This window comes from Streptomyces sp. NPDC102259, assembly GCF_044766465.1.
Classification (GTDB): Bacteria; Actinomycetota; Actinomycetes; order Streptomycetales; family Streptomycetaceae; genus Streptomyces.
Genome location: NZ_JBIWMA010000016.1, coordinates 1 through 57,149 on the forward strand (window position 1 = coordinate 1; position 57,149 = coordinate 57,149).

50 protein-coding genes and 3 tRNA genes (1 of these 53 running past the window's edge) are annotated in these 57,149 nt (G+C 71.8%); 16 read left to right on the plus strand and 37 right to left on the minus strand.

Annotation, left to right across the window (positions count from 1 at the left end):
* From ACIRPU_RS30230 to ACIRPU_RS30305, 16 genes are all read right to left on the minus strand, one after another.
* On the minus strand, positions 1-317 hold a 317-nt coding region (locus ACIRPU_RS30230), incomplete at its 3' end, for a flavodoxin-dependent (E)-4-hydroxy-3-methylbut-2-enyl-diphosphate synthase (RefSeq protein WP_403872799.1).
* A 4-nt stretch (positions 318-321) separates the two neighbouring features.
* Complete coding sequence (hpnH, locus tag ACIRPU_RS30235; RefSeq protein WP_355706158.1) at positions 322-1,344, minus strand: adenosyl-hopene transferase HpnH; 1,023 nt, start codon at positions 1,342-1,344, stop codon at positions 322-324.
* A gap of 5 nt (positions 1,345-1,349) precedes the next feature.
* A complete protein-coding gene (locus ACIRPU_RS30240) occupies positions 1,350-1,991 on the minus strand; it encodes a 1-hydroxy-2-methyl-2-butenyl 4-diphosphate reductase (RefSeq protein ID WP_171400713.1) in 642 nt (213 codons plus the stop codon).
* On the minus strand, positions 1,991-4,012 hold the full coding sequence (shc, locus tag ACIRPU_RS30245; protein WP_403872802.1) for a squalene--hopene cyclase: 2,022 nt from the start codon (positions 4,010-4,012) through the stop codon (positions 1,991-1,993). The genes ACIRPU_RS30240 and shc overlap by 1 nt, the downstream gene beginning before the upstream one ends.
* Before the next feature lie 117 nt (positions 4,013-4,129).
* On the minus strand, positions 4,130-5,158 hold the full coding sequence (locus ACIRPU_RS30250) for a polyprenyl synthetase family protein (protein ID WP_403873091.1): 1,029 nt from the start codon (positions 5,156-5,158) through the stop codon (positions 4,130-4,132).
* 110 nt (positions 5,159-5,268) lie between these two features.
* Entirely contained in the window at positions 5,269-6,690 is a 1,422-nt protein-coding gene (gene hpnE / locus ACIRPU_RS30255; protein WP_403872804.1) for a hydroxysqualene dehydroxylase HpnE, read from the minus strand.
* Entirely contained in the window at positions 6,687-6,839 is a 153-nt protein-coding gene (locus ACIRPU_RS30260; protein WP_351760440.1) for a DUF6380 family protein, read from the minus strand. Before ACIRPU_RS30260 ends, hpnE begins: the two co-directional genes overlap by 4 nt.
* Positions 6,839-7,789 carry a presqualene diphosphate synthase HpnD gene (hpnD, locus tag ACIRPU_RS30265; RefSeq protein WP_403872807.1) on the minus strand — a complete coding sequence of 317 codons (951 nt, stop codon included), beginning with the start codon at positions 7,787-7,789 and terminating at the stop codon, positions 6,839-6,841. Before hpnD ends, ACIRPU_RS30260 begins: the two co-directional genes overlap by 1 nt.
* Positions 7,786-8,697, minus strand: a complete 912-nt coding sequence (gene hpnC / locus ACIRPU_RS30270) for a squalene synthase HpnC (protein ID WP_403872809.1) — start codon at positions 8,695-8,697, stop codon at positions 7,786-7,788. Before hpnC ends, hpnD begins: the two co-directional genes overlap by 4 nt.
* A gap of 360 nt (positions 8,698-9,057) precedes the next feature.
* Positions 9,058-9,849 carry an ABC transporter ATP-binding protein gene (locus ACIRPU_RS30275; protein ID WP_355706164.1) on the minus strand — a complete coding sequence of 264 codons (792 nt, stop codon included), beginning with the start codon at positions 9,847-9,849 and terminating at the stop codon, positions 9,058-9,060.
* Positions 9,842-10,771, minus strand: coding sequence for an ABC transporter permease (locus ACIRPU_RS30280; protein WP_403872811.1), 930 nt, complete (start codon positions 10,769-10,771; stop codon positions 9,842-9,844). Before ACIRPU_RS30280 ends, ACIRPU_RS30275 begins: the two co-directional genes overlap by 8 nt.
* A 99-nt stretch (positions 10,772-10,870) precedes the next feature.
* Positions 10,871-11,743, minus strand: coding sequence for a glycosyltransferase family 2 protein (locus ACIRPU_RS30285; RefSeq protein WP_403873094.1), 873 nt, complete (start codon positions 11,741-11,743; stop codon positions 10,871-10,873).
* An 8-nt stretch (positions 11,744-11,751) separates the two neighbouring features.
* Complete coding sequence (locus tag ACIRPU_RS30290) at positions 11,752-12,531, minus strand: CDP-alcohol phosphatidyltransferase family protein (protein ID WP_384122652.1); 780 nt, start codon at positions 12,529-12,531, stop codon at positions 11,752-11,754.
* Entirely contained in the window at positions 12,509-13,570 is a 1,062-nt protein-coding gene (locus tag ACIRPU_RS30295; protein WP_355706168.1) for an iron-containing alcohol dehydrogenase family protein, read from the minus strand. The genes ACIRPU_RS30290 and ACIRPU_RS30295 overlap by 23 nt, the downstream gene beginning before the upstream one ends.
* A complete protein-coding gene (locus ACIRPU_RS30300) occupies positions 13,558-14,310 on the minus strand; it encodes a sugar phosphate nucleotidyltransferase (RefSeq protein WP_403872814.1) in 753 nt (250 codons plus the stop codon). The genes ACIRPU_RS30295 and ACIRPU_RS30300 overlap by 13 nt, the downstream gene beginning before the upstream one ends.
* Complete coding sequence (locus ACIRPU_RS30305; protein ID WP_403872816.1) at positions 14,307-16,154, minus strand: DUF5941 domain-containing protein; 1,848 nt, start codon at positions 16,152-16,154, stop codon at positions 14,307-14,309. Before ACIRPU_RS30305 ends, ACIRPU_RS30300 begins: the two co-directional genes overlap by 4 nt.
* A 609-nt stretch (positions 16,155-16,763) precedes the next feature.
* On the opposite strand from ACIRPU_RS30305, the gene ACIRPU_RS30310 reads away from it, so the two are divergent.
* Together ACIRPU_RS30310 and idi are read left to right on the plus strand one after the other, a co-directional pair.
* Positions 16,764-17,705, plus strand: a complete 942-nt coding sequence (locus ACIRPU_RS30310; RefSeq protein ID WP_403872818.1) for a cation diffusion facilitator family transporter — start codon at positions 16,764-16,766, stop codon at positions 17,703-17,705.
* Positions 17,706-17,892: 187 nt separating this feature from the next.
* Positions 17,893-18,486 (plus strand): isopentenyl-diphosphate Delta-isomerase, encoded by a 594-nt coding sequence (gene idi / locus ACIRPU_RS30315; RefSeq protein ID WP_403872820.1) that lies wholly within the window; start codon positions 17,893-17,895, stop codon positions 18,484-18,486.
* A 3-nt stretch (positions 18,487-18,489) separates the two neighbouring features.
* Here the strand turns inward: idi and ACIRPU_RS30320 are convergent, their stop codons facing one another.
* Complete coding sequence (locus ACIRPU_RS30320) at positions 18,490-19,008, minus strand: ATP-binding protein (protein ID WP_355706270.1); 519 nt, start codon at positions 19,006-19,008, stop codon at positions 18,490-18,492.
* A gap of 346 nt (positions 19,009-19,354) precedes the next feature.
* Here ACIRPU_RS30320 and ACIRPU_RS30325 point away from each other — a divergent pair, with 346 nt between their 5' ends.
* The 3 genes from ACIRPU_RS30325 (at position 19,355) to ACIRPU_RS30335 (ending at position 22,901) form a co-directional block, all read left to right on the plus strand.
* A complete protein-coding gene (locus ACIRPU_RS30325; RefSeq protein WP_403872822.1) occupies positions 19,355-20,104 on the plus strand; it encodes an enoyl-CoA hydratase/isomerase family protein in 750 nt (249 codons plus the stop codon).
* Between the two features lie 166 nt (positions 20,105-20,270).
* Complete coding sequence (locus ACIRPU_RS30330) at positions 20,271-20,402, plus strand: LPFR motif small protein (RefSeq protein ID WP_252100555.1); 132 nt, start codon at positions 20,271-20,273, stop codon at positions 20,400-20,402.
* A gap of 81 nt (positions 20,403-20,483) precedes the next feature.
* Positions 20,484-22,901, plus strand: coding sequence for a Tex family protein (locus ACIRPU_RS30335; protein ID WP_403872825.1), 2,418 nt, complete (start codon positions 20,484-20,486; stop codon positions 22,899-22,901).
* 76 nt (positions 22,902-22,977) lie between these two features.
* Here ACIRPU_RS30335 and abc-f read toward each other — a convergent pair whose 3' ends face one another.
* Complete coding sequence (gene abc-f, locus ACIRPU_RS30340) at positions 22,978-24,618, minus strand: ribosomal protection-like ABC-F family protein (RefSeq protein ID WP_403872827.1); 1,641 nt, start codon at positions 24,616-24,618, stop codon at positions 22,978-22,980.
* A 95-nt stretch (positions 24,619-24,713) separates the two neighbouring features.
* Here abc-f and ACIRPU_RS30345 point away from each other — a divergent pair, with 95 nt between their 5' ends.
* Positions 24,714-25,676: an NAD(P)/FAD-dependent oxidoreductase gene (locus ACIRPU_RS30345; RefSeq protein ID WP_403872829.1), complete on the plus strand. Its 963-nt coding sequence runs from the start codon at positions 24,714-24,716 to the stop codon at positions 25,674-25,676.
* A 23-nt stretch (positions 25,677-25,699) separates the two neighbouring features.
* Here ACIRPU_RS30345 and ACIRPU_RS30350 read toward each other — a convergent pair whose 3' ends face one another.
* The gene (locus ACIRPU_RS30350) at positions 25,700-27,643 is read right to left on the minus strand and encodes a Xaa-Pro dipeptidyl-peptidase (RefSeq protein ID WP_403872831.1); all 1,944 of its coding nucleotides are present in this window, start codon (positions 27,641-27,643) and stop codon (positions 25,700-25,702) included.
* Between the two features lie 201 nt (positions 27,644-27,844).
* On the opposite strand from ACIRPU_RS30350, the gene ACIRPU_RS30355 reads away from it, so the two are divergent.
* Complete coding sequence (locus ACIRPU_RS30355; protein ID WP_403872833.1) at positions 27,845-29,338, plus strand: M1 family metallopeptidase; 1,494 nt, start codon at positions 27,845-27,847, stop codon at positions 29,336-29,338.
* Positions 29,339-29,413: 75 nt separating this feature from the next.
* Here ACIRPU_RS30355 and ACIRPU_RS30360 read toward each other — a convergent pair whose 3' ends face one another.
* Positions 29,414-30,388, minus strand: coding sequence for an adenosine kinase (locus ACIRPU_RS30360; protein ID WP_403872835.1), 975 nt, complete (start codon positions 30,386-30,388; stop codon positions 29,414-29,416).
* Positions 30,389-30,393: 5 nt separating this feature from the next.
* The gene (locus ACIRPU_RS30365; protein ID WP_403872837.1) at positions 30,394-30,876 is read right to left on the minus strand and encodes a macro domain-containing protein; all 483 of its coding nucleotides are present in this window, start codon (positions 30,874-30,876) and stop codon (positions 30,394-30,396) included.
* Positions 30,877-31,016: 140 nt separating this feature from the next.
* Between ACIRPU_RS30365 and ACIRPU_RS30370 the strand changes: the two genes are divergently transcribed.
* Entirely contained in the window at positions 31,017-31,748 is a 732-nt protein-coding gene (locus tag ACIRPU_RS30370) for a MerR family transcriptional regulator (protein WP_384121024.1), read from the plus strand.
* A 12-nt stretch (positions 31,749-31,760) separates the two neighbouring features.
* On the opposite strand, the gene ACIRPU_RS30375 is transcribed toward ACIRPU_RS30370, so the two are convergent.
* The 3 genes from ACIRPU_RS30375 to ACIRPU_RS30385 are packed head-to-tail and all read right to left on the minus strand — an operon-like array spanning position 31,761 to position 36,544.
* The gene (locus tag ACIRPU_RS30375) at positions 31,761-33,956 is read right to left on the minus strand and encodes a 3-hydroxyacyl-CoA dehydrogenase NAD-binding domain-containing protein (RefSeq protein ID WP_403872840.1); all 2,196 of its coding nucleotides are present in this window, start codon (positions 33,954-33,956) and stop codon (positions 31,761-31,763) included.
* Positions 33,957-33,997: 41 nt separating this feature from the next.
* Positions 33,998-35,212: an acetyl-CoA C-acetyltransferase gene (locus ACIRPU_RS30380; protein ID WP_403872842.1), complete on the minus strand. Its 1,215-nt coding sequence runs from the start codon at positions 35,210-35,212 to the stop codon at positions 33,998-34,000.
* Between the two features lie 39 nt (positions 35,213-35,251).
* Positions 35,252-36,544: a CaiB/BaiF CoA transferase family protein gene (locus tag ACIRPU_RS30385; protein ID WP_403872844.1), complete on the minus strand. Its 1,293-nt coding sequence runs from the start codon at positions 36,542-36,544 to the stop codon at positions 35,252-35,254.
* Positions 36,545-36,730: 186 nt separating this feature from the next.
* Between ACIRPU_RS30385 and ACIRPU_RS30390 the strand changes: the two genes are divergently transcribed.
* Positions 36,731-37,903: a saccharopine dehydrogenase family protein gene (locus tag ACIRPU_RS30390; protein WP_403872846.1), complete on the plus strand. Its 1,173-nt coding sequence runs from the start codon at positions 36,731-36,733 to the stop codon at positions 37,901-37,903.
* Positions 37,904-37,928: 25 nt separating this feature from the next.
* Here the strand turns inward: ACIRPU_RS30390 and mmpA are convergent, their stop codons facing one another.
* The 4 genes from mmpA to ACIRPU_RS30410 form a co-directional block, all read right to left on the minus strand.
* The gene (mmpA, locus tag ACIRPU_RS30395; protein ID WP_355706185.1) at positions 37,929-38,075 is read right to left on the minus strand and encodes a morphogenic membrane protein MmpA; all 147 of its coding nucleotides are present in this window, start codon (positions 38,073-38,075) and stop codon (positions 37,929-37,931) included.
* A 128-nt stretch (positions 38,076-38,203) separates the two neighbouring features.
* On the minus strand, positions 38,204-38,899 hold the full coding sequence (locus ACIRPU_RS30400; RefSeq protein ID WP_403872848.1) for an endonuclease V: 696 nt from the start codon (positions 38,897-38,899) through the stop codon (positions 38,204-38,206).
* Between the two features lie 62 nt (positions 38,900-38,961).
* Positions 38,962-39,291 (minus strand): plasmid stabilization protein, encoded by a 330-nt coding sequence (locus ACIRPU_RS30405; protein WP_403872850.1) that lies wholly within the window; start codon positions 39,289-39,291, stop codon positions 38,962-38,964.
* 50 nt (positions 39,292-39,341) lie between these two features.
* On the minus strand, positions 39,342-40,454 hold the full coding sequence (locus ACIRPU_RS30410; RefSeq protein WP_403872852.1) for a WD40/YVTN/BNR-like repeat-containing protein: 1,113 nt from the start codon (positions 40,452-40,454) through the stop codon (positions 39,342-39,344).
* Positions 40,455-40,695: 241 nt separating this feature from the next.
* Between ACIRPU_RS30410 and ACIRPU_RS30415 the strand changes: the two genes are divergently transcribed.
* The 4 genes from ACIRPU_RS30415 to ACIRPU_RS30430 all read left to right on the plus strand — a co-directional run bounded on the left by ACIRPU_RS30415 (position 40,696) and on the right by ACIRPU_RS30430 (position 45,109).
* Complete coding sequence (locus ACIRPU_RS30415; RefSeq protein ID WP_403872854.1) at positions 40,696-41,112, plus strand: SsgA family sporulation/cell division regulator; 417 nt, start codon at positions 40,696-40,698, stop codon at positions 41,110-41,112.
* A 267-nt stretch (positions 41,113-41,379) separates the two neighbouring features.
* Positions 41,380-43,002: an ABC-F family ATP-binding cassette domain-containing protein gene (locus ACIRPU_RS30420; protein ID WP_403872856.1), complete on the plus strand. Its 1,623-nt coding sequence runs from the start codon at positions 41,380-41,382 to the stop codon at positions 43,000-43,002.
* A 138-nt stretch (positions 43,003-43,140) separates the two neighbouring features.
* Positions 43,141-43,917: a dimethylargininase gene (gene ddaH / locus ACIRPU_RS30425; RefSeq protein WP_403872858.1), complete on the plus strand. Its 777-nt coding sequence runs from the start codon at positions 43,141-43,143 to the stop codon at positions 43,915-43,917.
* A 217-nt stretch (positions 43,918-44,134) separates the two neighbouring features.
* Positions 44,135-45,109, plus strand: a complete 975-nt coding sequence (locus ACIRPU_RS30430) for an acyl-ACP desaturase (protein ID WP_403872860.1) — start codon at positions 44,135-44,137, stop codon at positions 45,107-45,109.
* 158 nt (positions 45,110-45,267) lie between these two features.
* On the opposite strand, the gene ACIRPU_RS30435 is transcribed toward ACIRPU_RS30430, so the two are convergent.
* The 6 genes from ACIRPU_RS30435 to ACIRPU_RS30460 form a co-directional block, all read right to left on the minus strand.
* Positions 45,268-45,343, minus strand: a tRNA-Trp gene (locus ACIRPU_RS30435).
* 140 nt (positions 45,344-45,483) lie between these two features.
* Positions 45,484-46,713: a ribonuclease inhibitor gene (locus ACIRPU_RS30440; RefSeq protein ID WP_403872862.1), complete on the minus strand. Its 1,230-nt coding sequence runs from the start codon at positions 46,711-46,713 to the stop codon at positions 45,484-45,486.
* Complete coding sequence (locus ACIRPU_RS30445) at positions 46,710-48,074, minus strand: SDR family NAD(P)-dependent oxidoreductase (protein ID WP_403872864.1); 1,365 nt, start codon at positions 48,072-48,074, stop codon at positions 46,710-46,712. Before ACIRPU_RS30445 ends, ACIRPU_RS30440 begins: the two co-directional genes overlap by 4 nt.
* A 43-nt stretch (positions 48,075-48,117) precedes the next feature.
* Positions 48,118-48,189, minus strand: a tRNA-Glu gene (locus ACIRPU_RS30450).
* A 9-nt stretch (positions 48,190-48,198) separates the two neighbouring features.
* A tRNA-Gly gene (locus tag ACIRPU_RS30455) sits at positions 48,199-48,271 on the minus strand.
* A 74-nt stretch (positions 48,272-48,345) separates the two neighbouring features.
* Positions 48,346-48,591 (minus strand): WhiB family transcriptional regulator, encoded by a 246-nt coding sequence (locus ACIRPU_RS30460; protein WP_355706195.1) that lies wholly within the window; start codon positions 48,589-48,591, stop codon positions 48,346-48,348.
* Positions 48,592-48,923: 332 nt separating this feature from the next.
* Here ACIRPU_RS30460 and ACIRPU_RS30465 point away from each other — a divergent pair, with 332 nt between their 5' ends.
* Positions 48,924-49,715: a VOC family protein gene (locus ACIRPU_RS30465; protein WP_403872867.1), complete on the plus strand. Its 792-nt coding sequence runs from the start codon at positions 48,924-48,926 to the stop codon at positions 49,713-49,715.
* A 65-nt stretch (positions 49,716-49,780) separates the two neighbouring features.
* Here ACIRPU_RS30465 and ACIRPU_RS30470 read toward each other — a convergent pair whose 3' ends face one another.
* Both ACIRPU_RS30470 and ACIRPU_RS30475 read right to left on the minus strand, forming a co-directional pair.
* Complete coding sequence (locus tag ACIRPU_RS30470; RefSeq protein WP_384120993.1) at positions 49,781-50,806, minus strand: LacI family DNA-binding transcriptional regulator; 1,026 nt, start codon at positions 50,804-50,806, stop codon at positions 49,781-49,783.
* 83 nt (positions 50,807-50,889) lie between these two features.
* Positions 50,890-51,915: a multicopper oxidase domain-containing protein gene (locus ACIRPU_RS30475; RefSeq protein ID WP_403872869.1), complete on the minus strand. Its 1,026-nt coding sequence runs from the start codon at positions 51,913-51,915 to the stop codon at positions 50,890-50,892.
* Between the two features lie 198 nt (positions 51,916-52,113).
* Here ACIRPU_RS30475 and ACIRPU_RS30480 point away from each other — a divergent pair, with 198 nt between their 5' ends.
* A complete protein-coding gene (locus ACIRPU_RS30480; RefSeq protein ID WP_403872872.1) occupies positions 52,114-54,591 on the plus strand; it encodes a ThuA domain-containing protein in 2,478 nt (825 codons plus the stop codon).
* Positions 54,592-54,644: 53 nt separating this feature from the next.
* A complete protein-coding gene (locus ACIRPU_RS30485) occupies positions 54,645-56,789 on the plus strand; it encodes an OmpL47-type beta-barrel domain-containing protein (RefSeq protein WP_403873098.1) in 2,145 nt (714 codons plus the stop codon).
* A gap of 23 nt (positions 56,790-56,812) precedes the next feature.
* On the opposite strand, the gene ligD is transcribed toward ACIRPU_RS30485, so the two are convergent.
* Positions 56,813-57,149, minus strand: partial view of a non-homologous end-joining DNA ligase gene (gene ligD / locus ACIRPU_RS30490; RefSeq protein ID WP_355706200.1) — the 3' portion only. The gene runs 701 nt beyond the window's last position; the window shows 337 of its 1,038 coding nt (coding positions 702-1,038); its start codon lies beyond the right edge, outside the window; its stop codon occupies positions 56,813-56,815.

Here is a 57,149-nt window from a genome sequence, read left to right on the forward strand (position 1 = left end):
GCGAACACGTACTTCGGCTGGAAATGAATGTCCGCGATCACCGGGATCTGCGACTTGCGCGCGATCGTCGCGAGAGCGTCCGCGTCGTCCTGCGTAGGACAGGCCACCCGGACGATCTGACAGCCGGACGCCGTCAGCTCCGCGATCTGCTGGAGGGTGGCGCCGATGTCGGACGTACGCGTCGTCGTCATCGACTGCACCGACACCGGAGCCCCGCCCCCGACCGCCACCGATCCGACCTGGATCCGCCGCGACTCACGTCGCGACGCAACCGGCCGGACCGGCATCCCGGGGACGCCCAGGGATACGGCGGTCATCCCGTCACTCCCGGTTTCCGTTGACGGTCTCACGCATGGCGCGCAGGGACTCCTTCAGCGAGCCCATGGTGGCGAGGACGGCGGTGGGCTCGTAGCCGCAGTGCGCCATGCAGTTGGCGCAGCGCGGGTCCTTGCCCCGGCCGTACTTGTCCCAGTCCGTCTCCTCGATCAGCTCACGGTACGTCGGCACATACCCGTCGCTCATCAGGTAGCAGGGTCGCTGCCAGCCGAAGAGCGAGTAGTTGGGGATCGCCCAGGCCGTGCACGGGAAGTCGGCCTTGCCCTCGAGGAAGTCGAGGAACAGGGGCGAGTGGTTGAGCCGCCAGCGGCGCCGGTTGCCGCCCGAGAAGGCCTTCTTGAACAGCTCGCGGGTCTGCTCCACACCGAGGAAGTGCTCCTGGTCGGGGGCCTTCTCGTAGGCGTAGGCGGGCGAGATCATCATCTCGTCGACCTTGAGGTCGTCGTTGAGGTAGTTGAGTACCTCGATGATGGTCTGCGGGGTGTCGGTGTTGAAGAAGGTCGAGTTGGTGGTCACTCGGAAGCCCTGCCGCTTGGCCTCCTTTATGGCCGCCACGGCCTCGTCGAACACACCCTCCTTGGCCACCGACTCGTCGTGCCGCTCCCGCAGCCCGTCGATGTGCACGGCGAAGGCGAAGTAGGGGGAGGGCGTGAACTTGTCCAGCTTCTTGCGCAGCAGCATGGCGTTGGTGCAGAGGAAGACGTACTTCCTCTTCGCCACCAACTGCCGCACGATCTCGTCGATCTGAGGGTGCATCAGGGGCTCACCGCCCGCGATGGACACCATCGGCGCACCGGACTCCAGCACCGCGCCCACGGCCTGGGCGACCGGCATGCGCTGCTTGAGCACGCCCGCCGGATGCTGGATCTTGCCGCAGCCCTCGCACTTGAGGTTGCAGGCGAAGAGGGGTTCCAGCTCGACGATGAGCGGAAACTTCTCCCGCTTGCGAAGCTTCTGTTCGACCAGGTATGTAGCGACCTTGATGGACTGGCGCAGTGGCATGGCCATGCGGCTCACCTCCGGGGGAGCAGAACATTACGGTGCCATTCGAAAAAAGCAGGCAGGACCGAGCGAAGGACGCGGAAGGCAGATATTCCCCCGCGTACCGTGCCGATCCGGACGAGTTCATGTTCAGGAGCGTCCACGACCACCCGTACGGCCGCAACCGGGCGCGGCTCGGCGCGCACGGCGCTCAGCAGCGTGGCCGCCGACTCCATGTCGAGGGCGATCGCGCCGGTGGCCAGCAGATCGGCCCGCTCATGACCGCGAACGACGTGGTCGGAGCCGGTGAGGGGGCCGGTGTGGACGGTGCGCCCGGGCAGGGTGCGCGCGAGTTCCTTGACGAGCAGCTCGGTGCCGACGCAAGGGACGCTGCCGCGCGGGTCGCGGGTCTCCTCGGCGACGACCAGGTCGCCGGGGTGCATGCCGGGGGCGAGGCCGGCACAGAAACCCGTGGCCAGCACGGCCGCCCCCGCGAACACCGGATCGGCCAGGACACGGGTGACGGAGCGCTCCGCCGCCTTCGGCCCCATGCCCGTCCGCAGGACGGTGACCGGCCCGTCGGCTCCGCCGCGGTCGCCCATGCGCAGGGCGAGGTGCTCGATGCCGAGGGCACAGGCGATCAGCAGCGGGGACGGGACGGACTGCGTGCTCATCAGCCCCCCTTGGCCTCGGTGGAAGCCGCGTGCGGGGCGGGGTGCTTGCTGAACGGCTCTCCGTGGACGTACCGGCCGAGCGCGGTCAGCGGGAAGACCTGCCGGTAGAGGTGGTAGTTGATCGAGAAGTCCCAGGGGAAGCCGGTGCCGGTGAAGTAGGGCTCGTCCCAGGAGCCGTCCTCCCGCTGGGTCTGCGCCAGCCAGGCGACGCCCCGCTCGACGGCCTTGGAGTCCTTCTCCCCGGCCGCCAGCAGCGCCATCAGCGCCCAGGCCGTCTGTGAGGCCGTCGAGGCGCCCCGGGCGCTCCAGCGGGTGGCGTCCTGGTAGGAGCGCAGGTCCTCGCCCCAGCCGCCGTCGTCGTTCTGCACCCGCTCCAGCCAGGCGACCGCCCGTCGGATCGCGGGGTGCTGGGCGGGCATGCCCGCCGCGGTGAGGGCGGGCACCACCGACCCCGTGCCGTAGACGTAGTTGACGCCCCAGCGCCCGAACCACGAGCCGTCCGGCTCCTGTTCGGACAGCAGCCACTCGATGCCGCGCCGGGTGCGCGGGTCGTGCGAGAGCCCCTCGACCGCCAGCATCTCCACGACGTGCGCGGTGACGTCGGCGGACGGCGGGTCGATGACCTCGCCGAAGTCGCAGAAGGGCATCCGGTTGGGGAACGGACTGGTGTTGTCGACGTCGAAGGCGCCCCAGCCCCCGTTCTTCGACTGCATCCCGAGGTTCCAGCGCACCCCGCGTGCGATGGCCCGGTCCATCCGCTCCGGGTCGTGGTGCTTGACCCGGCGCAGCGCGAGGACGACCTCGGCGGTGTCGTCGATGTCGGGGTAGTTGTCGTTGTGGAACTCGAACGCCCAGCCGCCCGGCGGCAGTTGGGGCCTGCTCACCGACCAGTCGCCCGGCCGGACGACCTGTTCGCCGAGCATCCAGTCGGCGGCCTTGACCAGTTGCGGGTGGTCGGCGGGGAGTCCCGCGTCGGCGAGCGCGATGGCCGCCAGGCAGGTGTCCCACACCGGCGACTGACAGGCCTCGATCATCCGCGCGCCGTCCTCGCGCCACACGGCGTAACGGTCCAGCGACTCGAGTCCCGCCCGCATCACCGGGTGTTGGAGGTCGTAGCCGAGCAGGTGCAGGGCGATCATCGAGTACACGGCCGGCGGCTGGATGCCGCCCCAGGCGCCGTCGTTCTCCTGCCGTTCGATGATCCAGCGGGCGGCGGAGTTCAGGGCCGCTCCGCGCAGCCTGCGCACCGCGACCGACCGGTAGCCGCGCACCACCTTGTCGAGCCGCTGGAAGAGTCCGTCCCAACTGTTGACCGGGGCAAGGGGCTTGGGCGGATTGGGGTTCGCGGGGTCGGCGTGCAGCTCGTCGAGGGGGAACGGCGCCGGACGCACCGGGCGTTTCGCCGACACGACGGTGAGCGGCACGATCGTCTGCCGCGCCCAGCAGCCGAAGTTGTAGATGCTCAGGGGGAACCATTTAGGGAAGAACAAGAGTTCCGGCGGAAGTTCGGGCAGGTCCTCCCACTTCCACCAGCCGAACAGGGCCAGCCAGATCCGGGTGAAGACCCGGGCGGCGGCGATGCCCCCCTGCTCGCGGATCCACCCGGAGGCCCGGCGCATGTGGGGCGCCTCGGGTGCGTCGCCCGCCAGCCGCAGGGCGACATACGCCTCGACGGTGGCGGAGAGGTCGGACGGACCGCCGTAGAAGGTGGCCCACGTACCGTCCTCGCGCTGCTCGCCGCGGACGAAGAGCGCGGCGGCCCGGGTCGTGGCCTCGTCGCTGATGCCCAGGAACTGACGGAGCAGCAGGTCCTCGGCGTCCATCGTGACGTTCGTCTCGAGGTCGCCCTTCCACCAGCCCTCGGCGTCCTGCTGGGCGAGCAGGAAGTCGGTGGCGCGTTGCATGGCGCTCGCGGCGGCTTCTTGTACCCCGGCCGCCACGGGGATGGTGATGTCGGTTTCGCTGGCCGCGGCAGCGCGGGGCGGTAGGGCCCCGGTGCTTCCGTCGGTCGTCGCTGTCATGGCTTCCCCTTCGTGCAGTGTGCATGGCGTTGCGTCTGCTGTGGGTCCGCCGTCGGCCGGTGTTCTCTCCTCGCACACCGGCCGGCGACTACGCGAGGGCTATTCGACCGATAGGGATCATCTCTTTCGTACGACGACGAAGTCGGCGAGCGCCGTGAACCGCTCGCGCACCTGCTCGGGCATGTCCACGGCGTTCAGGGCGTCCAGGGCGACGGCGTGCTGACGGCGTGCCTCCCCGGCGGTCCAGTCACGGCCGCCCGCCTCCTCGATCAGGGCGGCGCGGGCCGCGAACTCCCCCTCGGAGAAGGTCTCGAAGTCGCTGCTCTTGGCGTCGGCGGCGAGGATCTCCCCGAGCTGCTCGGAGGCGGAACCGCCCGCCGCGAGCGCGGCCACCACCGGCAGGGACTTCTTGCGCTGGCGCAGGTCGCTCCAGGTCTGCTTGCCGGTGGCCTCCGGGTCGCCCCAGATGCCGAGCAGGTCGTCCACGGCCTGGAAGGCCAGGCCGAGGTGGTAGCCGTACTTCTCCAGGGCGTCGGCGGTGGGCCGGTCCGCCCCGCCGAGCACGGCGCCGATGGAACTGGCGCAGGCCAGCAGGGCGCCGGTCTTGTTGCCCTCCATCTCCAGGCACTCCTCGACGCTGACCCGGTCGCGGTGCTCGTAGGAGATGTCCTGGGCCTGGCCGTCGATGAGGGCACGGGTGGCGACGGTCAGCCGGTGGGTCGCCCGGGCCGCCTCGACCGTGCCGAGTTCGAGGAGGATCTCGCCCGCGAGGGCGAACAGGGCGTCGCCGACCAGGATGGCCTGGGCGGGGCCGTGCACCTTCCAGACGGTGTCCCGGTGCCTGCGCTGCTCGTCGCCGTCCATCAGGTCGTCGTGCAGGAGCGAGAAGTTGTGGACCAGCTCGACGGCGACCGCGCCGGGGACGCCGACCTCGGGAGCGGCCCCGGTGACCTCGGCGGAGAGCACGGCGAGCGCGGGACGCACGGCCTTGCCGCCGTCGCCGTCGGTCGGGTTGCCCTGGGCGTCGATCCAGCCGAAGTGGTAGGCGGCGACCGTGTCCATGGGCGGTGCCAGACGGTCGACGGCCGCCCGCAGCACCGGGGTGGCCAGGGTGCGGCCACGCTCCAGGAGCGCGGTCACGTCCACCGCGGTCCTCCGAGCGGCCGGCGTGGCCGGGGGCACAGTGGGCACGTTTTCTCCTCTTGTTGCGGTGCTGGAGAGGGTGCGGGGGTGTGCCGAGCCGTGCTGATCGAGCATCAGGCCGCCTCCTCGAACGCGAAGAGGCGGCGGGGGCGGGGCCGGCCCAGGGCGCTCAGCGCGGCGTCCGCCGCGCTCACACCGCTGCGGACCGCACTCTCCATGGTCGCGGGCCACCCTGTGGCGGTCCACGCTCCGGCCAGGTACAGGCCGGGGGTTCTGGTGCGGGCGCCGGGCCGAAGGCGCCCGACGCCGGGGGTGGGGGCGAACGTCGCCGTGCGCTCCCGGGTCACGAAGAAGTCCCGCACCTCGGCGCCGCGCGTGCCCGGCAGCAGCCGCTGGAGTTCGGGCAGATAGCGCTCGCGCAGCGCGGCGACGGGTTCGTCGATCTCGTCCTGCGCGGCGGACTGGGACAGGGCGAGGTACTGGCCCTCGCGCAGCCCGGAGGCGGCGGTGCGGTCGAAGACCCACTGCACGGGCGTGCCGAGCGCCGCGAGGAAGGGCGTGTCGAGCACCTTGCGGTCGTAGACGACGTGCACGTTGAGGATGGGCGCGGTGCCGATCTCCAGCAGCCGCTCGGCGTCGTCGAGCGCCCCGTCGGGAAGCAGGTCGTACGCCTCGCGCTGCGGGACGGCGAGGACGACCGTGTCCGCGCGGAGCGTCTCGCCGGGAACCTGAACGCTCCACGTCCCGTTCTCGTCAAGACAGAGGGAGGTGACGCGTGTTCGGACCTCGGTACGCACGCCGGCGGAGTCGAGCGCCTTGCGGGCGAGCCGGTCGTGCAGTTCGCCCAGCGGGACCTGCGCCCAGCCGATGTCGGCGGCGCCCGGGTCGGACAGCAGACCGGTCTTGAACACCATCGCGGCGAGCCCCAGCGAACAGTCGCCCGCGACCGCGTTGAGGGTGGCGACCCCGACCAGGTCCCAGAGGGCCTCGACGGCGCGTGCCGACTGACCGTGCGCGGTCAGCCAGCTGCCGAAGTCCTGTGCGTCCAGGCGCGGATCGGCGAGGTCGAGCCTCTGGAGCGCGAGCGCGGCACGGCCCACCCTGGCGCGTTCGGCGAGCGAGAGATGCGGATACGTGGCGAGGCTGCGCCCCAGATGCAGGGGCACGGGCAGCGCGTCGCGCCGCAGCCTGCCGAGCCGCCGTCCCTCGGGCCGGGCCACATCGACGACGGGCACGTCGAGACGTTCCTGCAACGGCGCCAGCGCGCTGCCCTCGATGCGCTCGAGGAACCAGCGGTAGGCGGTGCAGCAGCGCAGGTAGACGTGTTGTCCGTTGTCCACGGTCAGTTCGCCGCGCTGGAAGGAGAAGGCCAGGCCGCCGAGCCGGGGCCGGCCTTCGAGCAGGGTGACGCGTACGCCCGCGTCGGCGAGCGCGAGCGCGGCGGTCACCCCCGCGAGCCCTCCCCCGACGACGACGGCGGTACGCCCCGAAGGACTGGACGCTGCCGAGGCGTCCGCGTGTTGCTCGTCGCTCATCCTGCGCCCTCCCGTGCGGACCGGCCATGGTGTTTGAACTCTGCACCGCTGGCCGTCGCAGTCAGGGACGCCGCGCCGCACCGGAGGGTTGCGTGCCGCTTTTCACCGGTGGAATCACCTTGGCCCACTTTGTCACCGATCGCGTCCATCAGGGGTGCCTCCTGACGGTCCGCCGCGACACATGCCGGGCGTCCAGGCCCGACAGCCCGCGTACGGCCACATAGGCCTTCTCCCGTCCGGGCAGCGAGACCCGGCCGCGCAGCACGGCCTCGGGGTCGCGCTCGATGCGGTCGAGGAGGCGGCGGTAGATGCCCGCCATGGCGGCGACACAGGCGCCGCTGCGCCGGTCGAGCAGGGGGAGCAGCCGGTAGCCCTCGGCGAAGAGGGCGCGGGCCCGCCGCACCTCGAAGTGCACGAGACCGGCGAAGTCGGAGCCCTCGGGCGGCTTCGGCCCGTCGAACCCGGCCGAGCAGCCGAACTTCGCGAGGTCGTCGGCGGGCAGATAGGTACGGCCGCCCTCGGCGTCCTCGCGGACGTCCCTGAGGATGTTGGTGAGCTGGAGCGCGAGCCCGAGCGTGTCGGCGTACTCCGGCGCGCGCTCGGCGCCGCGCGCCCCCGGTTCGGTGCCGAACACGCCGAGCGAGAGCCGCCCGATGGCGCCCGCCACACAGCGGCAGTACGCCTTCAGGTCGTCCCAGGTCTCGTAGGTCTCGCCGCGCACGTCCATCAGCACGCCGTCGATCAGCTCGTCCAGGCCGCGCAGCGGGATGGGGAAGACCCGCGCCGTGTGCGCGAGGGCGACCGCGACAGGGTCGGTGTCGTCCTCCTCGACCTGGCCGGCGCGGACCCGGCCGAGCAGCGCCCGGGTCTCCTCGAGCCTGGCGGTCTTGACCTCGCCGTCCAGCGCGCCGTCCCCGATGTCGTCGACGCGGCGCGAGAAGGCGTACAGCGCCGACATCGCACGGCGCTTGGACGTGGGCAGCAGCCGGATGCCGTACGCGAAGTTACGGGCCTGCTGTCCGGTGACGGTCTCGCAGTAGCCGTAGGCGGCGAGTACCGGCGCGGACACGTGCGGTGACGGCTCCACGGCCCGGATCACCCCTCTCCTCGCAGGGTCACGCCCACCTCGCGCAGCAGCCGGAGCCTGCCGGGCTTGGGCGGGCCGGGAAGTACGTCGTACCCCGCGGCGGCGATCGCCTTGATCGCCGCCCTTCCCCCCGCCACGAATCCCGCGAGCAGCAGCCTCAGCCTGCCGTGAACGCTACCCACCAAGGGGGCGCCTTCATTCAGCAGATCGCCGGCGCGTTCCGCCTCGTACGCGATCAGCGCGCGCACCGAGGCGCCCGCGGTTCCCGTGGCCAGATCCGATTCCTTGACGTGAAAGCGCTTCATGTCCGCGGCGGGCAGATAGACGCGGTCGCGGCCGAGGTCCTCGGCCACGTCCTGGAGATGTTCGACGATCTGCAGCGCGGTGCAGATCGCGTCGGAGCGGCGGATCCGCTCGGGGGTGGCGGCGCCGGTGACGGCGAGGACCAGCCGGCCCACGGGATTGGCGGACAGCTCGCAGTAGGCCAGGAGGTCGTCGTAGGTCTCGTAGCGCGTGACGAGCTGGTCCTGACGGTTGGCGGCGATCAGACCGAGGAAGGGCTCCGGGCCGAGCGCGCGACCGCGGACGGTCGGCTGGAGGCGGCGCAGCAGGGGATGCCGGGGCGGGCCGTCGGATCCGTCGAAGACACGACGCAGATCGGCCTCGAAGGCGTCCAGCAGCGCGAGGCGGTCCTCGGCCGCGGTGGCCGACACGCCGAGCAGCCGGGCGTCCGCGCCACCGGGGGCGAGGTCGCCGTCGCCGATGTCGTCGACGAGCCGGGCGAAGCCGTACACGGCCATCAGGTCCTCGCGCCAGGCCCTGGGCAGGAAGAAGGGCGCCACCGGGAAGTTCTCGTCCGCGGCCTTGTCGAGGGTGCCGCGCTCCGGGTCGCCGACGCGCGGCACGGCGGGCGCCGTCATCGTCGACCGCCCGGGGCGAGGACGGCACGGCTTGCGTCGATCTGGGGAGTTTCCGTAGCCATCGCCGTCACATCTCCCGTTCTACACTGCTGACCTAATACACACTATTTCGGACACGCCGCCCAGCCGCCCGCGCAGGTGCCCCGACGGCGGGCGCTGCACGTTTTCGCCCCACTTGGCGCGATTCGGGGGCCGGTCCAGCTTACGTTGTACAACGCGACACGGTTCGCGGGGGTGTCCTGGACATCACAACAACACACCGATTGGCGTCAAGATTCCTAGGCTGACCCGGAGTTGACGTTTCCTTTGCAGACGCAGGGCCCCGCCGGACAGTTCCGGCGGGGCCCTGGCCGAATCGCGCTACTTGCCCGAGAACTTCTCGTACTCCCGCATGACCTCTTCGGTCGGACCGTCCAGCCGTAGTTCGCCGCGTTCCAGCCACAGCACGCGGTCGCAGGTGTCCCTGATCGACTTGTTGCTGTGGCTGACCAGGAACACCGAGCCGGCGTGCTCGCGCAGCTCCCGGATGCGCTCCTCGGAGCGTCCCCTGAACTTCGCGTCACCGGTGGCCAGGGCCTCGTCGATCATCAGGACGTCGTGGTCCTTGGCGGCGGCGATGGAGAAGCGCAGCCGCGCCTGCATGCCCGAGGAGTAGGTGCGCATCGGCAGGGTGATGAAGTCGCCCTTCTCGTTGATGCCGGAGAAGTCGACGATCTCCTGGTAGCGCTCCTTGATCTGCTCGCGGGACATGCCCATGGCGAGCCCGCCGAGGGTGACGTTGCGCTCGCCGGTGAGGTCGTTCATCAGGGCCGCGTTGACGCCGAGCAGCGAGGGCTGGCCGTCGGTGTAGACCCGGCCGCTCTCCGGCGGCAGCAGACCCGCGATGGCGCGCAGCAGCGTGGACTTGCCGGAGCCGTTGGAGCCGATCAGACCGATGGCCTCGCCGCGGTGGGCGACGAAGGAGACGCCGCGCACCGCGTGCACCTTGCGCACACCGCGCTCCTCGCCCGCGCGGCCCCCGCGCCTGACGATGCGGCTGAGCGCCGCGGTGGCGCTGCCCTTGCCGGACTTGGCGCCGTTGACGCGGTAGACGATGTGGACGTCGTCGGCGATGACGGTCGGGATCCGTTGTCCCGGAAGCGGCTCAACCACGGCCGTACCTCTCCTCCGCCTGCCAGAAGTACACGAAGCCGCCGAGGGCGACGAGGACGGCCCAGCCGCCCGCGACCGCCCACACGTGCGCGGGAAGGTTCTCGGCGCTGTACTCCTCGATGAGCGCGAAGCGCATCAGGTCCATGTAGATGGCGGCCGGGTTCCACTGCAGGATGTTGGCCACCCACTGCGGCTTGTCCGCGAGGAAGACGGGGATGGAGAACATCACGCCGGACGCGTACATCCACGTCCGCATCACGAACGGCATCAGCTGCGCCAGGTCCGGGGTCTTCGCGCCGGCCCGGGCGAAGATCAGCGCCAGACCGGAGTTGAAGCAGAACTGCAGGACGAGCACCGGGACGATCAACGCCCAGGAGGCGTCCGGGTAGCTGCCGAAGCCGATCACGACGACGAACAGCACCAGCATCGAGTACAGCAGTTGCTGGAGCTGCTGGAGGGCGAACGAGATCGGCAGCGAGGCCCGCGGGAAGTGCAGGGCGCGGACCAGGCCGAGGTTGCCCGAGATCGCGCGTACACCGGTCATCACCGAGCTCTGCGTGAAGGTGAACACGAAGACGCCCGTGACGAGGAAGGGGATGTACACCTCCTTCGACATCCCCCGGCCGGCGTCGAGCAGCAGGCCGAAGATCATGAAGTACACGGCCGCGTTCAGCAACGGCGTGGCCACCTGCCACAGCTGGCCGAGCTTGGCCTGGCTGTACTGGGAGGCCAGTTTCGCCCGGGAGAACGCCATGATGAAGTGCCGGCGCCCCCAGAGCTGCCGGACGTACTCCCGCAGCGCAGGCCGGGCGCCGCTCACGGCCAGCCCGTACTTGGCGGCCAGCTGTGCCGCCGTGAGGCCCTCGTCGGGCGACGGAGGCGCGGTCACCACGACTCCGACGTCATGCGTTGTCTCACTCACAAGTAGGAACTTTCGTCTTCGGGATGCGCAGCCTTGACGAGGCCGGCATGAGCCGGGGGGCCCGCGGTACGGCCCGGGGTGCCCTCAGGGACGAGCTTGTCAGATCACCGGGGGCCGGCCCAGTCGGGTCAGCCGCCACACCGTACGCCACTTCATGGGCCTACGAGGTCCGCACGGAGTGCTCCAGCCTTCCCGGAAACCGCCGAACCACGCCTTGAGCGCGGACCCCGAGGGGCGGCGCGCCAGGGTGAGCAGCAGCCACACCCCGAGATAGACGGGGACCAGCGGAGCGGGAAGGTTGCGCCGGGCCAGCCAGACCCGGTTGCGGGCGACCATGCGGTGGTACACCGCGTGCCGCGAGGGCGCGGTCGTCGGGTGGTACAGCACCATGTCGGACCGGTAGTCGATCATCCAGCCCGCGTCGAGGGCCCGCCATGCCAGGTCGGTCTCCTCGTGGGCGTAGAAGAACTCGTCCGGGAGTCCGCCCACCTCCGCGAAGACCTTCGTGCGCACGGCGTTGGCGCCTCCGAGGAACGTGGTGACCCGGGAGGAGCGCATCGGGTCGGCGGCGCGCAGCCGGGGCACGTGACGGCGCTGGGTGACACCGGTCTGCGGGTCGGCGATCCGGAAGCTGACGATGCCCAGCTTCGGATCGGCGTCGAAGGCCCGCCGGCACAGCTCGGCCGTGTCGTGGTGGGCCAGCAGGCCGTCGTCGTCCAGGAACAGCAGGACGTCGACGTCACGTCCGCTGGGGCCGAAGGCCTCGATGCCGACGTTGCGGCCGCCGGGGATGCCGAGGTTCTCGGGCAGCTCGATCGTCCTGACGCCCTCGGGGACGTCCGGGACGGGCGAGCCGTTGCCGACCACGACCACCTCGACCCGGTCGCCGTCCTGCTTGGCGATCGAGTCGAGCAGGGCCCTCAGCTCGTCGGGGCGGTTGCCCATGGTGATGACGACCGCGCCGACCTTCATCGGCGCGCTCACTTCAGCCTGCTCGACACGAGGATGGACACCAGGTGCAGCAGCGTCTGGAGGAGCGCGATGCCGGCCAGGACGGCGACGCCCAGCCGGGAGAAGAACAGGTCGCCGCGCACCTGGTCGACGACCGCCAGGACCAGGATCAGCAGGGACGCCTCGATGCCGAGGATCAGCCGGTGGAACTGGAGCGCCGACGCGGCCCGGCGGGCCAGCGCCATGCCGGAGGAGCGCGGCTCGGACGCCGACTCCTTTACCGGCGGCAGACCGCCCTGGTGCCGGGCGACGCCGACGAGGTCGGTCTCGGCCTTGATCAGGATCGCGCCGAGCGCGGCCAGCGTGCCGAGGAAGGCCCAGAGCCAGTCGATCCGCCCGGTGCCCCACGGGTCGGCGGCGCGCAGGCCGAAGCCGACCAGCACGGCGGCGTCGGTGAGATACGCCCCGACCCGGTCCAGGTAGACCCCGCCGAGCGAGTACTGCTTCTTCCAGCGGGCGATCTCGCCGTCGACGCAGTCCAGCAGCAGGTACATCTGGACGCACACCACGCCGAGCACGGCGCCGGTGATCCCCGGCACCAGCAGGGCCGGCGCCGCGAGCACCCCGAAGACGGTCATCAGGTACGTGAGCTGGTTGGGCGTGACCCTGGTGTTGACCAGGTAGCGGTCGACCCGCAGGGACACCTCACGCATGTAGAGGCGTCCCATCCAGTGCTCACCGCTGCGCCGGTCCTTCACCCCCGGAGGGTGGACGACCGGTCTGAGTTCAGCTACCGATGGCCTTGACATAGTCGGCGTAGATGTCCTTGATCTGTTCGGTCTTGAGGTCGAGGTGTTCGAGGATCGTGTAGCGGCCGGGCCGGGTCTCGGGAGCGAACTCCACCACGCGGACGAACTCGTCCACCGTGAAGCCGATCTCCTCGGGCAGGACCGGAAGCCCGTGCCGGCGCAGCACCTGCGCCATGTACGCCGACTCCTCGTGGGCTCCGCGCAGGTACATGGCGAAGGTCGCGCCGAGTCCGCACTGCTCGCCGTGGGCGGCCGCCCGCTTGGGGAAGAGCAGGTCGAAGGCGTGGTTGATCTCGTGGCACGCGCCGGAGGAGGGGCGGGAGTCGCCCGACACCGACATCGCGATGCCGCTGAGCACCAGCGCCTCGGCCAGCACCTGGAGGAAGTCGGTGTCCCCGATGCCGCCCGGGTGGCGCAGCACCGCCTCGCCGGCCTGCCGGGCGATCGCGGCGGCGAGGCCGTCGATCTTCTCGCCCTTGATCCGGTGGGCGAGCTCCCAGTCCGCGATGGCGGAGATGTTGGAGACGGCGTCACCGATGCCGGCCCGCACATAGCGGACCGGGGCCTCGCGGATGACGTCCAGGTCGATCACGACGGCGATCGGGTTCGGCACACCGTAGGAGCCGCGCCCCGCGTCGTTGTCGAGGGTGGCGACCGGCGAGCACAGACCGTCGTGCGCGAGGTTCGTGGGCACGGCGACCAGCGGCAGGCCCACCCGTGCCGCGGCGAACTTGGCGCAGTCGATGATCTTGCCGCCGCCCAGCCCGACGACCGCGTCGAAGTGGCCGGCCTTTATGTCGGTGGCCAGCTGGACGGCGTCGTCGAGGGTTCCGCCGCCGACCTCGTACCAGGTGGCGCCGGGCAGAGCGGGGGTGAGGCGCTCGCGCAGCCGGGCGCCCGAGCCGCCGCTGACGGCGATCGCGAGCTTGCCCGAGTGCGAGATGCGCTCGTCGGCGAGGACCCCGACCAGGTCGTCGAGGGCACCCGGGCGGATGTCGACGACGACCGGTGAGGGGATCAGCCGGGTCAGTACTGGCACGCGATCTCCCGTCCACGGGCGAGATCGTCGTGGTTGTCGATCTCGACCCACTTGATGTCGCCGATCGGCGCCACGTCGATACGGAAGCCCCGGTTCACCAGCTCCTGGTACCCGTGCTCGTAGAACTGCTGCGGGTCGGTCTCCCACACGGCCTTGAGCGCGTCGGCCAGCTCGGGGGCCGCGTCGCCCTCGATGAGGGTGACGCCGATGTACTCGCCGGTGGCCTCGGCCGGATCCATCAGCTTGGTGATCCTCGTCATGCCCTTCTCAGGGTCGACGACGACCTTCATCTCCTCGTCCGCCAGGGACTTCACGGTGTCGAGGGCGAGGATGATCTTCTTGCCCTCGCCGCGGGCGGCGAGCAGCGTCCGCTCGACGGAGACGGGGTGGACGGTGTCGCCGTTGGCGAGGATCACACCGTCCTTGAGGGCGTCACGGCCGCACCACAGGGAGTAGGCGTTGTTCCACTCCTCGGCCTTGTCGTTGTCGATGAGGGTGAGCTTGAGGCCGTACTTCGCCTCCAGCGCCGCCTTGCGCTCGTACACGGCCTCCTTGCGGTAGCCGACGATGACCGCGACCTCGGTCAGACCGATCTCGGCGAAGTTGCCGAGCGTCAGGTCCAGAACCGTGGGCTCGCCCTCTATGCCCGCAGGCCCCACCGGCACCAGCGCCTTGGGCAGGCTGTCGGTGTAGGGGCGCAGACGCCGTCCGGCGCCGGCCGCCAGCACGAGGCCGATCATGCGGGTTCTCCTTCATCGTGTACGGACGGGGCGCCTGCCCGGTGGGCGGCGACCCAGAAGCGGATGCTCTCGAAGAGCACCACGACGGCGACGACCACGGCGAGGACCGTGAGCGCGACCGCGAACTGCGAGCCGGTGAGCAGCACGGCCAGCAGGGCGACGAGCAGCGTGCGCCCGTCCTGCCCCCCGATGGCGCGCACCAGCCAGGCCGGCGGCGCACCGGCGTTGCCGCGGATGCGGTACACCGTGTCGTAGTGATGGTAGGCGACTGCGCCCACCAGCCCGAAAGCCGCGGGAAGCGCTCCGTGCACATCGGCCTTGGCCGCGAGGATGAGGACCGTGCAGTACTCGCCGGCCCGGAAGAAGGGAGGGATCAGCCAGTCGAGGGCGCCCTTGAGGGGGTGCTCGACGGCTTCGGCGGACAGCAGGACATAGGCGCCGGCCATCAGAACGACCCACCAGCTCGCTCCCCACAGCCAGGCCCCGAGGGTGACCATGACGGCGCCTACGGCGGCGCTGAGGGGGGCTGTGACACGGGGCTTGCCGGGCAGGAGACGGGCCAGCGCCTCCGCCAGCGGCCCGTTGTCCGCCAGGTCCGCCAGCGCCTGCGCCGCCCGGTCCGTCCGCCTGGCCCTGCGGGTCAGCGAGCGCAGGACCCGGCCCGCCGTGGTGTAGGTCGCCGCGAACGCGCAGCCGACGAGCAGCGCGTAGAAGGTGATGCGGGGGGTGGTGGCAGCGGTGAGAACGGCGATCATGGCCCATCGTTCACCGATGGGCAGGACTATCATCCGCCGCACCCAGACCGTCCAGCCGACGCTGTCGAGCTTGTCGGAGAGGGCCGCGGTGGGGCTGGTGTTGGCGGTGGCGTCGTGGTTGGCCTCGTTGAAGGAGAAGTCCACGACGTGCCGGCAGGTCTGGAGGACCATCGCCCCCAGCGCGAGGGCCCATACGTCGTCCCCGCCCCGGGCGGCGCCGAGTGCGAGGCCCGCGTAGTAGGCGTACTCCTTGGCGCGGTCGAAGGTGGCGTCGAGCCAGGCGCCGAGCGTGGAGTACTGCAGGGAGTAGCGGGCGAGCTGGCCGTCGGTGCAGTCCAGGACGAAGGACGCGATCAGCAGCACGCCGGCCGCGACGAACCCGCCCCGGGTGCCGGTGGCCGCGCAGGCCGCCGCGATCAGCGCGGTGATCAGCGAGGCGGTGGTGACCTGGTTGGGGGTGAGGCCGCGGCGGGCGCACCAGCGGGCGAGGTAACGCGAGTACGGGCTGATGCAGTACGTGGTGAAGAAGCCGTCGCGGGCCTTCACGGCCGACTTCAGGCGGACGGCCTCGTCGTCGACGGCGGCGACGGCCTGTCGTGCCTCGTTGCGGGCCTGCGGGTCGGCGGGGACCTCCGCGACCAGACTGCCGAGCTCGGGGCGGTGCACGTCGACGCCGTCGGCGTCGAGGGCGGCGACGACCCGGTCGGCGAGGCTGACGACGCTGTCGACGTCTCCCACGCTCGACTTCGTTCGCGCGGGGGCACCCCCGTGCGCGGTGCCGCCGGTCGCCGAGTTCTCCCGGGCCATCGCGCGGGTCAGGGCCTGACGGCCGGCCGGCTGCGCGGTCACCGCGCCCGGGACCGCGCAGAGCGGGAAGCGGGGGTCGGTGAGGCCGAGGCGCAGCGCGTGCTCGTGACCTACGAAGCGGGCGTCCACGACGGCGACGCGCTGGTCACCGGGGACGGCGGCGAGGAGGGCCTCGGCGTCACCGGCGTCGGAGGCGGTCCGGACGTCGAAGCCGAGGGACCGCAGATCGGCCTCGATCGACGATCCGGGGACCGGCGAGCCGGTGAGGATGGCGGTCGACAACCGAACTCACTCCCTGGGTCCGGCGCGTTCACGCCGGTCATGTACACGATGGAGGCGCCCCTTGGCTGCACCGGTTGCTTCACCAGTGGCTGCACCAGGCGGGCGGCATGTCGGCAGAGGCTATCGGATGCCGGGAACGCCGTGTTCACCGCCCGTTCAGGCACGATCGACGCGGTCCGGCAGCACGGCTCGAACCCGGCTTGAACCGGCCTTCGCCGAGATCATCATCGGTGATCGACGGCCCGGGCGACAAACCGCGCCCCCGAGAGCCGACATCCGGGACATTGTCCACCGCGCCGGGGCGACGCAGGGCACAGCGCACCGGCGCCACGGTCCCCGCCCGGGGCCGGGGAGCGCGTCACCGGCCCGGACGCCGGCCTGGGCGCCGGCCCGACCGAGCGGCCCCCGCCGGGGCCGCCGGGTCGGGCCGCCGGCCGCACCCCCGCCGAGCAGCCGGTGAGGATGCCCTGACCTGCGATTCGTTTCCGCAGGTCAGGGCACATGACAACGGTGTTCAGTGCCGCGTTGCCGGATACCCCCCACCCGTAGTTCACTGTGATCGCGGGGCAGAACACGAGGGCCACGACGGACCACAGAAGGGCTGCTTCCATGGGGGCTGGGCACGACCACGGCCATACGCACACGCACGGACCGACCACCGGCACGGCCGCGGCGGCGTACCGGGGCAGGCTGCGCGTCGCGCTGTCGATCACGCTCGCCGTCATGGTCGTCGAGATCGTCGGCGGAATGCTCGCGGACTCCCTCGCGCTGGTCGCGGACGCCGCGCACATGGCGACGGACGCGCTGGGCCTGGGCATGGCGCTGCTCGCCATCCAGTTCGCCAACCGGCCGCCGAGCGCGACCCGTACCTTCGGGCTGGCCCGCGCCGAGATCCTGGCCGCCCTCGCCAACTGTCTGCTGCTGCTCGGGGTGGGCGGCTACGTCCTGTACGAGGCGGTCCAGCGGTTCTTCACTCCCGCCGCCACCGAGGGCGGGCTGATGATCTGGTTCGGCGCGTTCGGTCTGGTCGCGAACGTGATCTCGATGTCGCTGCTGATGCGCGGCCAGGCGGAGAGCCTGAACGTGCGCGGGGCGTTCCTGGAGGTGGCGGCGGACGCGCTGGGGTCGGTGGCGGTGCTGATCTCGGCGGTGGTGATCCTGACCACCGGCTGGCAGCCCGCCGACCCGATCGCCTCGCTCGTCATCGGCCTGATGATCGTGCCGCGCACCGTGAAGCTGCTGCGCGAGACGCTCGACGTGCTGCTGGAGTCGGCGCCCAAGGACGTCGACATGGCGGAGGTGCGGTCCCACATACTCGCCCTGGACGGGGTGGAGGACGTCCACGATCTGCACGCGTGGACCATCACCTCCGGGATGCCGGTGCTGTCGGCGCACGTGGTGGTGCGCTCGGACGTGCTGAACGCGATCGGCCACGAGAAGATGTTGCACGAGCTCCAGGGCTGCCTCGGCCACCACTTCGACGTGGAGCACTGCACCTTCCAGCTGGAGCCGAGCGGGCACGCGGAGCACGAGGCGCGACTCTGTCACTGAGCGTGTCCGGACGCCCGCGGCGCGTGATCCGCACAGACGTTCCGGACGGTTCCCCGCTCGCGACGCCGGGCAAGATCAGGTGCCGGGTCCCTTGCCGCGCGGGACATGCGCGCATTCGCGTGAAGTGCCGGGAGTGCCGGACGCGTACGGCAGACTGGGGACGCGAGGACCGATGTTAAGGATGGGTATGCCGATCACACCTGCCACCGCGACACACACGTCGTCGAACGGCACCGCGGACGCGATCTTGCTGGAGCTGGTCGACGAGAACGGCGTCACGATCGGCACCGCGGAGAAGCTGGCCGCCCATCAGCCGCCGGGGCAGCTGCACCGCGCGTTCTCCGTGTTCCTCTTCGACGAGCGGGGCCGGCTGCTGCTCCAGCAGCGGGCGCTCGGCAAGTACCACTCCCCCGGTGTGTGGTCCAACACCTGCTGCGGTCACCCCTACCCCGGCGAGGCGCCGTTCGCGGCGGCCGCGCGGCGCACCTTCGAGGAGCTCGGAGTCTCCCCCTCGCTGCTCGCCGAGGCCGGCACGGTCCGCTACAACCACCCGGACCCGGAGTCAGGTCTGGTGGAACAGGAGTACAACCACCTGTTCGTCGGGCTGGTGCAGTCCCCGCTGCGGCCGGACGCGGAGGAGGTCGGCGACACGGCCTTCGTGACGCCCGCCGAGCTGACGGACCGGCACGCAGGGGGCACGTTCTCCTCCTGGTTCATGACCGTGCTGGACGCGGCGCGTCCGGCGGTCAGGGAGCTGACGGGACCGTCGGCCGGCTGGTGAGCCTCAGGGCACCCGCACGGGCTTGAGCGGCAGGGCGGCCCAGATCACCTTGCCGCCGCCCGACGTGTGCTCGACGTCGCAGACCCCGCCCGCCTCCCTGGTGATCTCCCGCACCAGGATCAGTCCGCGGCCGCCCGTGCGGCCGTGGTCGGCCTCCAGGGCGGTCGGGCGGTAGGGGTGGTTGTCCTCCACCGACACCCGCACCCACTCGGCCCCGACGGCCACCTCCACCGCGAGCACCGGCGACAGCACCGCGGCGTGCCGGACGGCGTTGGTCACCAGCTCGGAGACGATCAGCAGGATGCCGTGTGCCAGGTCGTCGGAGACCGGCACCCCCTGGCGGTGGAGCAGGTCCCGCACGGCGTGCCGCGCCTGCGGGACCGAGGCGTCCACGGCGGACGCGGTGAACCGCCAGACGCCTTCGTAGGGCAGCGGCCGGGGCTCGGCGTCCGCAGAGGATGCGGAGGGTTCGCCCGGGGCGCCCTCCGGGCGTGGGTCGGGCCCGCACCCTTGATCGTCCATCGTCCGGTCGCCACCCTCGCGCTCGATTGTCACCACACGTGAAGTGTTGGTATCGAGGCGCTCGCTCCGGATGACTGAACAGAAGTCAGCAGTTATCGAACGTTTCCGACCGGTCCCGGATGACGAAGTCGACCTCAGGACCGTTTCTGTCGTATCCCCGCCGACTTCGCGCACTCTTCGGGTTGTACGGGTTCCGCGGCGCCACTCCTCCCCTTCGGCCGTTCCGGCTGTCTTCGGTGCACTTCGGTGCACTTCGGATCGCTCCGGTTCCCCTTGCCGCCGGTGTCGCGCCTCTCACACCGGCCGCCCCGATCATGCGGACGAGCCGGTGGTTAGCATCCGGACCATGGAGCCCGATCTGCTGCACGGCGTCACCGACGCGGTCGCCACCGTCGTCCTGCACCACCCGGCGAAGCGCAACGCCATGACGGCCGCGATGTGGGCGGCGCTGCCCCCGTTGCTCGACACCCTGGCCGCGGACCCGGCGGTGCGGGCGCTCGTGCTGACCGGGGCGGGCGGCACCTTCTGCGCGGGGGCCGACATCTCCACCCTCCAGAAGTCGGCGGAGGAGGCGCAGGAGCTGGCGGTCCGTGCCGAGGAGGCCTTGGCGGCGTTCCCGAAGCCGACCCTGGCGGCGATCCGGGGGCACTGCGTCGGCGGGGGCGCCCAGCTCGCCGCGGCCTGCGACCTGCGGTTCGCCGAGGAGGGCGCGCGGTTCGGGGTGACGCCGGCCAAGCTCGGGATCGTCTACGCGTCCACCGCCACCCGGCGCCTGGTCTCCCTGGTGGGCCCGGCCACCGCCAAGTACCTGCTGTTCTCCGGCGAGTTGATCGACACCGAGCGGGCGCTGCGCACGGGCCTGGTCGACGAGGTGCTGCCCGTCGACGGACTCGAAGCGCGCGTCGCGGAGTTCACCCGCGTGCTGGTGTCCCGCTCGCAGCTGACGCAGGCCGCCGCGAAGGAGTTCGCGAACGGCCGCGAGGACCGGGACGCCCACTGGAGCGCGCAGGCGCGCGGCAGCGGCGACACCGCGGAGGGCGTCGCCGCGTTCCTGGAGCGCCGGGAGCCGCGCTTCACCTGGACCACGTCAGGGTGAACCGGCCGCGGGCCCGCAGCTCGCCGGGGGGATGGTTGCGCGCGGGCGGGATGCGGGGCGGCGACGTCCCCGACCCTTCCCGCGACGACTCGTCAGCATGATCCGACGATCTCGAGGTACCCGGATCACCTCGGCCACAGCGGCCGGGCGACGAAAGGGGAAGCTCGTGTTCCGTGCGATCGCAGACGTACTGCGGCAGATCGGTGGCGCCATCGCCACCGTGGTGACGCTGCCCTTCCGGGCGCTGGCCCGGCTCTTCGGCGGGGCCTCGGGCTCGACCAGGAGCCGCAGGGCCTGACGACCGCGCCCTGATCCCCGAGTGTCGGTGTCACCTGCCACAATTGCCGCGCAACCTCAGTGGAGAAGGCGGTACGGGATCGTGACGACACCCGGGTCCATCGAATCAGGGTCCATCGAAGGCAGGATCGCCGAAGAACTCGGCGTACGGCAGCGGCAGGTGAAGGCCGCCGTGGAGCTGCTCGACGGCGGCTCGACGGTGCCTTTCATCGCCCGCTACCGCAAGGAAGCGACCGAGATGCTCGACGACGCGCAGCTGCGCACGCTCGAGGAGCGGCTGCGCTATCTGCGGGAGCTGGAGGAGCGGCGGACGGCGATCCTGGAGTCGGTGCGCGAGCAGGGCAAGCTCACCGACGCGCTCGAGGCGCAGATCCTCGGCGCCGAGACGAAGGCGCGGCTGGAGGACATCTACCTGCCGTACAAGCCCAAGCGGCGCACCAAGGCGCAGATCGCGCGCGAGGCCGGCCTCGAACCGCTCGCCGAGGGGCTGCTCGGTGACCCGACGGTCGATCCGCTCGCGGCGGCCGCCGCGTTCGTCGACGCCGACAAGGGCGTCGCCGATCCGCAGGCCGCGCTGGACGGCGCGCGGGCGATCCTCACCGAGCGGTTCTCGGAGGACGCCGACCTGATCGGCGAGCTGCGCGAGCGCATGTGGGCACGCGGGCGGCTCGCCGCCAAGGTGCGCGAGGGCAAGGAGGAGGCGGGCGCGAAGTTCGCCGACTACTTCGACTTCGCCGAGCCGTTCACCGCACTGCCCTCGCACCGCGTCCTGGCGATGCTGCGCGGCGAGAAGGAGGAGGTCCTCGACCTCGTCCTGGAGCCGGAGGAGCCCTCCGAGCAGCCCGGTCCCTCGTCCTACGAGGGGATCGTCGCGAGCCGGTTCGCCATCGCCGACCGGGGCCGTCCCGGTGACAAATGGCTGACGGACACGGTCCGCTGGGCCTGGCGCACCCGCCTCCTCGTCCACCTCGGCATCGATCTGCGGCTGCGGCTGCGCACGACCGCCGAGGACGAGGCCGTCGACGTCTTCGCCGCCAACCTGCGCGACCTGCTGCTCGCCGCCCCGGCCGGCACACGCGCGACGCTGGGCCTGGACCCCGGCTTCCGCACGGGCGTCAAGGTCGCCGTCGTCGACGCGACCGGCAAGGTGGTCGCCACGGACGTGATCTATCCGCACGTCCCGGCGAACAAGTGGGACGAGGCGATCGCCAAGCTCGCGCGGCTGGCCGAGGAGCACACGGTCGACCTGATCGCCATCGGCAACGGCACGGCCTCCCGCGAGACCGACAAGCTCGCCGGTGAACTCATCACCAGGCACCCGGAGCTGAAGCTCACCAAGGTGATGGTGTCCGAGGCGGGCGCGTCCGTGTACTCGGCCTCCGCCTTCGCCTCCCAGGAGCTGCCCGACATGGACGTGTCGCTGCGCGGCGCCGTGTCGATCGCGCGCCGGCTCCAGGATCCGCTCGCCGAGCTGGTGAAGATCGACCCGAAGTCGATCGGCGTCGGCCAGTACCAGCACGACCTGTCCGAGGTGAAGCTGTCGCGTTCGCTGGACGCGGTGGTCGAGGACTGCGTGAACGGCGTGGGCGTGGACGTCAACACCGCCTCGGCGCGGCTCCTCTCACGGGTGTCGGGCATCTCCACCGGACTCGCCGAGAACATCGTGGCGCACCGGGACGCCAACGGGCCCTTCACCTCACGTGCCGAGCTGAAGAAGGTGGCCCGGCTCGGTCCGAAGGCGTACGAGCAGTGCGCGGGCTTCCTGCGCATCCGCGGCGGCAGCGACCCCCTGGACGCCTCCAGCGTCCACCCGGAGGCGTACCCGGTGGTGCGGCGCATGGTGAAGACCTCCGGCCAGGAGGTGGCGTCCCTCATCGGCAACACGGGTGTTCTGCGCTCGCTGCGGCCGACGGAGTTCGTGGACGAGACGTTCGGTCTGCCGACCGTCACGGACATCCTCAAGGAGCTGGAGAAGCCCGGGCGCGACCCGCGGCCCGCCTTCAAGACGGCCACCTTCAAGGAGGGCGTGGAGAAGATCTCCGACCTGTCCTCCGGAATGGTCCTGGAGGGGGTCGTGACGAACGTGGCGGCCTTCGGGGCGTTCATCGACATCGGCGTCCACCAGGACGGTCTGGCGCACGTGTCCGCGCTGTCGAAGACGTTCGTCAAGGACCCCAGGGACGTCGTCAAGCCCGGTGACATCGTCAAGGTGAAGGTCCTCGACATCGACATCCCGCGCAAGCGGATCTCGCTGACGCTCCGGCTGGACGACGAGGCGGCCCCGCAAGGCGGTCAGGGCCAGTCCTCCGGCGGGGGCCGCCCCCAGCGGGGCGGCGGGCGCCCGCCGCAGCAGCGGCAGCAGCAGGGCGGCCAGCGCGGCGGAGGCGGGGGCGGGGGCGGTGGTGGCGGTTCGCGCCAGTCTCCCCCTCCGGGCAACAGCGCGATGGCCGACGCACTGCGCCGAGCGGGCCTCGTCGACCCCAAGAAGGGCAAGCGCTGAGCGGGGCGCACGACGCCGGGGTCCGGCCTGCCGGGCCCCGGCAGCCCTCGCGGGACCGGGACCCGCGTCGGGTGTCCTAGCGCTCGGTCACCTTGCCGTCCGCGACCTCCAGGCGGCGCGTGACCTGGACCGCGTCCAGCATGCGCCGGTCGTGGGTGACCAGGAGCAGCGTGCCCTCGTAGGCGTCCAGGGCCGACTCCAGCTGCTCGATGGCCGGGAGGTCGAGGTGGTTCGTCGGCTCGTCGAGGACGAGGAGGTTGACGCCCCGCCCCTGGAGCAGCGCGAGCGCCGCGCGGGTGCGCTCGCCGGGCGACAGGGTGGCCGCCGAACGCGTGACGTGGTCCGACTTCAGGCCGAACTTGGCCAGCAGGGTGCGCACCTCGGCCGGTTCGGTGTCGGGTACGGCCACGCGGAACGCGTCCAGCAGGGACTCGGAGCCGTAGAACAGCTGCCGTGCCTGATCGACCTCGCCGACCAGGACGCCCGAGCCCAGCGTGGCCTGACCGGCGTCCAGCGGGACACGGCCGAGGAGCGCGCCCAGGAGGGTCGACTTGCCCGCGCCGTTCGCGCCGGTGACCGCGACCCGGTCGGCCCAGTCGATCTGTAGGGACACCGGCCCGAAGCGGAAGTCACCGCGCCGTACCTCGGCCTCGCGCAGGGTCGCGACGACCGCGCCGGAGCGTGGCGCGGACGCGATCTCCATGCGCAGCTCCCACTCCTTGCGCGGCTCCTCGACGGTCTCGAGGCGCTCGATCATGCGCTGGGTCTGCCGGGCCTTCGCGGCCTGCTTCTCGCTGGCCTCGCTGCGGAACTTGCGGCCGATCTTGTCGTTGTCGTTGCTCGCCTTGCGACGCGCGTTCTTCACGCCCTTGTCCATCCAGGAGCGCTGCGTCTGCGCGCGGTCCTGGAGGGCCGCCCTCTTGTCGGAGTACTCCTCGAAGTCCTCGCGGGCGTGCCTGCGGGCCACGTCCCGCTCCTCCAGGTAGGCGTCGTAGCCGCCGCCGTAGAGGTTGATCTGCTGCTGGGCGAGGTCGAGTTCGAGGACCTTGGTGACCGTGCGGGTGAGGAACTCGCGGTCGTGACTGACGACGACGGTCCCGGCGCGCAGACCCTTCACGAAGCGTTCCAGGCGCTCCAGGCCGTCGAGATCGAGGTCGTTGGTCGGCTCGTCGAGGAGGAAGACGTCGTAGCGCGAGAGCAGGAGGGAGGCGAGGCCCGCGCGGGCGGCCTGACCGCCGGACAGGGAGGTCATCGGCTGGTCGAGGCCGACTCCGAGGCCGAGCGAGTCGGTGACCTCCTCGGCGCGCTCGTCGAGGTCGGCGCCGCCGAGGTCGAGCCAGCGCTCGAGGCTCGTCGCATAGGCGTCGTCGGAGCCGGGCGCCCCGTCGACCAGGGCCTGGGTGGCCTCGTCCATGGTGCGCTGTGCCTCGGCGACGCCGGTGCGGCGGGCGAGGAACTCCCGCACGCTCTCGCCGGGGCGGCGCTCCGGTTCCTGGGGCAGATGGCCGACGCTCGCGGTCGGCGGGGAGAGCCTGAGCTCGCCCTGCTCGGGCGCGGTGAGCCCGGCGAGCAGCTTCAGCAGGGTGGACTTGCCCGCGCCGTTGGCGCCGACCAGCCCGATCACGTCCCCGGGGGCGACGACGAGGTCGAGCCCGGAGAAGAGGGAGCGGTCGCCGTGGCCGGCGGCGAGGTTCTTGGCGACGAGGGTGGCAGTCATCAGGTCGTAGATCCTAGTGGTCGTCCGGGGGTGCGGTCGCGCCGGTCTCCCCCGCGATCTCGCTGTTCGGCGGTGCGGTCGGTTAACGTCCGGGCGTGAACACTCGAGGGAACGGCGATGTGGTCGTGGTCGGCGGCGGGGTCGTCGGGCTGGCGACGGCCGTCGAGCTCGCCGAGCGCGGCCTGCGGGTCCGGGTCTGGACGCGCGATCCGGTCGAGCGGACCACCTCGGCCGTGGCCGGCGCGCTGTGGTGGCCGTACCACATCGAGCCGCTGGAGTCGGCGCGGGCGTGGGCGCTGCGCTCGCTGGAGATCTACGAGCAGCTCGCCGAGCGGCCCGGGGAGACCGGCGTGCGCCTGGTCGACGGGATACTGGGCGAGACGGACCTGGACGAGGTCGAGGGCTGGGCGGCGGGCCGGCTGGCCGGACTGCGCCGGACGACGGCGCACGAGTACGGCGCGGGCACCGGCGTCCGGGCCCGGCTGCCACTGATCGACATGTCGACCTATCTGCCCTGGCTCCGGCAGCGGCTGCTGCGGGCGGGCGGCACCGTCGAGGAGCGCACGGTGAGCGACCTGGCGGAGGCCGAGGCCCCGGTGGTCGTCAACTGCACCGGACTGGGCGCCGGGCGGCTGGCGGCGGACCCATCGGTGCGACCGGTGCGCGGACAGCTCGTCGTCGTGGAGAACCCCGGCGTCGACACCTGGCTCGTCTCCACCGGCCCGGACGGCGAGATCGCCTATCTGTTCCCGCACGGCGGGCGGCTGCTGCTGGGCGGTACGGCGCAGGACGACGTGTGGTCGCTGGAGCCGGACCCGAGGGTGGCCGAGGCGATCGTGCGGCGCTGCGCGGCGCTGCGGCCCGAGGTCGCCGGGGCGCGGATCCTGGAGCATCGGGTCGGGCTGCGGCCGGTCCGGGGCACGGTACGGCTGGAGCGGGCGGAACTGCCGGACGGGCGCACGGTGGTGCACCACTACGGGCACGGCGGGGCGGGCGTGACGGTGGCGTGGGGCTGTGCGGAGGAGGCGGCCGGGCTGGTGCTCCCGGCCGCCTCCTGACCCGCTCGCGGTACGCGCCCGAGTTACGGGATCCGGTACGTGTGGCGCGGTGTCCGTACGCCGTCCGGGGACCGGCCGTCGGGGGTGGCCGCCGCCGCTTTGGACGTGGCGCGGGCGAAGGCGTCGGCGCCTCCGACGAGGGGGACCCGGGCCGAGGTGCGGGACAGGTCCAGGGTGAGGGTGGGGGTGTCGGCGGGCGGGTCGATGAGGTCCCTGTCGGTGCCCGCGACGATCAGCGCGAGCCGGTGACCGGCTGGGACGACATGGTCGGTGGCCGCCAGGTCGAGGGTGAGGGTGTACGCCCTGCCCGGGGTGAGCGGAACGCCCTTGCCGGGGTCGGCGTAGGTGCCGAGGTCGGCCCAGCCGCGGCTGACGACCGTCTGGCCGACGTCGGCGGTCCTGGCGGCGGTCTCCCGGAAGCAGGCGCTGTCGCCCGTGGTGCTCGCGCCCCAGCAGGTGCGGTCGGTGAGGGTACTGATGCCCTCGCCGCTCGCCGCGTAGTCGCGGATGGTGTCGGGGCCGACGTCGACGAGGACGGCGGTGAGATGGGCCGTCGCGGTGGTGGGCGTGGCGGTGACGGTAACCTGGGAGGAGCCGGAAAGACGCAGGTCACGGGTGAGAGGCCCGGTGACGAATCCGGCCTTGTCGGGGGTCGGGGTGTCGAGCTGCGCGGCCCACTCGGTCTCGCTCAGTCTTGGGTCGTCGGTGAAGGATGCGGTGCCGGTGCTCCTGCGCAGGCCGAGGGCGCCGACGCCGGGCTGAACGCCGGCGGAGGGGCGCAGGGTGGCGGTCCGGGTGCCGTGCGGCGGCCAGACGGCGGAGGTGACCCACTGGTCGGGGTGGCGTTCGATGTCGGCCATGGGCTCGCGGTCGACGCCGTTGTCGTAGCCGAGGAGTTCGTGGTCGAACCAGCGGTGCAGGGTGTCCACCCAGTCGGCGCGGCGGAAGTCGAAGGGGTCGACGTGGCCGGTCTGGGAGAGCCAGATCTTGCGCTCGACGCCGTTCTTCGCGAGGGCGTCCCACCACTGGCCGAGGTGCTTGGTGCGGACGTTGAGGTCCTGGAGGCCGTGGATGAGGAAGACGCTGGCCTTCACCTTGCGCGCGTCCTGGACGTAGTCGCGCTCGGTCCACAGCGACGTCAGGTCGCCGGTGCGCGGGGCCTCGTCGACGAGCTCTTGCTGGACGGCGGCGCACTTGGCGCGGGCTTCGGGGCTGTCGACGTAGTCGGAGAGCCAGTCGGGTCCGGAGTCATAGAGGGGCGCGCCCTGGGCGAAGTAGTAGTCGTACCAGGAGGAGATGGCGGCGATCGGGACGATGGTCTTCAGGCCCTTCACGCCGGTGGCGGCGACGCCGTTGGCTATGGTGCCGTCCCAGCTCTTGCCGATCATGCCGGTTCTGCCGTTGGTCCAGCCGGCCTCGGCGGTCGTGGTGCCGGTGCGAGTGGTGTACGCCCTGGCACGGCCGTTCAGCCAGTCGACGACGGCCTTGGCGGACTGGATGTCGGAGCGTCCGCCGACGTCGACGCAGCCGTCGGAGCGGTTGGTGCAGGCCAGGTCGACGCCGACGAAGGCGTAGCCGCGCGGCACGAAGTAGTTGTCGTAGAACAGCGGCATCCGGACGACGTTTCCGGCGGCGTCGTACGTCTTGCGCTGGCTTTCGTTGCCGCGTCCGCAGCAGGAGTAGTAGGGGCTGGCGTCCATGATGACGGGCACCTTGCGGCCCTGTGCGGCGGGTTCGCGGGGGCGGACGATGTCGACGGCGACGCGGTCCGTCCTCCCGTCGCTGTCGCCGTCGAGTCCGGTGTCCACCCAGACGGCCTCGCGGACGGCGTTCTCGTAGGAGTAGACGGGCCGGCTCTCGCGCGGGGTGCCGTGGGCCGCGGCCGGGGTGAGGAAGGCGGCCACCAGGAGGGTGATGGCGGCGGTCGCGAGCGGTCTCCAGATCGTGAAGCGCATGCGTGTCGACATGCGCGGGACGGTACTCGGGTCAACTCCCGCGCAGAAGAGGGCGGCTGTGCGTCACCTGTGGCCGGAAAAGGCCTCTGCGGAGGGGCTGCCCATGACGGCCGAATGGCGATCGTGTGACAGGGGTGGCGGTGGGCAGGCCCTGGGACACAGGGAGTCAATAGGCTCCGAACAGACCGCGTGAATCGACGACTTGGAGCTTTCGTGCACCGCAGAATCATCGCGCCGGGCGCACTCGCTGCCGCGTCCGTACTGCTGGCGATCCCGGCATCGGCCGCGAGCGCCTCCCCCGGCGCCCCGGGCATCGGCGACCCCTACTACCCGGCGTACGGCAACGGCGGATACGACGTCTCCCACTACGACCTGCGGCTGAAGTACCAGCCGGCCACGGACGAGTTGGAGGGTACGGCGACGATCCTGGCGAAGACCACGCAGGACCTGTCCCGGTTCGACCTGGACTTCCTGCTGGACGTGAGCGAGGTGCGGGTCAACGGCGCCGTGGCGGCGTTCACGACCTCGGGCGAGCACGAGCTGGAGATCACGCCGAAGACGGCGCTGGCGAAGGGCGCGACGGTCACGATCGTGGTGCGGTACAGCGGGATCCCGTCGTCGAGGCAGGCGTACGGCTTCACCAGTTGGCACCGCACCGCGGACGGCGGGGTCGGCGCCAACGAGCCCGAGGCGGCCTGGTGGTGGTTCCCCAGCAACGACCACCCGCTCGACAAGGCCACCTACGACGTGTCGGTGCTGGTGCCCGACGGCTCGCAGGCGATCTCCAACGGCACCCTCCAGTCGACGAGTTCACGGCTGGGCTGGACCCGCTACAACTGGCGTTCCCGCAAGCCGCAGGCCACCTATCTGGCCACCCTCGCCGTCGGGAAGTTCGACCTCACGACCGGGACGACCGAGAGCGGCATCCCGGTCCTCAACGCCTACAGCAAGGACCTGGGCGACAACGCCGGCGCGGCGCGGGCGAGCATCGAGCGGACCGGGGAGATCGCCGACTGGCTCAGCGGGTACTTCGGGCCGTATCCCTTCGACGCGCTCGGCGGGTACGTGCCGAACACGAACACCGGATACGCGCTGGAGACGCAGACCCGGCCCTTCTACAGCCCCCGGCAGTTCGCGAACGGCTCCAACGTCTCCGTCGTCGTGCACGAGTTGGCCCACCAGTGGTACGGTGACCACGTGTCCGTGGCCGGGTGGAAGGACATCTGGCTCAACGAGGGTTTCGCCCGGTACGCGCAGTGGCTGTGGTCCGAGCACGAGGGCGAGGGCACCACGCAGGAGCTCGCGGACTACGTGTACGCCTCGCACCCGGCCGACGACGCGTTCTGGACGGTGAAGCCCGGCGACCCGGGCGCGGCGAACCAGTTCGACATCGCCGTCTACGACCGGGGCGCCCTGGCGGTCCAGGCGCTGCGCGACGAGATCGGCGACGACGCCTTCTTCGCCGTCCTCAAGGGCTGGCCGCAGAAGCACGCGTACGGCAACGCGAGCGTCGTCGACTTCCAGCAGTACGCCGAGCAGATCTCCGGGAAGGTACTGGGCTCCCTGTTCGACACCTGGCTGTTCCAGCCGGCGAAGCCGGCCGCGCCCACGGCCCGGACGGCGTCGGTCGCGAAGGCGCCGGCCGCTCCCGTACAGCCGAAGTCCTGGAAGAAGATCGCGGCGACGAACGACGTGCACGAGCGCTGAGCCTCGTCGCCGCCCGTGGCCGTCCCGCACTCCGAACTCCCGCCTGACGCAGGGGCGTTCCGGCCCGGATCGGTGCTACCCGCCGGTGGCCGCCGCCCGGGCCAGGAGGGCGTCGCGCGACAGGGCGGCGCTCTCCGTGGCCGGCACCGTGCAGGCGTACGCACCGGCCAGCGCGCCGTACTCGGCGCACCGGTGCGGCGGCTCGCCGGCGAGTCGGCCGAAGAGGAAGGCGGACGCGAAGGCGTCCCCCGCGCCGTTGGAGTCGATCACCGGACCGGGCGGGACGGCGGCCGGGACATGGGTCAGCTCGCCGTCGGTGAGCAGGTAGGCGCCCTTGGCGCCGGCCGTGGCGACGACCGCCTCGGCGCGACCGCGCTCGGCGATGCGGCGCATGGTCGTCTCCGGGTCGGTCAGGGCGGCCACGGAGACGAAGACGACGTCCGCCTCGTAGGCGAAGGCCTCGTGGTAGGGATTCTCCCCGTCCCAGTTGTGCAGGTCCGTGGAGATGCCTGCGCCCGCCTCGCGCAGCACGGGCAGGGCCTCGGCACAGGGGTGGGTGATGGACACGTGCGCGTGGCGGCTCGCGGCGGCGAGGCGCCGCAGGGTGTCCTCGGGAAAGCGGTCGTCCGGGCGCCCGCGGCTGTTGTCGTACAACGACAGCCGCCGCCCGTCCGGGCCGACCAGGTTGACCGCCCGCTTGGTACCGGCGGGCTGCGGGACGGCGGTGAGGGCGATGCCCTTGTCCCGGTGCAGGGCGCGGACCAGGTCTCCCTCGGGGTCGTCGCCCAGGAAGTCGAGGTGGTGGGTGCGCAGTCCGAGGGCGGCGAGGCCCAGGGCGACGAAGTCCCCGGTCTGTCCGGCGCGGGCCCGGATCCCGCCGTCGATCATGTAACTGTCGGCGTACGGAAGCGGCAGCTCCGGTACGTACACGATCGTGTCCACGCCCGCCCCGCCCAGGACCAGGACGTCGATGCCGTCGGCGTGCTCGGTGTGCTCGGTGCTCGTGTTCCCGGTGCTCGTGTTCCCGGTGTTCTCGTCGTCGGCGCGCATGTGCGCTACCCCTCCCCGTGGTCGTACACCGTCACCGCGACGCCCCGCCCGACCAGCCGCTCGGTGACGAGCGGTTCGACTCGGGACCACTTGCCGCCGGCCAGACCGCAGCCTATCCGGGGCATGTGCACCGACGCGCCGAGTTCGATCGCGTGGTCGGCCAGGCGCGCCAGCGCGGTGTCGATGGCCGGGTAGCGCACGGGGACGCCCTTGCTGCCCGTACGCATGCCGCGCTGGCCGATCATGTTGGCGACCCAGAGGTCGGGCCTCACCCGGACGAGCTGGAGCGCGCCCAGGCCGAAGTCGTTCGCGGCGCGCTCGCGGTGCCAGGCACGGTAGGCGGTCTCCGGCTCCGGCCAGCGGCGGGACAGCGCCAGGACGAAGCCCTTCCCCCAGCCCCCGAGGTCGTTGCAGACATGGGCGATCACCTTGGCGCCCTTCACCGACGGGACGGTGGCGTCACCCCGGACGTACGTGATCTCCGACATGACGCCACCGTAGGCGAGGCCACTGACAGTGGCTCCGGGCTGCTGCCTCACCTGCTACTTCGGGGGCCGGGACAGCTCCGTCCGTCCCACCGGGGGCCGGCCGGTTTCACCGCATCGGTGTGACAGCGATACTGCTGCACATGACGATCGAGACCGAGGAGCCGGCCCTCACGGTCGACGAGCTGGCCGCCCGGGCGGGGGTCACGGTACGCACGGTGCGCTTCTACGGCACCAAGGGACTGCTGCCGCCGCCGGTCATCGGTCCGCGCCGGGTGGGGCACTACGGTCCCGGGCATCTCGCGCGCCTGGCGCTGATCGAGGAGCTGCGCCGGCAGGGCCTGACGCTGGCGGCGATCGAACGCTATCTGGACCGGCTGCCGCCCGGTCTCGACGCCCATGACCTCGCCGTGCACCGGGCCGTGGTGGCCTCGTGGGCGCCGGACGCCGTGGAGACGGTGCCGCGGGAGGAACTCCAGCGGCGGGCCGGGCGGGCGCTCAGCGAGGAGGACGTGGACCGGCTCGCCGCGATGGGCGTGCTGGGCCCCGGCGCCGGTGACCCGGCCGACCAGGACGGCTACCGCGTCGACGCGGGGCTGCTGCGGCTGGGGGTGCGGCTCCTGGACGTGCCGCTGTCCCCGGAGGCGATCCTCGCGGCCCGGACCGTCCTCCTCGACCACGCGCGCGCCGCGGCCCACGAGCTGTCGCGGCTGCTGCGCGAGGAGGTGCCGGAGCGCGACGCGCAGGCGGTGAGGTCACTGTCGGCGCACATGCAGCCCCTGGTCGTCCAGGCCCTGCTGACGGCCTTCCAGCGGTCGCTGACGGAGGAGCTGCGGGAGTGGCTCGGGGAGCCGCCGTCGGACGGCTCCCCGTGAGGCCCCGGGGCCTCAGCGCCCGTCGGTGAAGGTCTCCCCCCGCTCGGCCTTCTCCACCAGCAGCGCGGGCGGGGTGAAGCGGTCGCCGTAACGCTCGGCGAGCTGACGCGCGCGGGCCACGAATCCGGGGAGCCCGGTGCCTGCCTCGGCGTCGCCCTCGTAACCGTTGATGTACTGCAGGACCCCGCCGGTCCAGCCGGGGAAGCCGATGCCGAGGAGGGAGCCGATGTTGGCGTCCGCGACGGACGTCAGCACACCCTCTTCGAGGAGCTTGACGGTGTCGAGGGCCTCGGCGAAGAGCATGCGTTCCTGCATGTCCCGGAAGGGGATCTCGGCGTCCGCGCGCGTGAAGTGCTCGCGCAGGCCCGGCCACAGCCCGGCCCGGCTGCCGTCCTCGCCGTACTCGTAGAAGCCGGCTCCCCCGCTGCGGCCGGTGCGGCCGAACTCGTCGACCATGCGGTCGATGACGGCCTCGGCGGGGTGGCCGGGCCACACGCCGCCCGCCTCCTCCACGGCCCTCCTGGACTCGTTGCGGATCTTGCGCGGGAGGGTGAGCGTCAGTTCGTCCATGAGGGACAGGACCTTGGCCGGGTAGCCCGCCTGCGCCGCCGCCTGCTCCACGGACGCGGGCTCGATGCCCTCGCCGACCATGGCGACGCCCTCGTTGATGAAGTGGCCGATCACCCGTGAGGTGAAGAAGCCGCGCGAGTCGTTGACGACGATCGGTGTCTTCTTGATCTGCCGGACCAGGTCGAAGGCGCGCGCGAGCGCCTCGTCGCCGGTGCGCTCGCCCTTGATGATCTCTACGAGCGGCATCTTGTCCACGGGCGAGAAGAAGTGCAGCCCGACGAAGTCGTCCTGGCGCTCGACGCCTTCGGCGAGGGCGGTGATCGGCAGGGTGGAGGTGTTGGAGCACAGCAGGGCGTCGGCGTCGACGATGTGCTCGATCTCCTGGAACACCTTGTGCTTGAGGGCGGTGTCCTCGAAGACGGCCTCGATCACGGCGTCGCAGCCGGCCAGGTCCTGGGGGTCGGCGGTGGGTGTGATGCGGGCGAGCAGCGCGTCCGCCTTCTCCTGGGTGGTGCGGCCCCGGGAGACGGCCTTGGCGCACAGCTTCTCGGAATAGGCCCTGCCCTTGAGGGCGGCCTCCAGGGAGACGTCCTTCAGGACGACGTCGATGCCCGCGCGGGCGCACGAGTAGGCGATGCCGGCGCCCATCATCCCGGCGCCCAGGACGGCCACCCTGCGGACCTGGCGGGACGCGACGCCCTGGGGGCGGCTGACGCCGGAGTTGACGGCCTGGAGGTCGAAGAAGAACGCCTGGATCATGTTCTTCGACGTCTGTCCCGCGGCCAGTTCGACGAAGTAGCGGGCCTCGATGACCTGCGCGGTCTCGAAGTCGACCTGGGCGCCCTCGACGGCCGCGGCGAGGATGCTGCGGGGGGCCGGGTAGGGGGCGCCGTTGGTCTGCTTACGCAGGGTGGCCGGGAAGGCGGGCAGGTTGGCGGCGAACTTCGGGTTGGCGGGCGTGCCGCCGGGAATGCGGTAGCCCGGCCTGTCCCAGGGCTGCTGCGACTCGGGGTTCGCGTCGATGAAGGCGCGGGCCTTGGCGAGCAGTTCCTCGGGGGTGGCGGCGACCTCGTCGATCAGTCCGTTCTCCAGGGCGCGCTGCGGGCTGTACTGGGTGCCCTGGAGGAGAACCTTGAGGAGTGCGTCGGCGATCCCGAGGAGCCGGACGGTGCGCACGACACCGCCGCCGCCGGGGAGCAGGCCGAGGGTGACCTCGGGGCAGCCGATCTTCGAGCCGGGCGCGTCCAGGGCGACCCGGTGGTGGCAGGCGAGGGCGAGCTCGTAGCCGCCGCCGAGGGCCGCGCCGTTCAGGGCGGCGACGACCGGCTTGCCGAGGGTCTCGATACGGCGGAGGTTGCGCTTGATCTCCAGTCCGCCGTCCAGCAGCTCCTGGGCCGTCCCGGGGGTGACGCGGATGAGGTCGCGCAGGTCTCCGCCGGCGAAGAACGTCTTCTTCGCGGAGGTGAGGATGATGCCCCGGACGGAGTCCTTCTCGGCCTCCAGACGGTCGGTGACCGCGGCGAGGGAGGCGCGGAAGGCCGCGTTCATGGTGTTCGCGGACTGGTCGGGGTCGTCGAGGACGAGGGTGACGAGGCCGGTGCGGTCCTGTTCCCAGCGGATGGTGGTGCTCTGTGTCATGACGGGGTCTCCGTTGAAGTCTCTGAGTTCCGCTGGGGTGGTCAGACGCGCTCGACGATGGTGGCGATGCCCATGCCGCCGCCGACGCAGAGGGTGGCGAGGCCGTAGCGCTTGTCCTGGCGCTCCAGTTCGTCGATGAGCGAGCCGAGGATCATCGCGCCGGTGGCGCCGAGCGGGTGACCGAGGGCGATGGCGCCGCCGTTGACGTTGACCTTGTCCAGCGACAGGCCCATGTCCTTGACGAAGCGCAGGACGACCGCCGCGAAGGCCTCGTTGATCTCGACCAGGTCGATGTCGTCGATGGTCAGGCCGGCCTTGGCGAGGGCCTTGCGGGTGGCGGGCGCGGGGCCGGTGAGCATGATCGTCGGCTCGGAGCCGGAGACCGCCGCGGAGACGATCCGCGCGCGGGGGGTGAGCCCGTGGCGCTCGCCGACCTCCTTGGAGCCGATCGCGACCAGGGAGGCGCCGTCGACGATGCCGGAGGAGTTGCCCGCGTGGTGGACGTGATCGATCTTCTCCACCCAGTGGTACTTCTGGAGCGCCACCGCGTCGAAGCCGCCCAGCTCGCCGATGTCGGCGAAGGACGGCTTCAGCTTGCCGAGCGACTCGGCGGTGGTGCCGGGACGCGGGTGCTCGTCGTGGTCCAGGACGACGAGGCCGCTGCGGTCCTTCACCGGCACCACGGAGCGGTCGAAGCGGCCTTCCTTCCAGGCCGTCGCCGCCCGCTCCTGCGACAGGGCCGCGTACTCGTCGACATCGCGACGGGAGAAGCCCTCGATGGTGGCGATGAGGTCGGCGCCGATGCCCTGCGGCACGAAGTTGACGGCCAGGTTGGTCATCGGGTCGTTGAACCAGGCGCCGCCGTCCGAGGCCATCGGCACCCGGGACATCGACTCCACCCCGCCCGCCAGGACGAGGTCCTCCCAGCCCGAGCGGACCTTCATCGCGGCCAGGTTGACGGCCTCCAGACCCGAGGCGCAGAAGCGGTTCTCCTGCACGCCGGCCACGGTGTCCGGGAGTCCGGCCGCGATCGCGGCGATGCGCGCGATGTCGGAGCCCTGGTCGCCCACGGGGCCGACCACGCCGAGCACGATGTCGTCGATGGCGGCCGGGTCGAGGCCGGGGAAGCGGCTGCGGAGCTCGTGGATGAGGCCGACGACGAGATCGATGGGCTTCGTGCCGTGCAGGCCGCCGTTCGCCTTGCCGCGCCCGCGCGGGGTGCGGATCGCGTCGTACACGTACGCTTCGGTGCTCACTGGTAAGCCTTTCGGGAGGGTGGGCCGTGCGGGGCCGGGTCAGTCGCCCTGGTGCGGGAAGTCCTTCACAGGGGTCTTCGCGGCGGTCGTCGATGTGGTCGTCGTCGTGGTCTTCGCTGTGGTCTTCGAGGTGGTCGTCGCCGTGGCTTTCGCGTCCGCCTCCGCGGAGGTTCCCGCCGCGATCTCGGCGGGCGGCTTCACCAGGTCCGCCGCAAGTCCCGGTAGGTCCCAGTCTCGGGCCACCTCGCGGGTGTCGGCGCCCGGGCGCGCGGGTCCGGTGCGGACGGCTGTGGGCGTCGCCGAGAAGCGGGGCGCGGGGGCCGGCTGGGTGATGCCGCCGTGGTCGGTGAAGGTGCCGCGGGCCACGAGATGCGGGTGGTGCGGGGCCTCGCGCAGCGACAGCACGGGCGCCACACACGCGTCGGAGCCGTCGAAACGGGCCGTCCACTCGTCCCGGGTGCGGGACCTGAAGCGGGCGGCGACGGCCTCGCGCAGTTCTCCCCAGCGCGTCCAGTCCTTGCGCGCCTCGCGGAGGTCCTCGAGACCGAGGAGGTCCACGAAGGCGTCGTAGAACTGCGGCTCCAGGGCGCCGACGGCCATGTATCCGCCGTCGGCGGTCTCGTAGGTGCCGTAGTACGGGCAGCCGCCGTCGAGCAGGTTGGCGGCGCGCCGGTCCTGCCAGCCGCCGGCCGAGAGCATGCCGTGGATCATCGCGGAGAGATGCGCCGTGCCGTCGACGATGGCCGCGTCGACGACCTGGCCGGTGCCGCTCACGCGCGCGTGGTGCAGGGCGGCGAGGACGCCGACGACCAGGTAGAGGGAGCCTCCCGCGTAGTCCCCCAGCAGGTTGGCGGGGACGGGCGGCGGCCGGTCCGGGGCGCCGATCATGCCGAGCGCGCCGGTGACGGCGATGTAGGAGACGTCGTGACCGGCGCGGTCGGCGAGCGGGCCGTCCTGGCCCCAGCCGGTCATCCGGCCGTAGACCAGACGGGGGTTGCGCGCGTGGCAGTCACCGGGTCCGACGCCCAGGCGCTCGGCGACGCCCGGCCGGTTGCCCTCGATGAGCACGTCGGCGCGGGCGGCGAGGTCGAGCACCCGCGCTGGGCCGTCCGGGGCCTTGAGGTCGACGATCACCGAGCGCTTGTTGCGGTTGGTGATGTCGTGGGCGGGGTCGATGGCCAGGGCGGAGCCGCCCGGGCGGTCCACGCGGACGACGTCGGCGCCGAGGTCGGCCAGCAGCATGCCCGCGAAGGGGCCGGGGCCGATCCCGGCGAGTTCCACCACGCGCACGCCCGCCAGCGGGCCGTGCCCGGCCGTCCGTCCCATCGTCATCCAGCCCCCTTGCTGTGACACAACCGATGTAACACCAGTGATGCTAAGAACGTGTTCCAGTGGGCACAAGAGGTGGACGAGCAAGCGCTTAGACACTTTAGGGGCACCTGCCGTCGGCCTCCGCACCGCTCACGCTAGCCTCAGCCACCGACAGCGGCGCGGGCTGCACGACGACGAGGGGATGTCATGAGCAGGCTGAAAAGGGCGGACCGTCCGTACGACATCGTGCTCTTCGGGGCCACCGGCTTCGTGGGCACGCTCACCGCGCAGTACCTCGCCGCCCACGCGCCCGCCGATCTGCGCTGGGCGATCGCCGGCCGGGGCGAGGAGAAGCTGGAGCGGCTGCGCGAGCGGCTCGGCGGGGACGTCGGGGTGCTGCGGGCCGACGTCTCGGACCCGGCGTCCCTGCGCGCCCTCGCGGAGCACGCGCGCGTGGTGGCCACGACCGTGGGTCCGTACGTGTCGTACGGCGAGGAGCTCGTGGCGGCCTGCGCGGACACCGGCGCCGACTACCTCGACCTCACCGGCGAGCCGGAGTTCGTGGACCTGATGTACGTCCGGCACGACGCACGCGCGCGCGAGACGGGTGCGCGGCTGCTCCACGCGTGCGGCTTCGACTCCGTCCCGCACGATCTGGGCGCGTACTTCACCGTCCGGCAGCTTCCGGAGGGCGTGCCCCTGACCGTGGACGGCTACGTGAGCGTCGACGCCTCCTTCTCGGGCGGCACCCTCGCCTCCGCGCTGGGCCAGTTCGCGCGCGGCCGGCAGCTGCTGGCCGCCGCGCGGGAGCGCGGCCGGCACGAACCGCGGCTGATGGGCCGTCGGGCCGCGGCACCGGTGGGCGCGCCCCGGTTCGCGCCGGAGGTCGGCGCCTGGGCGCTGCCGCTGCCGACCATCGACCCGCAGATCGTGCTGCGGTCGGCGAGGGCGTTGCCGCGCTACGGGCCCGACTTCCGCTACCGGCACTACGCGGCCGTACGGCGGCTGCCCGTCGCCGTGGGCGGGGTCGCGGCGGTCGGCACCCTCGCCGCGGCGGCCCAGCTGCCGCCCGTACGACGCTGGCTGTCGGACCGGCTCAGGCCCGGAGAGGGGCCCAGCGCGCAGAAGCGGGCGCGGAGCTGGTTCTCGGTGCGGTTCGTCGGCGAGGGCGGCGGTCGGCGGGTGTGCACCGAGGTGGCGGGCGGCGACCCCGGCTACGACGAGACGGCGAAGATGTTCGCCGAGGCGGCGCTGGCCCTGGCCTGCGACGACCTCCCGCCGACCGCGGGGCAGGTGACGACGGCGGTGGCGATGGGCGACGCGCTGATCGGGCGGTTGACCCGGGCGGGTGTCCGCTTCCGCGTCGCGGCGCGCCGCTGACCGTCCCCGTGCCGTGTCCGCGGCCTCAGGCCGGCCAGTGCACCAGCGTGTAGATCATGCCGGCGATCCAGCCGACGCCCGCCAGGACGGCGAGGATCAGCACGGCGTTCACGGCACGCTCGACGGGCCGGTTCGGGTCGGCGAGGGGCTTCGGGGCACGGTGCGTGGTCATGGGCCCAGCCTGCCGAGCGGAGTACGGGGCGCACATCCGTACGAGTACTCAGACGACGTACTCAGACGCGGTGCTCGGACGACGTGCTCGGACGACGTGCTCGGACGACGTGCTCATCGGGAGGTCGGTCAGGGGCGGGTGGTCGCCTCCTGAAGGGCCCGCCGGCACAGTGCGTCCGCTCTCCGGGTCGTTTCCGGGAGGCGGAACCGCGGGGTGAGGGCGAGGGTGTGGGCGCAGGCGTCGTCCAGGGTGACGCGGTGGCCGACGGACACGAAGACCGGCTTCACGCCCGCCCGGGTGCGCAGCGCTCGCCCGACCTCGTCGTCGCCCGCCAGCAGCGGGGACGTCGATCCGCGCGGGGCGTCGGGGTCGTCGTACGTGAAGGTGAACGGGTTCTTGGCGACGCCGATCGTGGGCAGGCCGGTGAGGACGCCCAGGTGGCTGGCGAGGCCGAAGCGGCGCGGGTGGGCCAGGCCGTAGCCGTCGCAGACGACCAGGCCGGGCGGCCGGGGCAGGGCGTCCAGGGCGGCGAGCACGGTGGGGATCTCGCGGAAGGCCAGCAGCCCGGGCACGTACGGGAAGGAGATCCGCCCGACGGCGGTGGCCTCGGCGACGACTTCCAGGCTCGCCGCGTCCAGCACGACGGCCGCCGCCGCGACGACGTCCCGCTCGTCGTCGTAGGCGACGTCGACGCCCGTCACGTACCCCGTCCCGGGCGGCGGCCCGGATGCGTCGAGCACCACCCGGGCCCGCAGCTCGTCCTGGACGGCGTGGGCCGCTTCCTCGGTCGCGGGCCAGCCCGCCGGAATGTCTACGGTCGTCATCGTGGGGACGAGCGTACGGCTCCCGGGCGCGGGCCCGCGATCGTGTTTCCGGCGCGGACGCGTCAGCCCTCGTCGCCGAGCGCGCGTCGCAGCTGGCTCTTGTTCATGTCCGAACGGCCCTTGACGCCCCGCTGCTTGGCCTCCGCGTAGAGCTGGTCGTAGGTGGGTCCCTGGGAGCCCTGGCCGGACCCCCGGCCGCCCCGCTCGCCGGACGACATGTCCTGGGTGGAGGTGCGGCTCGCCGTCTTGGACTCGCCGGACCGGGCGCGTTCCTTGTTGACCGTCCGGGCGGCGATCTCCTTCGCGCGTCCGGCGCTCTCGCCCCGGTCCTGCGCGCTCTCCTTGATGTGCTCGTACTGGCGCTCCCGCTTGGGGCTGGAACCGCGTGGCATGGGCGCTCACTCCTTTCGCGTTCGCGCCCACCGGGTACCCCGAAAGCGGCTCAGCTCTCCAGGCGTGCCACGCGCCCCTGTTCGCCGGCCGCCCAGCAGCCGAGGTCGGGGGTGCAGTCCACGGTGTCGTACGAGCCCGTGTCGAGGGTGCGCCAGGTGCGGCCGGCGTCGGTGGTCAGGTCGGTGCCGGTGGGCCCGACGGCGAGGGCGGCGGAGCGGCTGTGCGGGAGCCAGGCGACGCCGGAGCGGTAGGCGGGCGGCGGCGTGGCGGCCGGCCGCCAGGTGCGGCCGGCGTCGCCGGTCGTGGCCGCCGCCCGCGGGGAGGGCTGGTCGGCGCGGTAGTCGCCGCCGACGGCGAGGCCGTGGGTGCGGTCCCGGAAGGCGACGGCGAAGACCCCGCGCGCGGGGTCACCGGCGGGGATCGGGGTGTCGGCGGCCGTCCACGTCAGTCCGCGGTCGGACGAGTGCAGCACCCGCGCGCGTGCGGCGCCGCCGGTGGCCAGCCAGACGTCCTTCGCCCCGGAGGCGACCAGGCACTGGCCGCTGGCCGCGAAGCCCGCCTCGCCGTCCAGGGCGGCCGGCATGCCGTCGTTCGGCAGCACCTTCCAGGAGCGGCCGCCGTCGCCGGTCGACAGGATGCGGAACTTCCCGTCCACCGGGTCGCTCACGGCGAGGCCGTGCCGGCGGTCGAAGAAGGTCAGGCAGTCGTAGAAGGCGTGGGGGTCGGTGTTGCGGAAGGACTCCGTCCAGGTCGTCCCGCCGTCCTCGGTGCGGTACACGCGCGACGCCTCGCCCTCGCCGATCGCGAGCACCACGGCGCGCCGCGCGTCGAACGCCTCGACGTCCCGGAACTGGAGGTCGGCGGCGCCGGGCGGCGAGACGTCTCGCCAGCTCTCGCCGCCGTCGGTGGTGCGCAGGACCGTGCCCTGGGTGCCGGACACCCAGGCGGTGTGCCGGTCGACCGCCGCGAGGCCCCGGAACCGTACGGCGGTCGTGCCGGTGTCCTTGAGGTCCCAGTGCGGCGTCGCGGGCTCCGGCGAATGCGTCTGGGCGGGTGGCGTGTGCGCCTGGGCGGGCAGCGCGGTCAGGACGGCGAGCGCCGCCCCGCAGGCCGCCGCCGCCACCCGGCCGGCCCCGCGTGCTGTCCGAAACGTGCGTCGCATCTTCCCCAAGGGCCTCATGGCGGGCGAAGCTAGCCCACGGCCTTCGGGACGTCCAGATGCCCTCGACCGCCTCAACCGCCCTAGGAGACACGGGAGGAGAGGTGAGTCACTCGCGTGCATGAAAGACGGTGACCGAGGTCACTAGGAAGAGGTGTGCACGGATCGGCAGGTTCCAGCGTCTCTTCCACTGTCCGGACGCACCGCCCGGAAGATCGTCCCGCCGTCACGAGGGAGCAAGGCGTTGTCCACCGTCATCGAGCAGTCCGTAGAGGCACGTCTGGTCGCCGCCGCGCCTCGGATGCAGAACATCCCCGCCACCCTGTCCTACGACCGGCAGGACCCCTTCGCCGTCCGCATGACGTTCCCGGCTCCGGCCACCCTGGAGGGCGTCGAGGTCTGCTGGACCTTCGCCCGTGACCTGCTCGCCGCGGGCCTGCACGACGCCGAGGGCCACGGCGACGTCCGGGTGCGGCCCTACGGGTACGGCCGCACCGTGCTGGAGTTCCACGCACCCGAGGGCACCGCCGTCGTGCACGTCCACACGGAGGAGATCCGCGGCTTCCTGCGGGCCACGAGCGAGCTGGTGCCCGCCGGCACGGAGTACCGGCAGCTCGACCTCGACCACGACCTCGCGGAGCTGATCCGGGACGCCTGTTAATCCGTTGACAGCCCTTGCGGGCTTTCCTACGGTGTAGAACGGTTCTGTTGCCGCCGATAGGAGAAGGACGTTGCTCGTCTGAGGTCTTGAGACACCGCGCCACACCTCTGGAGTGTGTGCGCCGCGTGCGACCTCGGCCTTCGAGCCGTCCTTGCGGAGCAGGACTTCTCTCATGTCTCCGCGCTCCCCCGCTGCCGCGGTGGTCGCCGCTTTCCGGTGTCTCGACACGTGTCGCCCCTGACCGCACACGCCACCACGAGGCCCGCTTTGACTCACTCCATCAGCTGTACCTCCCTCGCCTTCTCCTGGCCGGACGGCACCCCCGTCTTCGACGGGCTCGACGTCGCCTTCGGCCCCGGCCGGACCGGACTCGTCGGCGCCAACGGCTCCGGCAAGTCGACCCTGCTGAAGCTGATCGCCGGGGAACTCTCCCCCGCCGACGGCACGGTGCGCCTCGCCGGCGAGGTCGGACACCTCCCGCAGAACGTCACCCTCGACACCGCGCTGAAGGTCGACGCGGCGCTCGGCATCGCCGCACAGCGGGCCGCGCTGCACGCCATCGAGGCCGGTGACGCCTCCGAGCGGCACTTCGAGACCGTCGGCGACGACTGGGACGTCGAGGAGCGCGCGCTGGCCACCCTCGGCGAGCTCGGGCTCGGCCACATCTCCCTCGACCGCACCATCGGCGAGGTGTCGGGCGGCGAGTCGGTCCTCCTGCGGCTGGCCGCGCTGCTGCTGCGCCGGCCGGACGTCCTGCTGCTGGACGAGCCGACCAACAACCTCGACCTGTACGCCCGGCGGCGGCTGTACGCGGCCGTCACGTCCTGGCCGGGCGTCCTGGTCGTGGTCAGCCACGACCGGGAGCTGCTCGACCTCGTCGACCAGATCGCCGATCTGCGCTCCGGGGAGGTCACCTGGTACGGCGGCAACTTCTCCGCGTACGAGGAGGCCCTGGCCACCGAGCAGGAGGCCGCCGGGCGCATGGTGCGCGCCGCGGAGGCCGACCTGAAGAAACAGAAGCGCGAACTGGTCGACGCCCAGGTCACGCTGGCCCGCCGCAGGCGGTACGGGCAGAAGATGTCCGACCAGAAGCGCGAACCGAAGATCGTCATGGGGGCGCGCAAGCGCGCGGCGCAGGAGTCGGCGGGCAAGTACCGGATCATGCACGAGGAGAAGCTCGCCAAGGCCAGGGACCGGCTCGACGAGGCGGTGGAGGCCGTACGCGACGACGACGAGATCCGCGTCGACCTGCCGTACACGGCCGTGCCGCCGGGGCGGGAGGTCCTGCTGCTCCAGGACCTCAGGCTCGCGTACGGCGCGCGCGTGGACGGCGGTTTCGACCTGCGCGGTCCCGAGCGGGTCGCGCTGGTCGGGCGCAACGGCGCGGGCAAGACGACGCTGCTGCGCACCATCGCCGGGGAGCTGGCGCCGGAGGCGGGCGAGGCGCACGCGTACGTGCCGCTGCGTTTCCTGCCCCAGCGCCTCGACCTCCTCGACGGCGGGCTCACGGTCGCCGAGAACGTGGCCCGGTACGCGCCCGGCGCCACCAACAACCGGATCCGGGCCCGGCTGGCCCGCTTCCTGTTCCGGGGCGCCCGCGCCGACCAGCAGGCGGCGACGCTGTCCGGCGGGGAGCGCTTCCGGGCGAGTCTGGCGGCGCTGATGCTGGCCGAGCCGGCGCCCCAGCTGCTCATGCTGGACGAGCCGACCAACAACCTCGACATGGCGAGCGTGCGCCAGCTCATCACCGCCCTGGAGTCCTACGAGGGCGCGCTGATCGTGGCCAGCCACGACCTGCCGTTCCTGGAGTCCATCGGCATCACCCGGTGGCTGCTGCTGGACGGGGAGCTGCGGGAGACGACGGCGGCGGAGGTGGCGGATCCGGACTAGCTCCGCCGGCCGTCGCATGGTCTCAGGAGGGGCACATTGTTACTGCGGGGTTTTGTCCTGGTGGCCCCGCCCTGCATGATGGCTGACCGGCGCCGCGTCCGAGGCGCCGGTTGTGCCACCCGATTCGGAGACCTGGACGTGCCCAGCAAGAAGGCCCTCATCCGCCGCCCCAGCCCGCGCCTCGCCGAAGGCCTGGTGACGCACGTCGAGCGGGAGAAGGTCGACGTGGAGCTCGCCCTGGAGCAGTGGGAGGCGTACGCCGAGGCCCTGCGGACGCACGGCTGGGAGACCGTCGAGGTCGACCCGGCCGACGACTGCCCGGACTCCGTGTTCGTCGAGGACACGGTGGTGATGTACAAGAACGTCGCCCTGATCGCGCGCTCCGGCGCCGAGTCCCGGCGCGACGAGACCCTCGGCGTCGAGGAGGCCGTGGCCCGTCTGGGCTGCTCGGTGAACTGGATCTGGGAGCCGGGCACGCTGGACGGCGGTGACGTGCTCAAGGTCGGCGACACGATCTACGTCGGCCGGGGCGGCCGCACCAACGCGGCCGGCGTCCAGCAGGTGCGCGCCGCCTTCGAACCGCTGGGCGCGCGGGTCGTAGCCGTACCGGTGAGCAAGGTGCTGCACCTGAAGTCGGCGGTCACGGCGCTGCCCGACGGCACGGTGATCGGCCACATCCCCAAGGTGGACCGGCCGTCGCTGTTCCCGTGCTTCCTGTCGGTGCCCGAGGAGGCCGGCTCGCACGTGGTGCTGCTCGGCGGTCCGCAGGTACTCATCTCGGCCGCCGCGCCGAAGACGGCGGACCTGCTCGCCGATCTCGGTCACGAGCCCGTCGTCGTCGACATCGGCGAGTTCGAGAAACTCGAGGGATGTGTGACATGCCTCTCGGTGCGTTTGCGTGATCTGTACGCCTGACCGGGTGATCGGATCACCTCTTCGGCCCTGGGACCTGCGGTTCCCGGGGCTGCTCGACATGCCCCGAATCACCTGGCGTAACCCGGCTGATCAGCGATCTTTACGTCGTTCTTAACCTACGGTTTCGTAACCTACGGATACGTAGCCTACGATTCCGTAAGTTCCGGCCTCGCTCGCCGGAGTGTTCCGCTCCGCTTAACGTCCCCCTGGAGTTCTCGTGACGATCACCTCCCCTCACCTCGGTAGCCCCGCCGTCTGGACCGACGCCAAGCTGCTGCACGCGCTGGAGGAAGTGGTCGAGACGGAACTCAACCGGCACCTGAAGGTCACCAAGGACTGGATGCCCCACGAGTACGTGCCGTGGAGCGACGGCCGCAACTTCCCCGGCCTCTTCGAGGACGGCGAGGCCTGGGAGAAGGGGCAGTCCAAGGTCACCGAGATCGGCCGGATCGCGCTCGTCGTGAACCTGCTCACCGAGGACAACCTGCCCAGCTACCACCACGAGATCGCCTCGCTCTTCGGCCGCGACGGCGCCTGGGGCACCTGGGTGCACCGCTGGACGGCCGAGGAGGGTCGCCACGGCATCGTGATGCGGGACTACCTGCTCGCCTCGCGCGCGGTGGACCCGGACAAGCTGGAGCAGTTCCGCATGTCCCACATGAGCGAGGGCTTCGAGTCCGACAACCGGCACTCGATGCTCCACTCGGTCGCCTACGTCGCCTTCCAGGAGCTGGCCACCCGCGTCTCGCACCGCAACACCGGCCACCAGTCCGGGGACCCGGTCTGCGACCGCATGCTGGCGCGCATCGCGACCGACGAGAACCTGCACATGGTCTTCTACCGCAACCTGCTGAAGGCCGCCTTCGAGCTCGCCCCCGACCTCACCATGCAGGCCGTGCGCGACGTCCTCGTCAACTTCCGCATGCCTGGTCACGGCATGCCCGGCTTCGAGCGGCTCGCCGCGCAGATGGCGATCGGCGAGGTCTACAACCTGCGCATCCACCACGACGACGTCATCCAGCCCGTGCTGCGCTTCCTGAAGGTCATGGAGATCGACGGCCTCGGCCCCGAGGGGCAGAAGGCGCAGGAGGAGATCGGCCTGTACATGGGCGGCCTGGACAGCGAGGCGTCCAAGTTCGACGAGAAGCTGGCGGCGCGCAAGGCCCGGATGGCGGCGCGGGCGGCCGGCTGACCCGCCCCACCGATCGCTTCGACGGCTCGCACAGGGAACCGCGTTCCCGGTGCGGGCCGTTCGCGATCCGCGGCATCATGCCGCCACGGGTGACAGAGACAGGTGCCGGAGCTCGTCGTGACGGCGGGCGCCAGCGCCCGAGGACCGGGCGCCGAGGGGGCGGGGCGGCTGGATTCGAACCAGCGTGATCCAGTTTTGGAGACCGGTGCGACTGCCTCTGCGCTACGACCCCGCCCTTGCCCCAGAGCGTAATGCCTAGGCCCGATGTCAGTGGGGCCTGCTACCAATGAGGCACGGGGAGAAGCGCGCCAAGAAGGGCCCGGGGGGCTCGACATGGCGTACGGGAGCGCGGGCGGGGCGGGCGCGGACGGGCGTCAGTCCCCCGCAACGGGCTCCGCGGGTGCCGCCGCGGGTTGCTCCGGCGCCGCCGTGCGGTGCACGCTGCGTACGGCCGCCACGTCGGGCGGGACGGCCGGGGCCGGGACATCGGCGCTGAGGGCCGCCAGGCGGCGTTTGACGGAGGTGGCGACGCCCTGGCCCAGGACGAAGCGGGTGGCGGTGGCCGCGCGGGGCGCGTGGTCGAGGATGCGGTGGGCCTCGCGGCTGCGCAGGCCCGTGTGGCGCAGGACGAGGTGGGCGAGGCGGTGCTCGCCGGCCGCCAGCGTCCGCCCGACGCTCTCGGCGGCCGTCAAATCCAGCCGGTTGTCCGCCGCGCCGAGCACGGCCGCCGCCCGAACCCGGCCGAGGTCCAGCAGGGTGACACCGGCGACGGTGGCCGCGCCGACCAGCCGGGCGGCGGCGACGGGCCCGATGCCGTTGCTGGCCACCGACAGCCGGGTGAGCCGTCCGTACGGCGCCCGCTCCAGGGCGTCGGCGAGGCGGAGCGCGCCCGCGTCGCCCAACCGGGCGGCGGACACGTACAGTTCGTCGATCGCGCCGGCGGCGACCACCGCCGCGAGCGCCTCCGCGCCCTCCTCCCCCAGCACGTTGCCGCCGACGAACAGCCGCTCGACGCGCCGTCCGTTGCCCGCGGCGGCCAGCAGCGCGTCGGCGAGCACGGTGACGCCCGCCGCGTCGAGTCCGGTCTGCACGAGGTCGAGTGTGCGCAACGTCCGTGCGGACTCGACGAGTTCGGCCGCCGCTCGGCCGCCGCCACGGCCCAGCGGGTTGCGCTTGAGCCACACCCCCGTGACCACCTGGGGCGAGGCGCGCAACTGGTCGGCGATACGACAGGCGCCGCCCGCGGTGATGCCGTTGCACCCGAGGTAGAGCGTCTCGACCGGCGCGTCCGTACCGGCCACCGTGGCGGCGCCGTCGTCCCCGAGGGCGTCGGTGCCGAGGAGCAGATGCCGTACGGGCGACGGCCCGTCGGCCAGCGCCTCGGCGACCAGGGCCGCGCCCTCGGCCCCCAGGCCCTGCTTGCACAGGTCGAGCCGCCCGTCGGGCAGCGCGGTGCCCGCCGCGAAGTCCAACCGCTCGCCCGCCGGACGCCCGGCCCGCAGCCAGTCGAGCAGCGGGGCGAGTTCGACGAGGGGGCGGGGCACCACGTGGGGCACTCCGGCGAAGCCGGCCGGCCCCGGGCCCGCCGTGTCCTGCTCGCTCACCACTGCGCCTCCCGGTAGTCCTTCAGGAACACTCCCGACACCGGGTGTCCGGCCTCGCCACGCACGATCGGGTCGTACACGCGGGCCGCGCCGTCCACGATGTCCAACGGGGTGCGGAAACCGGCGCCCGCCATCCGGGCCTTCTTCGGCGCCGGGTTCTCGTCGGTGATCCAGCCGGTGTCGACGGCGCACATGTGCACACCCTGCTCGGCGAGCGCGGCCGCGCTGGTGCGGGTGAGCATGTTGAGCGCGGCCTTGGCCATGTTGGTGTGCGGATGCCCGGGCATCTTGTTGCGGACCGCGAACCGGCCTTCGACGGCCGTCACGTTGACCACGTACCGGCGCGGATGCGGGGAGGCGAGCAGCAGCGGCAGCAGCCGGTCGCACAGCAGCGCGGGCGCGAGGGCGTTGACGAGCTGGGTCTCCAGCACCTCGGCCGGGTCGAGCGCGCCCAGCCGGGCCGACCAGGAGTTCTCCGGGGAGGGGTCGGGCAGCAGTCCGGCCTCGTCGGCCTCCCGCAGGGCGGCGGGCAGCGCGGAGACCGAGCCGCCGAGGCCCTCCAGCATCCGCATCGGCGTGAACCCGGGCGCCCGGCGCGTCCCCTCGGGCAGCGCGTCGTGCTCTCCGGCGGCCAGCAGGGCGTAGGACTCCGGCGGGCGACGCACGGTCTGCGCCGCGTTGTTGACGAGGATGTCCAGCGGTTCGCCCTCCCGGTGCAGTTCCTCGCACAGGCCCAGCACCTGGCGCGGGTCGCGCAGATCGACGGCGACGACGGTGAGCCGGTCCAGCCACCGCTCGCTGCCGGGCTCGGCACGGAAGCGGCGAACCGTGTCGTGCGGAAAACGCGAGGTGACGACGGTCTGCGCGCCGTCCCGCAGCATCATCAGCGCCAGCTGGAAGCCGATCTTCACCCGGCCGCCGGTGAGCAGGACCCGGCGCCCGCTCAGGTCGGTGCTCAGCGAACGGCGGGCCGCGTTGTCGGCGGCGCAAGCCGGGCAGAGCCGGTGGTAAAAGGTGTCGACCTCTCGATAGGCCGACTTGCAGACGTAGCAGGTGCGCGGCCGGTGGAAACGTCCTCCGTGTCCGGCGGCCGGTAGGGGCGCGTCCTCACGCCGGTCCAGGGCGCCGGTCGCGGTCGCCGCCATCGTCGCCGCGTCGGCGGCCGCCACCTCGGCGCCCCGCTCCTTGCGCCGCCGCAGCCGTCCGTCACGCGCGAAGGACGCGGCTACCTGCTCGGCCCGCAGCCGTACGGGATCGTCGACGGGCAGCGCGCGCAGCCTGCCCACGACGTCGTGGAAGGCGGCCAGCTCCGCTTCGGTGACCGACGGGCCGAACACCGACCCTCCGCTGTCCTCGCCCACCGTCGCCGCCCCGCCCCGTCCCCGCCCCGTGTTCGTCGTACCGTGGTCCCGACCGGATTCGAACCGGCGTATCCACCCTGAGAAGGTGGCGAGTCTGCCTCTGCTCTACGGGACCGCGCACGCGTCCGGACGACCGGATTCGAACCGGCGTGATTGGCCTGGGCAAGGCGGTGCGCCTGCCTCTGCGCCACGTTCGGACACCCCCCCCCGGATCCTAACCGCACCCCCGCGACGCGGTCATTCGAATTCGGGGTCGCCGTCACCGCGCGGTTCAGCGTGCCGTGCGCCGGAGGTTGAGGCGCTCCTTCTCGGACATGCCGCCCCAGACGCCGAAGCGCTCGTCGTTGGCCAGGGCGTACTCGAGGCAGGCGGAACGCATCTCGCACATGCCGCAGATGCGCTTCGCCTCCCGCACCGAGCTGCCGGGCTCGGGGAAGAAGAACTCCGCCCCGGTCTGTGCGCACAGCGCCTCGCGCTGCCAGCCGAGGTCGGGTGTCGGAATCGTGTCGGTATACATGGCCAGGATCGTGCCCGGCGGCGAAAAACGTTCGATCAACGCCGGATATACGCGGCGCCCGGAGGCCCCCGGCCGCCCGATGATGCTCCTGCCGCCCACCCGTGCGCACGGCGGCGCGCGGCGCGTCCGGCACGTTCTCGGAACGCCGGGCGAGCGCGGGGCGACTCCCCGTGACCGCCCATGGCCGTCGGTGATCTCTCGTGGCCTGACCGTGGCCTTCCGTGGCCGGGCGGCGGGGGGGCACGCCGGTGGTCGCGTTCCGGCAGCGATTGTCAGTGGGCGGTGCGAGACTCGGCAGTGCAGAGGACGGGACCCCTTCGAGGAGGGCAACGATGCTCACCACCCGTTTCGTCAACGGCGCTCCGAACTGGATCGATGTCGGCACGTCCGACATCGACGGCGCCACCTCCTTCTACGGCGCTCTCTTCGACTGGCGGTTCCGGTCGGCGGGGCCCGACGCCGGCGGCTACGGCTTCTTCCAGCTGGACGGGAAGACCGTCGCGGGCGGCATGCAGACCGCGCCCGGGCAGGGCCCGCCGTCGTGGACGGTCTACTTCCGCACGGGGGACGCGCAGGCCACGGCGCAGGCCGCCGAGCGGAAGCACGGCAGGGTCCTCCTCGCGCCGATGGACGTGATGGGCCAGGGCACGATGGCCGTCCTCGCCGACCAGGCGGGCGTGTCGTTCGGCCTCTGGCAGCCGGGACAGACCGTGGGCGTGGACGTGGCGAACGAACCCGGCGCGCTGTGCTGGGTCGAGCTGTACACGCCGGACGTCGCCGCGGCGGCCGCCTTCTACAACGCGACGCTCGGCCTGGAGACCTCGGCCGCCCCCTTCCCCGGCGGCACGTACACCTGCGTCAATCCGGCCGACGCCGGGGAGGAGGCGATGTTCGGCGGGATCGTGCCGCTGGCCGACGACCCCACGGAGGCCGGGAGCGGCGCGTACTGGCTGCCGTACTTCGAGGTCGGCGACGCGGACACCGTCGTCGCCAAGGCGCGGGAGCTGGGCGGCAGGGTGCGGATGCCCGCCACGGACGTCGAGGGCGTCGGCCGCATCGCCAAGCTCGCCGACCCCTACGGGGCACGCTTCGCCGTGATCAAGAGCGTGCCCCAGGAGATGTGAGGCGGTACGGGGGAGCACGGGACGGACGGGGCGGGGCCCGGGGGCGAACGGGGCGGCGGCCCCGGTCAGGCGGAAGCGCGGCGCACCAGGGTGGTGGGCAGGACCACTCCGCCCGGCGCCTCGTCGGCGACGCGCCGGTCGAGGCGGCGCAGCAGGAGACGGGCCATGATCCGGCCCATCTCCTCGATGTCCTGACGGACCGTCGTCAGCGGCGGGTCGCTCTGTTCGGCGACCGGCAGCATGTCGTCGAAGCCGACCACGGCGACGTCCTCGGGCACCCGCCGCCCGCGCTCGCGCAGGACGCGCAGGGCGCCCGAGGCGGCGAGGTCGTTGGCGGCGAACACGGCGTCCAGGTCGGGGCAGCGGTCGAGGAGTTCCCGCATGGCCCGCTCGGCGCCGCCGGGGGTGAAGTCGCTCTCGACGACGAGCCGCGGGTCGTTCTCACCCATGACCTCCCGGTATCCGTCGAGCCGGTCCGCCGCGGAGGTCTGGTCGAGGGGGCCGGTGATGTGCGCGATGCGGGTGCGGCCGAGCGCGGCCAGCAGGCGTACGGCCTCGCGGGCGCCGCCGCGGTTGTCGCTGTCGACGTAGACCACGTCCCGGGTGCCGTCGCTCCAGCCGGGACGGCCGCCGAACACGGTCGGGACGCCGGCGCCCTGGATCAGACCGGGGAGCGGGTCGTCGAGGTGCAACGAGAAGACCAGGGCCCCGTCGACATGGCCGCCGGCGAGGTAGCGGGCGACGCGGGCGTGGTCGTCGCGGCCCTCGGTGAGCAGTAGCACCAACTGGTTGTCGTGGGCCGTCAGTTCCTTGCTGATGCCGCGGAGCTGGAGTGCGAAGAAGGGGTCGGCGAAGACCCGGGTCTCCGGTTCGGCGATGACCACGGCGATCGCGTCGTGCCGCTTCGTCACCAGGCTGCGCGCCGCCTGGTTGGGGACGTAACCGAGCTCCTCCACGGCCCGCCGGACCCGCTCGACGAGCGGCTCGCGGACGCCGTCCCCGCCGTTGACGACGCGCGACACGGTCGCCCGGGAGACCCCGGCCCGCGCGGCCACGGCCTCCAGCGTGGGGCGCGACGCTGTCTCGGTCACTTCGGGGCTCCTCCTGGCCGGCTGCGGCTCAGGATAGCTCCGGGGGCACGGCCGGGGTGAGAGCGCTCTCCGGCCTCTGTCCCTCAGTGCTCGTGCGCGGCGCCGGTCTCGTCCGGCTCCCGGGACTGCTGCGACTGCTGCGGCTCGTGCGACTCCTGCGGCTCGTGCGGCTCGTATCCCGGGATCGTGCCGTCGGGCTTCTTCACCAGGAACAGTCCGACCATCCCCATGTCGGAGTGGCTCTGCACATGGCAGTGGTACATCCACGCGCCGGCGCCCACCCCCTCCCCCGCGACCACCTGGAAGCCGAAGGAGTCGGCCGGGCCCACGATCTTGTTGTCGACGACCTGGCTCGGGTCGTCGGGGCCGGTGAGCAGGCCGGTGCGGTTGTCGGCCCAGCGATGACCGTGCAGATGGAAGGTGTGGTAGTACTCGCCGTGCGTGATCATCACGAACTCGACCCGGTCACCCACCGTCGCCTCGACGTCGGGGCCCTGGTGACCCGCGTGGGCGGGCCTGTTGTTGATGGTCATGTCGTTGAAGACGATCGTGTGGGTGACGTCGGGCAGGATGTCGCCCTTGCGCCGGACGATCACCGGTCCGTACAGGCCTTTGCGGATGCCACCGGTGCCGTGTTCCGTTCCGACCACGTGGTCGTGGTAGTGCCAGTAGCCCGCGCTGCCGGCACGCCAGGTGCCGTCGGCGCGACGACCGGGGGCGTGGGTGCGCCAGGTGTAGGTGCGCGTGCCGCCCGGCTCGATGTCGCTCCTGTTCAACTTCGTTCCGTCGCTGGACACTTCGTAGTCCAGGCCGTGGACGTGCAGACTCGCGGCCACGTCCAGGGTGTTCTCCACCTCGATGTGGAGGGTGTCGCCCTCGTTGAGTTCGATCAGCGGCCCGGGGATGGTCGCCTTCCCCTTCTCGAAGCCGTAGCCGAGTTGTCCGTCGGCGAGCTTCTCCGCGTAGAGCTTGAGGTGCCTGACCGCTCCCCCGGCCGGCGCGGTCTTCGCCGGTCCGTCGGCGCTCACCGCCCTCGGGCCGATGGACAACGATGTCGCGGCGGCGGCGCCGCCCAGCAGCACCCGGCGGTTGAACCCGCGTCTGTCCATGCCGAACTCCCCACCCTGGTACGAATTTGCGACGATGAAGAAGACGATCCTGTGATGAACCTGTGCGACGGTACCGGTCGTTCCGCCGTTTCTCCACACCGAGGACAAAGTTCGTGCCGTTGCGGTCATAGCTATTGGCGAGTCATGCACATGGGGTCTAGCTTCCTTGGCGCTGTCGCTGTGACCGAGGAGGTGCCCATGCACTTACGAGGGTTGAGTACGAGAAGACGAATCCGGGTGACCGCTGTGGCGTGCGCAACGCTCGTCGCCGGCCTGCTGTCCGCGCCGGCCGCGGACGCGCGCCCGGCCCCGGAACCACCCCTGACAACGATGTCCATCAAGTCGCCGCCGGGCGGCGCGAACGTACGGGTGCTGATCTTCCACGGGTCGGCCGCGGCCGGGGACGAGTCACCGGTCGTCAACGCCGGAATCGAGGCCATCGAGCGGATCGGCCTGTCCGGGCCGGCGGACCAGCGCTTCGAGGTCGAGGCCACGGCCGACGCCTCGGTCTTCACCAGCCAGACACGGCTGGGTGGTTACAACACGGTCGTGTTCCTGACCGGGGGCGGTGACGTCCTCGACCCGGAGCAGGAAGCGGGCCTGGAGGCCTATATGGAGGCCGGCGGCGGATTCGTCGGCGTCCATGACGCGGCCCGTGCGGAGCCGTACTCGGACTGGTTCACCGGCCTGATCGGCGCCCGTCCCGCCGCGTCGAGCCCGACGGCCGTACAGCGGGCCACCGTCGAGGTCGGCGACCGGCGGCATCCGGCCACCGGGGCGCTGCCGCTGGAGTGGAAGCGCCCCGACCTGTGGCCGAACTGGGTGAAGAACCCGTCCGGCGACGTGCACACCGTCGCCCGGGTGCGCGAGTCGACCTACCAGCCGGGCACGAGCGCCAACGGCGCTGACCATCCAATGAGTTGGTGCCGCGACTACGACGGCGGCCGTTCCTTCTACACCGGCATGGGCGGCACGGTCTCCTCGTACGACGAGACCGACTTCCGTACGCATCTGCGCGGCGCCCTGCTCTGGACGTCCCGGCTGGTGCGGGCCGACTGCAAGGCGACCATCACCGGGAACTACAAGGCCGAGCGGCTGACACCGGCCAACCAGCCGGGCCAGAACGACCAGATCGGTGAGCCGCACGGCCTGGTCACCGCGCCCGACGGGCGGGTTCTCTACATCGGGCGGGGCGGCGCCGACTCCTCCCGGCCGGTGATCACCGACTGGAACAACCCGGACGTGGGCAAGGGCAAGGGCCAGATCCACGTCTACGACCCGGCTACCAAGAAGGTCACTCTGGCCGGGGAGCTGACGGTCTTCGGCAACAAGGGCGGCGGCGACGAGCTCGTCAAGGTCGAGGAAGGTCTCCTCGGCATCGAACTCGACCCGCGCTTCGAGCAGAACGGCTGGGTGTACCTGCACTACACGCCCCACTCGGGCGTCAACCGGGACACCCGGATTGCCGAGCGGCGCGTCTCGCGCTTCACGCTCGACCTCGCCACGAACCGGCTCGACCTCGGCAGCGAGAAGGTGCTGCTCAAGTGGCCGGTGCAGGTGCACAGTTGCTGTCACGCCGGGGGCGGGCTGGCCTGGGACTCCAAGGACAACCTGTACATCGCCACCGGCGACAACAACTCCAGCGGTTTCAGCGGCGGTTACTCCGGCAACAACCCGCAGCCGAACTTCAAGGGCGTCTCCTTCGCCGACGCGCGCCGCACGGCCGGAAACACCCACAACCTCAACGGCAAGATCCTGCGCATCCATCCGGAGCCGGACGGAACGTACACGCTCCCGGCGGGCAACCTGTTCACGGGACGGGAGACCGACGAGGGCGGCGGCAAGACCCGCGGCGAGATCTATGTGATGGGCGTCCGCAACCCCGCGCGCATCTCCGTCGACCGGAGCACCGACATCCTGTACGCGGGCTGGGTCGGCCCGGACGCGGGCGAGCCGTCGCCCATCTGGGGTCCGGCGAAGTACGACACGTTCGCCGTCATCACCCAGGCGGGCAACCGGGGTTGGCCGTACTGCATGGGCAACAAGCAGCCCTACCGGGACCGCAACCTGCCGGATCCCTCGCAGCCGCTCGGCTGGTACGACTGCGACCACCCGAAGAACGAGTCGCCGAACAACGACGGCCTGGTCAACCTGCCGCCGGTCACCGGCAACAACATCTGGTACTCGCCCCAGGGCGGCGCACCGGACTACCCGCGCGATGCCAACGGCGTCCCCTCCTACCAGAAGGACCAGGCGACGTACCGGCTGCCATGGCTCAAGGGCGGCGGCCAGGCGGCGATGAACGGGCCGGTCTACCGATACGACGCCGCCGGCTCGAACGCGGTCAGGTGGCCCGCGTACTGGGACGGCAAGTGGTTCGTCGGCGACTTCTATGACGCCGATCAGCCGCGCAACGCGGTGGTCATGGACCCGAGGACGCAGGGGTCGGGCGGTCTGCCGGTGCACTCGGAGTCGCTGAAGAAGATCGTGCCCGTCGGCAACGACGGCATCAAGAACCTCATGGACTGGAAGTTCGGCCCGGACGGCGCCCTGTACGTCCTCGACTACGGCCGCGGTTTCTTCACCTCGGACGCCAAGTCGGCGCTGTGGAAGGTCACTTACCAGGGCGGCGGTCCGACACCGGCCGCCGACCGGCTGGCGAGGGGGGCTCAGTGACACGGCGAACACGGCAACGAAGAATCTGGACGGCCCTGTTGGCCGCCGTGCTGATGCTGCTCGGGCTTCAGGCGGCGCCCACCGCGGCGCAGTCCGCACCGGCGGCCGCCGCCCAGGTGCTCACCTGGACCGCAGGCGACGACATCACCGCGTACGGTTCGGCGCCGACGACGGCGGTGGCGGGTCAGGCGACGATCGTCTTCGAGAACAGTGTGGCGACCGGCAACACCATGGGCATGCCGCACACGTTGACGTTCGCCACCAGCGACCCCGAGTTCAACGACGACGTCACACTGAACATCCTGGCCAACCCGAACGACGACATGGGCGGTCGGCACACCGCCGAGGTCACCCTGACCCCGGGCCGCTACTTCTACCACTGCACGATCCCCGGCCACGGCCAGATGCAGGGCATCCTCGTGGTGACCGAGGGCAGCGGCGAGGACACGACACCGCCCGAGACCACGGCTCAGGTCACCGGCACGCGGAACGCTCAGGGTGAGTACGTCGGCTCGGCGAGTGTCGCGATCGGGGCGAACGACGACGGCGGGTCGGGGGTCGACGGTATCCAGTATGCGGTCGGCACCACGGGTGACTGGATCCCGTACACCGCACCGATCGTCGTCGACCAGGTCGGCAGCCACCAGATCCGCTACCGGGCGTTCGACAAGGCCGGCAACGTCTCCGCGGAGAAGACCACCGCGTTCACGGTCGTCGCCCCGCCCTCCGACGACGCGACACCCCCGGACACCTCCGGGACGGTGAGCGGCGAGCGGAATCCCGACGGCACGTACGTCGACATGGCGACCGTCACCGTGTCGGCCTCCGACACCGGATCCGGGGTCAACACCGTCGAGTACGCCGTCGGCTCCGGGGCCTGGCAGCCGTACACCGCGCCCGTGATGGTGCACCAGGTCGGCACACACACCGTGCGGTACCGGGCCACCGACAAGGCGGGCAACGTGTCCCCCGAGAAGAGCGTCCGGTTCACCGTGGTCGCGGCGACCCCGCAGGACACCACACCGCCGGTGACCGGCGTGACCGTCGAGGGCACGAAGAACTCCGGCGGGGCCTATGTCGGCAACGCCAGGGTGACCGTGAGCGCGACGGACGAGCACGGGTCGGGTGTCGACCGGATCGAGTATTCACTCGACGGTGGACCGTACATCGCATACACCATCCCGGTGGTCGTCGACCGGGCGGGCCCGCACACCCTCGCCTACCGTGCCACCGACAAGGCGGGCAACACCTCCACCGCGCGCACCGTGACCTTCACCGTGGTGTCCAGCCAGGTTCCGGCCCCCAACTGCCCCGAGTACGACGAGCGGTTGACGGTGATCATCGGCACGGTCGACTCCGGGGTGCCGAACCGGCTGACCGACAAACGGTGCCGGATCAACGAGTTGATCGAGGACGAGCGGGAGTGGACGTCCCACGCGCTGTTCCTCAAGCACGTCACGACGGTCCTCGACGAGTTGTTCGGCGCGGGGGTCGTGGACCAGCGCGAGTACGACGCCGTCCAGGAGGCCGCCCGCCGCTCCGGGATCGGCAAGCCCGGCCAGACCGAGGGCTACCGTACGATCCTCGACGGCAGCGCGGACTCGTTCACCAAGTGGCAGCAGGTGGGCGGCGGTTCGTTCGCCCAGAACCCCGACGGGTCCATCACCAGCGGGACCACCCGACAGGGCCTGGGCATGCTGTGGTTCCCCGAGCGCAAGTACGGCGACTTCTCGCTGAAGCTCCAGTGGCGTGACGACGCGCCGGGCACGGGCAACGCCAACTCCGGTGTGTTCGTGCGCTTCCCGTGGGTCCATGACCATGCCGAGGAGCCACGACCGGAGTGGGTCGCCATCAAGTACGGGCACGAGGTGCAGGTACTGGACCGGCCGGACGGCGACATGTACAAGACCGGGTCGGTGTACGGCTTCGACCGCGTGGGACTCGCCGGCGCCGGCGTCACCCAGAAGGGGACCTGGAACGACTACGAGATCAGGGTGGTCGACCAGCACTACTCGATCTACCGCAACGGAGCGCTGATCAACGAGTTCGACAACACCGGCGGCCAGGAGTTCTCCCCGCCGCGCGCGGACGACCCGGGCACGGACGGACGGCGTTTCGCATCCGGTTACCTCGGGCTCCAGGTGCACAGCACGACGGACGTCGTCTCGTACCGGGACATCCGCATCAAGGAGTTGTGACCAGGGAACGCGGCACGGTCGCCCTAGGACGCCCCGGGTCCGCCCGGGGCGTCCTCGTGGCGGGCCCGGCTCGGCTGCACCCGTTTCGGCTCTCCGGGCATCTTCGGGTACTCCGGCGGATACGGCAGGTCGCCCAGGCCGTGGTCGTGTTCGTCGCGGCGGGCGAGTTCGAGGAGGGGCTCCAGGGAGAACGCGTGGTCGTCCATGTCGGCGTGCACATCGCCGAGTTCGGCGTACCGGGCCGGCATGGTCGCGAGGTCGAAGTCGCTCGGGTGGGCGTCGCCGACCTCCTCCCAGCGCAGCGGCGCGGAGACGGGCGCGTGCGGACGGGGCCGTACGGAGTAGGCGGAGGCGATGGTG

Coding starts and splice junctions, on each gene's coding strand:
- hpnH (WP_355706158.1), bottom strand. CDS start 1,344: ATGGCCATGCCACTGCGCCAGTCCATCAAGGTCGCTACATACCTGGTC.
- ACIRPU_RS30240 (WP_171400713.1), bottom strand. CDS start 1,991: ATGAGCACGCAGTCCGTCCCGTCCCCGCTGCTGATCGCCTGTGCCCTC.
- shc (WP_403872802.1), bottom strand. CDS start 4,012: ATGACAGCGACGACCGACGGAAGCACCGGGGCCCTACCGCCCCGCGCT.
- hpnE (WP_403872804.1), bottom strand. CDS start 6,690: ATGAGCGACGAGCAACACGCGGACGCCTCGGCAGCGTCCAGTCCTTCG.
- ACIRPU_RS30260 (WP_351760440.1), bottom strand. CDS start 6,839: ATGGACGCGATCGGTGACAAAGTGGGCCAAGGTGATTCCACCGGTGAA.
- hpnC (WP_403872809.1), bottom strand. CDS start 8,697: ATGACGGCGCCCGCCGTGCCGCGCGTCGGCGACCCGGAGCGCGGCACC.
- ACIRPU_RS30285 (WP_403873094.1), bottom strand. CDS start 11,743: ATGAAGGTCGGCGCGGTCGTCATCACCATGGGCAACCGCCCCGACGAG.
- ACIRPU_RS30290 (WP_384122652.1), bottom strand. CDS start 12,531: ATGTCAAGGCCATCGGTAGCTGAACTCAGACCGGTCGTCCACCCTCCG.
- ACIRPU_RS30300 (WP_403872814.1), bottom strand. CDS start 14,310: ATGATCGGCCTCGTGCTGGCGGCCGGCGCCGGACGGCGTCTGCGCCCC.
- ACIRPU_RS30310 (WP_403872818.1), top strand. CDS start 16,764: ATGGGGGCTGGGCACGACCACGGCCATACGCACACGCACGGACCGACC.
- idi (WP_403872820.1), top strand. CDS start 17,893: ATGCCGATCACACCTGCCACCGCGACACACACGTCGTCGAACGGCACC.
- ACIRPU_RS30320 (WP_355706270.1), bottom strand. CDS start 19,008: ATGGACGATCAAGGGTGCGGGCCCGACCCACGCCCGGAGGGCGCCCCG.
- ACIRPU_RS30325 (WP_403872822.1), top strand. CDS start 19,355: ATGGAGCCCGATCTGCTGCACGGCGTCACCGACGCGGTCGCCACCGTC.
- abc-f (WP_403872827.1), bottom strand. CDS start 24,618: ATGACTGCCACCCTCGTCGCCAAGAACCTCGCCGCCGGCCACGGCGAC.
- ACIRPU_RS30350 (WP_403872831.1), bottom strand. CDS start 27,643: ATGTCGACACGCATGCGCTTCACGATCTGGAGACCGCTCGCGACCGCC.
- ACIRPU_RS30360 (WP_403872835.1), bottom strand. CDS start 30,388: ATGCGCGCCGACGACGAGAACACCGGGAACACGAGCACCGGGAACACG.
- ACIRPU_RS30365 (WP_403872837.1), bottom strand. CDS start 30,876: ATGTCGGAGATCACGTACGTCCGGGGTGACGCCACCGTCCCGTCGGTG.
- ACIRPU_RS30370 (WP_384121024.1), top strand. CDS start 31,017: ATGACGATCGAGACCGAGGAGCCGGCCCTCACGGTCGACGAGCTGGCC.
- ACIRPU_RS30375 (WP_403872840.1), bottom strand. CDS start 33,956: ATGACACAGAGCACCACCATCCGCTGGGAACAGGACCGCACCGGCCTC.
- ACIRPU_RS30385 (WP_403872844.1), bottom strand. CDS start 36,544: ATGACGATGGGACGGACGGCCGGGCACGGCCCGCTGGCGGGCGTGCGC.
- ACIRPU_RS30390 (WP_403872846.1), top strand. CDS start 36,731: ATGAGCAGGCTGAAAAGGGCGGACCGTCCGTACGACATCGTGCTCTTC.
- mmpA (WP_355706185.1), bottom strand. CDS start 38,075: ATGACCACGCACCGTGCCCCGAAGCCCCTCGCCGACCCGAACCGGCCC.
- ACIRPU_RS30400 (WP_403872848.1), bottom strand. CDS start 38,899: ATGACGACCGTAGACATTCCGGCGGGCTGGCCCGCGACCGAGGAAGCG.
- ACIRPU_RS30405 (WP_403872850.1), bottom strand. CDS start 39,291: ATGCCACGCGGTTCCAGCCCCAAGCGGGAGCGCCAGTACGAGCACATC.
- ACIRPU_RS30410 (WP_403872852.1), bottom strand. CDS start 40,454: ATGCGACGCACGTTTCGGACAGCACGCGGGGCCGGCCGGGTGGCGGCG.
- ACIRPU_RS30460 (WP_355706195.1), bottom strand. CDS start 48,591: ATGTATACCGACACGATTCCGACACCCGACCTCGGCTGGCAGCGCGAG.
- ACIRPU_RS30465 (WP_403872867.1), top strand. CDS start 48,924: ATGCTCACCACCCGTTTCGTCAACGGCGCTCCGAACTGGATCGATGTC.
- ACIRPU_RS30475 (WP_403872869.1), bottom strand. CDS start 51,915: ATGGACAGACGCGGGTTCAACCGCCGGGTGCTGCTGGGCGGCGCCGCC.
- ACIRPU_RS30480 (WP_403872872.1), top strand. CDS start 52,114: ATGCACTTACGAGGGTTGAGTACGAGAAGACGAATCCGGGTGACCGCT.
- ACIRPU_RS30485 (WP_403873098.1), top strand. CDS start 54,645: ATGCTGCTCGGGCTTCAGGCGGCGCCCACCGCGGCGCAGTCCGCACCG.